The following is a 50,623-nucleotide window of genomic DNA, read 5'->3' on the forward strand; positions in this document are numbered from 1 at the left end:
GCGAACACCAGCGTCCACACCTCGTCCCAGTTGCGGGACTGCAGGCTGACGACGAGCTCCTGCCCGAGACCTCCCACGCCCACCACGCCGAGCAGGACCGCCGAGCGGATGGCGCACTCGAAGCGGTAGAAGGAGTACGACAGCAGCAACGGCGTGGCCCCGGGCAGCAGCGCATAGGCCATCGCGGGGAGCGGCCGCGCGCCCGAGTTGCGAAGCGCCTGCAGCGGCCCGGCGGGGACGTTGTCGAGGGTCTCGCCGAACACCTTGGCGGTCTGGGCACCGAAGGGGATGGCGATCGCCAGCACGCCGACCAGCGGGTCCAGCCCGAGCACGCTCACCAGCAGCAGCGCCCAGACCAGCTCGTGGATGGAGCGCGCCGCGACCAGGATGCCGCGCAGCACCAGGCGCAGGAGCCGCAGCCAGGCCGGAGGGCGGTGACCCCAGGCGACGTCGCTGAGCACCAGCCCTCCGACGGAGCCGACCACCAGGGCCCCGAGCGTGCCCACCGCGGCGAAGGCCACCGTGATCACGGCCCCGTCCCAGACCACGCGAAGGAAGCCGGGGTCCAGCGAGGGGGCCAGCGCCCTGGCCATGAGGTCGTCCAGCAAGCGGAGGCCGTTGACGTTGATGAGCCCGGTGCCGCCCCTGACAGCCCGCTGCGTGGCCCACACCAGCGGCACGATGACCAGAAGCAGGGCGACGACCCGGCGCCGGCGCACGGTGGCCACCGACACGCGGGCCGGCGGCGCGTGGGTCCGGCGTTGCTCGGCCGAGGCGGTGTCGCGCTCCAGCTGCTGGGTCATCGGGGCGCGGTCAGCTCAGTGCGTAGAGCGCCGTCAGCCGTGCCGGGTCCAGCTGGTCGACCGGAAGGTCGAAGACGATCTCGCCCCCGAGCAGACCGATGGCCCGCGTGCAGTGCTCCTGGGCCAGCTCGGGCTGATGCAGGCTCAACACGAGAGCGGACCCGGCCGAGGCCACCCGCAGCAGGCCGAGGATCTCCTCGGCCCGGCCGGGGTCCAGGCTGGAGACGGGCTCGTCGGCCAGCACGAGCTCGGGCTGTTGGACGAGCAGGCGGGCGATGGCCACCCGCTGGCGTTCCCCACCGGACAGTCGCTCGGTGCGTTCCGAGGCCGCCCAGCCCAGCCCCACCCGCTCCAGGGCATCGCGTACCTCGGCGTCCGGGCGCGCCAGGGTCAACGACATCAGCGCGCGCCAGGTGGGCCAGCGGCCCAGCCGCCCCGCGTTGACGTTGTGCAGCACTCGCACCTGGTCGATGAGGTCGAGGCGCTGGGAGACCAGGCCGATCCTGCGCTGTACCAGCCGGCGTCGGCCGTGGCTCAGCGCGCCGAGATCCTCGCCGAGCACCTCCACGACCCCCGAGGTGGCGGGCCACGCTCCGTTCAGCAACGCCAGCAGTGTGCTCTTGCCCGCGCCACTGGGGCCCAGCACCGCCACCCGTTCGCCTTGCCGCACGGTGAGGTCGACGTCGGCGAGGGCACGGTGCCCGCCGAACCGCCGGCCCGCTCCGACGAGCCGGACGACCGGTGGCGCTGGGCTCACGCCAACAGGCCTTGTTCTTCGGCGACTTCCTTGATCCGGTCGTAGTTCGAGTTCTCGGTCTCGATGAAGGACTCCGCCCCGAAGAGGTCGAGGATCTGCTTGTCCTCCTCGTTGGAGGGGTCCAGCCCGAGCAGCAGGTCGGTCACCTGCTGGGTGGTGCCCTCGCCGAACTGCTCGTCGAGGTCGGGACGAGCCAGCCAGTGGTAGTCGTAGTAGGCGGGGGTGCGGAAGAGCACCACCACGTCGCTCAGGTCGACCTCGCCGGCCTCCTCCGTGGCCTTCCAGACCTGCTCGTTGAGGGCGCCGACCTCGAAGCTGCCCGAGGCGACCGCCTCGATGGTGGCGTCGTGGGATCCCGAGAAGCCCGGCTCCCCCTTCAGGTCCGCCTGGTCGAAGCCGCCCTGCTGCATGAAGTACTGCGGCATCAGTCGTCCCGAGGTCGAGGTCTCACTGCCGAAGGTGAGCGTATGGCCCTCCAGAGCCTGCAGGCCTTCGACGTCCTCGAAGGGCTCGAGCCCCGAGGACGTGTTGGCGATGAAGAGGCTGTGGAACTCGGGGTCGATGTCGCGCTGCGCGATGGCCTGGGCACCGTCGACCCGGGAGGCGGCCTGAACCCCGGTCAGCCCGCCCATCCAGGCGAGGTAGACATCGCCGACCTCGAAGGCCCGGACCACGGCGGTGTAGTCGGTCACCGGCTGGTACTCGACCTCGACTCCGGTCGCCTCGCTGATCCGGGTGGCGACCTTGGGGTAGAGCCGGTTGAGCATCTCCGGGTCCTGGTCCGGGATGGCGGAGATGGGCATCGGCCCATCGGCCTGCCCGCTCCCGTCGGAGCCCGAGGAGTCCTCCTCACCCGAGCTGCCCGAGCTGCCCGAGCTGTCGTCACTCCCGCAGGCGGCGAGGAAGACCAGCCCGGACGAGCCGATCAGAAAGGATCGCCGGGGCAGGGAGGTCCGAGGGCGGGGCGCATTCATCGTGTCTCCTTGATGGGGTCGGGTATGCGGGTCAGGCTGAGACCTTCTCCGCCTCGCGCCCTCGGCTCGGGAGGACCGAGACGTATGCCGCGACGAGCGCGAGAGAGAAGTACATGGCCGCCGCGGTGGCGTTGCCGCCGAGCAGCGGGTCGGTGAACCCGAGCTGTGCGTGCAGCGACAGGCCGGCGAGAACGCCCAGCACCACGGCTACGGTTCCCAGCGCGCCCGAGGTCGTGCGCGCGGCGAGCAGGAGCAGGACCGCGAGCACGAGCAGGATGACTCCGCCGAGCACGTTGTACCGTCCGAGGCTCACCGACGGGTCGGACGACCCGAAGGCGTACCCCCTGGCCGCCAGCGGGTCGGCGAACGACCCGATGACGACCAGCACCCCGGTCAGCAGCGCCGCACCCGCCCACACGGTGGCGAGCACACGCCCGTCGCTGAGCCGCGCGCGGACCGCGTCCACCGCCAGGACCCGGCCGGACGAGCTCACCAGCAGAGCGATGTGCGCGGCGATCATGAGCCAGTAGGCCCAGGGCCACTCCTCCGGTGCGTAGGCGACGGACAGGCCGATGGCCAGGGACTGCGCGATGCCGAGAAGGGCGGCGAGCCGTACGTACGTGCCGGTGAGCAGCAGCACCGCCAGCGCCGTCTCGACGACCAGAACCCCCCACCCGAAGGGCTGGATGAACGGCAGGACGATGTGCTCGACCACCCAGCTGTACGGCGGGAACACGGGGTGCTCCACGGCGAGCTCGGTGAACCCGTACAACCCGCTGCCTGAGTCCTCGCCGAAGTCGGGAGGCCTCTTCCAGGCCACGTTGTACAGCCACATGAGGCCCACGGTGATTCGCAGGATCGTGGCCCCGACGGCGTGGTACCGGGGGGCGTCGTCGGTAGCGGGTGCGAGGAACCAGCCCACCGCGGAAGCAGGGCTAGGCACAGCGGAACACCTCGCGTCCGGTGCGGGAGGCCGCGTCCTGGACCTCCAAGGTGTCGCGGACCACCCCGAAGACCTCGGACAACGGCAACGGCGCGTCGTGGATCCGCATATGAGGGTTGGTGACCGCGACCGGGTGCCACCAGGCGCCGTCGGCGGTGATGGTCGGCTCCGGCTCCAGGTTGTCGATGGAGACGTGCACCCCGGCGTCGGCGAAACCCTCGGCCGCGACCGGCCGGATGACGCGGTCCTGCTTGTCGATCCCGATCTCGTCCAGAGCCGAGTGGAGCTCTCCCACGGCCGTGGGGTCCTCGTCGAACAGGGTGGCGGCGATCCGCACCCGGAACCCGAGCTCGTGGGCCTGGCCGATCCCGACCATCGCCTTGGCCCAGGAGCCGGCTCCGCGCTGGGCGTCGTGCAGATCGGCGGTCGCCGAGTCCAGGCTGACCTGGAGGATGACCGAGCGGTCCATCTCCTCGAGCATCTGCCGGCGGCGGCCCCGGCCGAAGATCATGGCGTTGGTCAGGATCGTGCGCTCCAGGCCTTCGCCGGCACGGACGAGCTCGTCGAGCTGAGGGTGCATGAACGGCTCGCCACCGGTCAGGAACAGCTCCTTGCCGCCGGAGTCGGCGAACTCGGCGAACGCCTCCCGCGCCACCTCCGGGTCCAGGTGCCGGGCCGCCGCCTTGGGGGAGGACTCAGCGCAGCAGTAGACGCAGGCGAGGTTGCAGTTGAAGTTGGTGTAGGCCCACAGCCGGTGCCCCACCGGCGTCCGCTCCCCGAGGCTGAACACGGTGGAGACCTTGGCGCTCTTGCGCACGGCGAACCACCACGGGCCGCTCTCGGACTCGGCGACCTCGGCGTCCAGCTGATGCCCCACCAGGTCGGCCCAGACCGGGAGGTCGATCGTCACGCTGTGCTCCGCGCTGCGGATTCCGAGCAGCTCACCTTCGGAGAGCCGGCGCATGGCGCGGGTGATCAGCAGAAGCAGGCCGCTGCCGCAGTCCATCTCACCACCGTCGACCAAGCGGGCTACGTCGCCGAGGCCTTCGGGAACTGAGGGTGCCGCCGAAGTCGTCATTGTGAAAGTGTAGGCGAGGCGAAATGAAGAACTCCGCGCCACGCGATGACAAAACTATGACGGTTCATTTTCAGGAGCGAGCGAGATGAGCAATACCGCCACCGACCGCCCCGAGGACGCGGCCGCGAGGCTGGAGTTCTGGGAGAACGTGCACGCGGGCAACGACGTGGACGGCGTCTCGTGGTGGCAGTCGGTGCCGGGCCTCTCGCTGGGTCTGGTCGACGAGACCGAGGTCCCGCGCGACCGGGCCATCATCGACGTCGGCGCCGGCTGGTCCACACTGGTGGATCATCTGCTCGAGCTCGGCTACACCGACCTGACCGCAGTTGACCTGTCTGCCAGCGCGTTACAGGTGGTCCGCGACCGGCTGGGCCCGGCCGGGTCCGAGGTGGTGCTGGACATCGAGGACGTGCTGGAGATGCGGCGCAACCGGCGCTACGCCCTCTGGCACGACCGTGCCGTCTACCACTTCCTGACCGAGCCGGACGAGCGCGAGGACTACCTGGCCAGCCTGCGCTACGCCCTGGCCCCGAAGGGCTGGGCGGTGGTGGCGACGTTCGGGCCGGACGGACCCCTGACCTGTAGTGGCCTGCCGATCGTGCGGTACACGCATGAGGAGCTGGCGGCCGAGTTTCCGGGCTTCGAGCTCGTCTCCACCGCCGGGGAGGATCACGAAACGCCGTGGGGAAAGATCCAGCAGTTCACCGCGGTGCTTCTGCGCAGAGTGGAATAGCCGGGCCGCTTCCTCGCGTATTGGCCGACCATGCTATTCACGGCTGACCCATGACGACCCGTAGGAAGTGAATGAACGCGCCAACAGGTCGCCCTCGGCGCTCGCCTGCGCCAATGCCGTCGCGGCGTCCACCCCGGCGGCAAGCCGAGCGTGGTAGTCGGACATGACCGGGTGGGCCACGGCGTCCGGGACCGGGCTACCGGCGGCGACCACGCTCGGCACACCCAACGCGAGCAGGCTCGCCGTCATCCCCAACGGTTCCTCCCCCCGCCGCACACTGACCCGGCCGGCGTCGCAGGCGGAGAGCACCACGTGGGTAGCACGCAGCCGGTGGCCCTCCATCTCGTGAGCGAAGACGGGCCCGTCGGACAGGCGGAGACTGGAGAACAGCGGGTTCTGGCTGTGGTGCTCACCGTGGGCGGCCAGGTGCACCACGTCGCGGTCGCGCAGAGCCGAGACCACGACCTGCGCGGTGGACTCCTGCGCCGGGACCGCCCGCCCCACGCCCCACGCCCGCACCACGGAAGCGACCTCCCGGTCGGCCAGGGGCACGTCGGGTCCGGCGACCGCAGTCACCTCGGGGGCTCGGGGCAGGTGGGTGTGCCGCCGCGCCCACAGCGTCGCTGATCGTGCGACCGTGGTGGCTCGGGCCAGCCGGCTGGGCAGCATCCCCCACGGAAGCGGCATCAACAGGGGCGTGGGCACCACCACGAGTGGCGTCGCTTCCAGGCCTGCCGCTCGCACCGGTGCCAAGAGCGTGTGGTCCAGCGTGTCGAGGTGCTGACGCAGCGAGCGGCGGACCATCGAGCCCAGGGGGTTGCCCCGGGGCAACCGAGCGTCCGCCGCGAGGTCGGCCTGGGTGGCCCGGACGTCGGCGGTGATCGCATGCAGCCTTCCCAGCCGATGAAGAGAGGCGTGTCCGTCCGGGCGGACCAGGACGGCATACACCTCGCTCTCGTTCGTCAGCGTGGACAGCAGGCTCACCCCACGGGAACGGACCGCGTCCCGGATCGCCGGGGCGGACATGGGCCCGTGCTCGGCGCCGTTGCCAGCCGCCGCGGCGGTGACCCAGTCCAGCTCGCGCACGGCGCGCTCGGCCGCGAGGACGTCACGCTGGGCACGTCGGTCCGGCTCACCGGGCGGTGCCTGACGCAGCTCTTCCCGGGCCCGGCGCAACCGCCCGATCACCTCCGACCGGCGTGCGTCCGGGTCCGTACGCACGGGAGGGATGGTCCGCACCACGTCCCGCCAGACCTCGGTTCGAGCCAGGACACGAGCTGGCGATCCGCTGCGCAGAGCCAGCGACATGTCCAGATCCACCAACGGCCCGGAATGAAGGCTCAGCGCCGTACGCAGGTCGAGCCCGGCGGCCTGCCGGGCGCTGGCCCCCAGGTCGTCCGCCGCTCGTCGCAACGTCCGTACCGCGGCCGAGGTCCGGCCCTCCAGGGCGTGCAGTTGGGCGGTGACGTATCGGGTGCGCAGCCGCAGGGCGAGGTGAGGCGTGCGGGTCAGCGCGCGAGCATCCTGCAGCACGGGTCGTGCCTCGCCGGCCCGACCCGACTCGACCAGGGCTTCGGCTCGCGCCAGAGCGGCACGCTGACGCACCGCGACGTCTCCCGCGCGCTCCGCGCTGCGCTGGAGCGCCGCCCCCAGCCGGTCACGGGCGGAAGCCGTTTCGGGATAGGCCCGGGCCGCCTCCAGCTCGACGACCTGGGCGATCCGGCGCCACCCCTGTTCACCCCGACGCAGGAACCGGCGGCGGGCCTGCCCGGCCCTGAGCGCGGCGCTGCGGCCCTGGCCGAGCACGATCTCGCACCGCGCCAGGTCGAGCTCGATCTCTCCTAGGTCGTGTGGACTGCCGTGCGCCTGCACCTCCTGCGCGGCTCCCAGCAGCAGCTCGTGTGCCTCATCGACCAACCCGGCTTCGACCATCACCCGGGCTCGGTCCAGGCGTGCGATCCCCCGGTCCACCTCGACGTCCATGGCGTCCGCCTGTTCCATCAGGCGCAGCGCCCCCGGCAAGTCACCCAGGGCGTGCTGGGCGCACCCGTGGTTGTGCACCGCCATGAAGGCCAGGCTCGGGAGCTCGGCGCCGACGGCCAGCGAGGCGGCCTCTGCCAGGTCGGTCACGGCCGCCTCCAGCTGCCCCAGGTGGGTCAGAAGACCACCCCGATTGATGAGCAGTCTCACCTGGGACACCGTCGCCAGGGACCCGCGGCTCTCCTCAGCCTGGCGCAGCGCCTCCAGCGCGCCGGTGAGGTCCCCGGAGCGGCCCCGGAGCGCGCCCAGCTGCATGTCGCACAGGGCCACCAGGTCTCCGTGCCCCTCCGCCGCGCTCTCCTCGCGCACCTGTCTCAGCAGGTCCGTGGCCGCGGTCAGCGAGACCTCGTCGAAGAGCACCCACGCTGAGGTCAGTCGCAGGCCGAGGTCGAGACGACGAGCCCGCCCCCAGCCCGGTCCGGCGTCGGCGTCGGCGTGGGCGTCGGCGTCGAGCAAAGCCCGCCGTCCTTGCGCCAACGAGGCCTTCGCGGCCTCGATGTTGAGATCGTTGACGGCCAGCCGCGCACGCTCCAGCAGCTTCTCGCCCAGGTCCAGGTCGGGCTGCGCCTTCTGGGCTACCGCACGCGGTGGCGCGGCAGGACCGCGTGGCGTGCCCTCCTGCCGAGAGGACCAGGGCGGCGCGGCCATGGCGTCAGCCTGGCATACCCTGGTCGCCCCGGGCGCTGAGCGGCTCGGCCCGACGATGGGGCTCCCCTTCGGTGAGGCGACCGGAGGCAGTGGAGCTCGGGTCAGCGCTTCCAGCCAGGAATCTCGGAGCTGAGCGCGGCCCACCCTCGCTCGAGAGCAGGCTCGAGGCCGGGCTCGCTCACCTGCGGGTCGTCCAGGATTCGCTGTGCCAGTGCGCCCGCCAACACCGGCGCGGCGAACGATGTCCCGCTCCAGGTGCCGAAACCCCCGGAGAAGTCGTCAGGGTCGATCGTGGCGCGCTCCTGGCCTTCGTAGTCCATCCGCAGCGACGGTTGCAGGTCGCCGTCGAGGTCTTCGGGCAGGGTGCTGACCAGGTTGGCGCCCAGACGGTAGGTGGACACCCAGGGGCCGGCGTTGCTGAAGTATGCGATGGCCGTCCGGTTGGGGTTGGTGGCACCGACGCTGGCCAGGGGGACGACGGAGGCGTCGAAGCCCGTGCTCTGCGCGGCGAAGGCCGCCGGAAAGAACGGGGCCACCGTGGAGTCGTTGCCGGCGGCAGCGACGACGGCCACTCCGAGCGCGCCGAAGTCCTGCAGCAGCGAGCGGAACGTGCTGGTCATGAGCTGGTCGTCCGGGTCCTCGGGGTAGTAGCCCGAGCACAGGCACAGCACGTCCGCGAGGTCAGCGGGGCGCCCGGCGTTCAGGGACGACTGCTGACGCGCGAGCAGCGCCGTCAGGGTGTTGCGCATCAGGACCTCGCCCACGACGCCGTCTCCGTCCATGACCGGCACCGCCTCGATGCGGGCGGCCGGGCACTGCTGGCGCACCAGGCCGGCAATGAAGGTCCCGTGTCCGCTGTAGGGGTCGAGCGAGCCTTCGAGCGGGTTGGATGGGGCCGACGGGGGGCCGTCGAACTCGCCGTCCAGTCCCAGCAGCTGCCCGTTGACGCGCACCTCGCTCGTCGCCGAGCCCCCGGCCGGAAACCAGTGGTGCCTACCCAGCCCGGTGTCGGGCACGATGACTAACGGAGCGCGCCGCGGTTTCGGCTCCCGCAGGGCTGGGTCCGGCAGAGAGAGGGCCGCCGGCCCACGACCACCGCCGCCGGGCCTGGCGTACTCGCTGCGACCGGTGCCCGCCCAGTACCCGGTGCCGGCCCAGTACCCGGTGCCGGCCCAGTACCCGGTGCCCGCCCAGTACCCGGTGCCGCCCCAGTCGGGGCACGCCACCAGGACGTGCTCCAGCGCCAACTGCTCCTCCGTGATCCCTGCGGCGCGCAGGCGTTGCAGCACGGGCCAGGCGTCCACCGGGTCGGCGGCCTGCGCGGTGCTGGTGCGCACCAGGCGACCCGAGGTGACCCAGTGCCGCTGCACCAGTTCGCGTGCCGCCTCGTCATCGCCGCCCAGGGCCAGGCCGACCTCGTCGTCGGAGCCGTCGACCACGAGCTCGATCCCTTCGCCGGCGAGCACGTCGTTGACACGCTCGACCAGCTCCCGCCTCGCCTGGCCGGGGAGCCCCTGCACCAGCATGCGATTGCCGACGTAGGCGGTGGGACGCGGCGCGGCGCCGGAGGCCAGTGGAACCGCGGTGACCGGGTCGAGCACCCGTACGGTGAAGCGCTCGACCACGGCAGGGGGAAGGATCGGGACGGGTGTCCACTCGGGTCGGTCACCCACGGGTTCATCGGGCATGAGCGTGCCTTTCTCGCGTGTACGCAGCTGCGGTGCCTACCGTGGAAGAGCCGAAGCACCGCGCGGTGATACGTGGTCAGCTCAGGTCGGGGACCTCTCGCCGTACGGCCGCCCACCCTCGCCTGACGGCCGTGGCGCGGTCGGCGGAGCCGAGGCTGCGGCTCCGGGCCAGGTGGGCGAGCAGCTGACCGGCCAGGAGCGGCGCGGCGAACGATGTCCCGCTCCAGGTGCCGAAGCCGCCGGAGAAGTCGTCCGGGTCGAGCGCGCTGCGCGCCTCGCCGCGGTGCTCGCCGCGCTCGATCGGCTCGTCGGTGCCCTCCAGGGTGACCGGCAGGGTGCTGACCACCTCCACCCCGAGACGCTCGCAGCTGACCCACGTGCCCGCGTTGCTGAAGTGCGCGACCGTGCCGTTCGGGTTCAGCGCGCCCACGCTGAGCAGCGGCACGGCGTCGGGGCGCAGACCGACCGCCTGCCCTGCGAACGAGGCGGGGTGGAAGGGTGCGGTGGTCCCGTCGTTCCCGGCCGAGGCCACGACGATGACCCCCCACTCGCCGAGCTCTCGCAGAATACCGGCCAGGACGGGGTCGGTCTGCTCGTCGCCGGGCTCCTCGTGGTAGTACCCCAACGACAAGGAGATGACGTCGATCATGTCCGCAGCGGCACCGGTGGTGACCGCCACCGCTTGGCGTACGAGCAGCGCGACCAGCGTGTTGAGCAGCATGCGTTCGTTGACGCCGCCGTCGTCGTCCATGACCGCAATGCCCTCGATCCGCGCTCGTGGGCACTGCTGGCGCACGATGCCCGCGATGAAGGTCCCGTGGCCGGCGTAGGCCGCCACCGTCCCGTCCAGGGGGTTGCGCGGCTCGGGGCGGCCCACGTCCATCGGCCCTCCCAGGCCGAGGCGCACGCCTGCCACCTCCACCGTGCTGGTGACCTCGGACTCCTCGCGAAACCAGGGGTGCGAGCCGATCCCGGTGTCGGGGACGACCACCACCGGTCGCCGGCCTCGCCGCCTGTTCCGCCGGCTGGTGCTCGCAGGATCGGGCAGGATCATCGACACCGGTCGCCGACCCGCGGCGCCGGCGGCCAGTGCCCCACCCGGGCCCGGACAGGCGAAGGTCGGGTGGTCCAGCCGCACGTCGGCGGCGCTCAGCCCTTCCGAGCGCAGGCTGCGCAGGACCGGCCACGCGTCCACCGGCCGAGCCGTCGACGCCACGCTCGGCTCGTCCGGGACCAGGCGCACGGTGCTCACCCAGAGCCGGTCCACGATGTCGCGTGCCACGGGGTGGAGCTGGGCGAGCCGCTCGGCGACCTCGTCGAGGCGTTCGTCGAGGGCGAGATGGAGCCCGCCGGCGGTCGCACTGGTGCGAAGCCGCCGGACCACCTCGGGACGCCTGCCTTGGGGCCGTCCGCTGACGAGCAGACAGTGCCCGACGTAGGCGGTGGCCTGCGTGGCCGGCTCGCGGTCCGTCGCCGGCAGCGTCGGGCGGTCCAGCACCCGGGCGCCGAAGCGCCGGGCGTCCTGCATCGGCAGCCGTGGCACGGGGACGGGCCGCGCTGTCCCGGGCAAGCGGGCCATCGTGCCTCCTTCCCCAGGCTGACCGTGATGGGTCTAGGGTTGCACCTGCGTCAGAGGATCGCGACCCCCCAGCACGGCGAGGGCGTTGTCGGCGGCGAGCTGAGCCATGGCGGTGCGGGTCTCGACCGTGGCCGAGCCCAGGTGCGGCACGAGCGCGACGTTGTCCAGCTCCAGCAGACCCTCGTGCACGGCGGGCTCCTTCTCGAACACATCGAGCCCGGCTCCGGCGATCTGGCCGTCGCGTAGTGCCTTCACCAGCGCGGCCTCGTCGACGATGGGGCCGCGGGCGGTGTTGACCAGGTACGCCGTGTCCTTCATCCGCGCGAGCTGCTCAGCCCCGATCAGGTGATGGGTCGCCTCGCTGTACGGGCAGTGCAGGGAGACGACATCGGCATGAGCCAGCAGCTCGTCGGTGTCCATCCGGGTGGCCTGCAGCTCCTCGGCCAGCTCTGCTGGGCACTCCGAGCGGGAAGCGTAGGCGATGCGCATCCCGAACGCCCGCGCCCGTCGCGCCGTCGCGACGCCGATGCCACCCAGGCCGATGACGCCCAGGGTCTTGCCCTGCAACCCCGACCCCAGCAGGTAGAACATCCCCCACGCCCACGGGGTCTGGCTGCGGATGACCCGCTCGCCTTCGCCGAGCCGCCGGGTGGTCATGAGGATGAGGCCGAAGGCGATGTCTGCCGTGGCCTCCGTGAGCACCCCCGGGGTGTTGGTCACCACGACGCCCCGCTCGGCACAGGCCGGAACGTCGACGTTGTTGTACCCCACCGCGACGTTGGCGAGGATCTGTAGCTGGCTGCCCGCGGCGTCGAGCACCTCGGCGTCGATCTTCTCGGTGAGCAGCGAAAGGATCGCGTCCGCTCCGGCCACCGCCTCCAGCAACGCCTCGCGGGAGATCGGGGTGATGTCCTCGTGCATCCACACCTCGTGCTCGGCCCGGAGCGACTCGACGGCGGGTTCGGGCACCCGGCCGGTGACGACCACCTTGCTCACGCCGACGCCACCCAGTGCTGCAGCTTGGTCAAGCCTTCGGTGATCTGGTCGCCGTCGATGCCGGAGTAGGCGAGTCGGATGTAGTCACGCTGCTCGCCCGGCTGCGGCCGGCCGAAGTGACGCCGGGTGCAGAAGCTCACGCCCGTCTCGTGCAAGGCCATCTCGGCGAACTCGCTGACGTCGGACGCCCCCACCCGTGGCAGAGCCTCGGTGACGTCGGGGAAGAGGTAGAAGGTCGACCGGGGCACGGCCACGGACATCCCGGGGGTGTCGTTGACCAGCGCGCAGGCGATGTCCCGCCGTTCGCGCAGCGTGTCAAGCATGTCGGCGACCGGCTGCTGGGTGCCTTCGAGCGCGGTGATGCCCGCCCACTGCACGTAGTGCGTGGTGCAGGACTCGTCGTTGGTGTTCATCGTGGACATCACCGTCGCGACCTCGGGCGGGGCCACGGCGCAGCCCAGGCGGGAGCCGGTCATCGCGAACTTCTTGCTGAAGGTGTAGAGGATGACGGTCCGCTCCGCCATCCCGGGCAGCGCAGCGATGGACTGCGAGGTGCCCTCGTAGCGCATCTCGAAGTAGGCCTCGTCGGAGAGCACCCACAGGTCGTGCTCGATGGCGATCCGGGCGATCGCTTCGCGTTCAGCCGCGGTCGACTCCGCCGAGATCGGGTTCTGCAGGTCGTTGTAGATGATCGCGACCGTGGCGTCGGTGATCTGGGAGCGCAGATGGTCCAGGTCGATGGCGAAGCCGTGCTCGGCCGGAACGTACCGGTAGGGCGCCGGCTCACCGCCGAGGTACTCGATCTGCGACTCGTAGATCGGGAAGCCTGGGTTGGGATAGAGCACGCTGCGGCCGGGGTCCATGACGGCTTGGAGGAACTTGGTGATCACGGGCTTGCCACCGGTCATCACCACGACCTGCGCGGGGTCGATGCTCATGTCGCGACGGGAGCCGATGTCGTCGGCCAGGGCCGCACGCAGCTCGGGGATCCCGGCGCCGGGGCAGTAGCCCGTCCTGCCGTCCGCGATGGCGCGGTTCATCGCCTCGATGATGTGCGGTGCGGTGGGGATGTTGATGTCTCCGAGGTGAAACGGGTAGACGCTGTTCCCCTTCGACTTCCAGTCGGCGGCGGCCAAGGCCACCGCGAAGGCCGTCTCCGTCCCCAGTCGGGACAGTCGCTGCGCGAGCGCCATTGCTCACTCCTTGCTGAACGCGGGAAGGCCGGCTTCCGGCGCCGGCCTGCGGCACACCCTAAACCCTGGAAGAGGCGTAAGACGAGGGCCGGAACGCTTGATCTTTGCCCGGTCAGCGGCATACTTGTCGGGCAGGTCGGGCACGCCTCTCGCGCGCGACCCCAGGGCAGCGTCGCCACCGAGGAGGAACCTATGTCGCAGCAAACCGCGGGATCCGAGCAGGACCAGGGTTACTACCTGGGCAAGGCCATCCATCTGTCGACGGTCGCCGCCCTCGGGGGCCTGCTGTTCGGCTTCGACACGGCGGTCATCAACGGTGCGGTGGGGGCCATCGAGACCGACTTCCAGATCGGCGCCGGCCTCCTGGGCTTCGTGGTCTCGTCCGCCTTGTTGGGATGCGTGGCCGGCGCCTACCTCGCGGGACGCTTGGCCGACCGGATAGGGCGCACCCGGACCATGGTCGTGGCCGCCATACTCTTCCTGGCCAGTGCCGTCGGCTCGGGGCTGGCCTTCTCCGAGTGGGACCTGATCCTCTGGCGTGTGGTCGGCGGGCTCGGTGTCGGCGCGGCGTCGGTGATCGCCCCGGCCTACATCGCCGAGATCTCCCCGGCGGCAATCCGCGGTCGGCTCGGCTCCCTGCAGCAGCTGGCCATCGTCAGCGGCATCTTCATCGCCCTGCTCTCGGACTTCATGCTCGCCGGCATCGCCGGCGGGTCGGGCGAGCCGCTGTGGGGCCTGACCGCGTGGCGCTGGATGTTCATCGCCGAGGTCGTCCCGGCCGTGGCCTACGGCGCCCTGGCGCTGACCATCCCCGAGTCCCCCCGGTACATGGTGGCGCGGGGCGACGAGGACGGTGCCCGGAAGGTGCTGCGCACCGTGATGAAGGGTGGGATCGACAGCCGCATCAAGGAGATCCACCGCACCGTCCAGCTGGACCGGCGCTCCTCGGTCAAGGACCTGGTCAAGCCGGGGGGCGGCAACCTGCTGCCGATCGTGTGGATCGGGATCGCGCTGTCGGTGTTCCAGCAGTTCGTGGGGATCAACGTCATCTTCTACTACTCCTCGACGCTGTGGCAGTCGGTCGGCTTCACCGAGGAGGACGCGCTCACGCAGACGGTGATCACCTCGATCACCAACATCGCGGTGACCATCGTGGCCATCATGCTGATCGACAAGATCGGCCGTCGGCGGTTGTTGATGATCGGCTCCACCGGCATGGCCATCACGCTGGGCACCCTGGCCTACATCTTCGCCACCGCGCGGACGGTCGAGAACGCCCAAGGCGTGCTCGAGCCGGTGCTCACCGACACCAACGGCGTCATCGCTCTGCTCGCGGCCAACCTGTTCGTGGTGTTCTTCGGGATGTCGTGGGGCCCGGGGGTGTGGGTGCTGCTCGGTGAGATGTTCAACAACAAGATCCGCGGCACGGCGCTCGGTGTCGCGGCCGCCGCCCAGTGGCTGGCGAACTTCGCCATCTCGACATCGTTCCCACGGTTCGCGGACATCGGGCTCGGCTTCGCCTACGGGTTCTACACCACGTTCGCGGTGCTGTCCCTGTTGTTCGTGCTCAAGTTCGTGCCGGAGACCAAGGGCCGCGAGCTGGAGGACATGTAGCCCCCCGGGGCCGCGGACTCTGCTCTTTCCAGCGGGATGTATCACGCCCGCCGGTCGGTGCTCTCAGGCACGAGCAGCCGTGACCCACAGGGTCAGGCATATCGAGTCGCGAGGGGAGCCGGTGATGGGACCACCACCGCACCAGTCCGAGGAGCCTGCCGGCGCCTCCTCCGGGGACGCTGAGTCCTCGGACGAAGGTCCGCGGACGCTGACCGATCGGGCGGCCGCCGCGTTCACCGCCTACCGGGACGGGCAGACCCAGCAGATCGGCGTCCTGGTGGACCTCCTCACTCCGTTGCTCTGGCACACCGCCCGAGGCCAGGGGCTGTCCGCCCCAGCGGCCGAGGATGTGGTGCAGACCGCGTGGCTCAAGCTGCTGGACCATCTCGAGAGCATCGGTGAGCCTCGGGCGGTGCTGTCCTGGATGGTCACCACCGTGCGGCGAGAGTCGTGGCGCCAGGCCAAGGTTGCTGCCCGCGACAGCGCCGACCTGGAGGGTCGGGCCGAGGTGGTGGATACCGAGCCGGGCCCGGAGACCTGGGCGCTGCTCGGGGAGCGGCAGCGCGTGCTCTGGCGTCACGTGCGCCAGCTGTCGGAGCGCTGCCAGCACCTGCTGCGCGTCATCGCCTTCGCCGACCGGCCGGACTACGCGACCATCGCCGACAGCCTCAAGATGCCCGTCGGCAGCATCGGCCCCACGCGCGGGCGATGCCTCAAGACCTTGCGGACCGGCTTGGCCGGGGACCCCGAGTGGGATGGAGTACTGACATGACCGAGCACCGTGGCGAGCCCGGGCCGTTGGACGACAGCGACGCCCAGATCCTGACCGAGCTGCGTGAGGTCTATCGGCGCCTCGACCCGGTGCCGGCGACGCTGGTGGACGACATCAAGTACTCGATGACCGTCCGTCTGCTGGAAGCCGAGGTGGCCGAGCTGATGCGGATGCCCGCGGCGCAGGTGCGCTCCGAGTCCGGAGACCGCTTCGACAGCATCAGCTTCAGTGGCAGTCGGCTCAGTCTCATGGTGAGCGTCTCCGCCGAGGCCGCGGCCGCGGACACCACGGACGACCCAGGAGTCCGGATCGACTGCTGGGTCAGCGTGGGGGGCGCGGTCGTGCAGGTGCGCACGTCGGGGGAGGCACCCGACGTGGAGCGCAGCCAGGTCTGCGACGAGAACGGGCGCTGCGTCTTCACCCAGGTGCCGCGGGGGCCGGCGCACTTCATCGTGTGGCCCACGGCTCAGAAGGACTCCGCCCCCACGATGACCCCGACGATCGACCTGTGACCCGTCCGGAGCGGGAGGGCCTCAGACGTCCTCGGCCTTGACCGTGGCCGGGTCCCAGCGCGTGATGCCGTCGGCGGCCCACCCGCGGTCCTTGACCGCCTCGCGCGAGGCTCGCTTCCACGGCCCGGTCAGACGGTCGACGTAGAGCGTCCCGTCCAGGTGCTCGGTCTCGTGCTGCAGGCAGCGCGCGAAGAGGTCCTCACCGACGAGGTCCACGGGATTGCCGTCGAGATCGGTCCCGACGACCCTCGCCCGGGGGAAGCGCGCCAGAGGGAAGTACTCGCCGGGAACGGACAGGCAGCCCTCGCCGTCGGTCTCCTCGTCGAGAGGGGCGGGGGCGCCCAGGCGCTCCAGCACGGGGTTGACGACCACGCCGCGGTAGCGCGCGTCGTCGGGCCCCGGACAGTCGTAGACGAACAGGCGCAGCCGCGCACCGACCTGGTTGGCGGCCAGGCCGACACCGTCGGCCGCCGCCATGGTGTCGAACATGTCGCGCACCAGGGTGCGCACCTCGTCGGTGATCTCGCGCACCTTCCTGGTGGGTTGGTGCAGGGCCCGGTGACCGATCACCGTGATCTCGCGTACCGCCACTGGCCTGCCTTTCTCGACGTGGAAGCGGGACGAGTCTACTGACCCGGCAACGGCTGCGACTGCCCGCGATGCAGCGCTACTGTCGGCGCCATGCAGATCAACTGGCTCGAAGTCCTCGGGTGGACCGGCTCGGTCGTCCTGGTCATCTCCCTGCTGCAGACGCGCATCCTGCGGCTACGCCTGATCAACCTGGCCGGGAGCCTGATCCTCGCCTTCTACAACGTGGTCATCGAGGTCTGGCCGATGGTGGGGCTCAACGTGGTGCTGAGTCTGATCAACGTGTTCTACCTGGTCACCATGCTGCGCACGCGGCACGACCCGACGGTCTACACCGTCCTCGAGGTCGATCCGGACGACCGCTATCTGCAGCATCTGCTGAGCGTCCACTCCGAGGACATCCACCGGAGCTTCCCCGGCTTCACCGAGGTCCAGGCCCACCAGTCGGCCTTTCTCATCGTGCACGGCGACGAGGCCGTCGGGGTGGTGGTCATCGAGGATGCCGAGCCGGGGGTCGCGCAGATCGTGCTCGACTGGGTCACCCTCCGTTACCGCGACTCCACCCCCGGGGAGTTCGTGTTCCGGCGTTCGGAGATCTTCTCGCGCCGCGGCTACTCACGGGTGGTGACGGCACCGGAGACCAAGGAGGCCTACTACCCCCGGATCGGCTTCACGCCCGACGGAGACCGGTACGCACTCGACGTGAGCTGAGCGTCCGCCGGCGGGCGAGGTGACCGCCCGCCCGCCGCTGGCGCAGCAGCCCCGGCCGAGGGTCAGGAGCGCGGGCGTGGCACCGGCCCCGTGATGTCGTCGTCGGTGTCGTCGGTGTCGTCGGTGTCGTCGGTGTCGTCGTCCGACGCGTCGGGATGGTCGTGCTCCGGCTCGGCCTCCGCATCGGAGACGCTGTGGAAGTGCGAGGCGCTCTCGGGCGAGGTCTGCCAGCTCGCGTCCCCGTCCTGAGCGGCGTCGGCGGAGTCGTCCGCCTCCGGCTCGGGCGACCGGCCGTGCGCCCCGTGTGAGGCGGGGCCCTGTTGTGCGGCCCGCTGGCTGTCGGTGATCCAGGCGTCGTCGTCCTCGCCGTCGCGACGCTCCTCCTGCCGTTCCGAGTCCGCCGCGATGCGCCGGGAAGGGAATCGGGCACGGGGTGGCTCCGGGGCAGGGGGGCGACGTCGCTGCCCGGAATGGGCCAGCGAGTCGTCGCTGTCGTGACCCTGGGGGCCGAAGATGATGTCGCAGATGCGCCGGTAGGTCTGGTCCGGGTCGGGGAGCCAGTTGATCTGGCGCAGGGCTTGGTCCTGGCCGGCCGACTCCAGGGTGAAGGTGCCGTAGCCGAGGAAGCGGCCGACGACGGACCGTCCGTAGTTGAGGTCGGTGACCTTGCCCAGCGGCATCATCGCCACCTTGTGGGTGAACAACCCGTAGGTCAGCAGTAGGCGCTTGTCGGTCGCGACGAACCATTCGTTGCGCCACTCCAGCATCTTCCACATCAGCCGGAAGATGAGACCGAACCACACCCACCACAGGTACAGCCCGAACTCGCCGAACGCCCGCTCCAGCCCGGAGGAGGTCCACGCGACGATGAAGAACCCGATCACGACCGTGGCGGCCGGCTCGCCCAACCGGGCCCAGTGCTGCCGAGTCGCGACCTCGACCTGCTCCCCCCGCAGCACGTAGCGCTCGAGAATGCGGCTGCTGACCTTGACGCCGGACTCGGCGGTGGCGGAGAAGCCGAGCATGACTACCTCATGAGCTCTTCGAAGAACCGCCCGATGTTGCGGAAGCCGTCAGCGATGATGTCCCAGAAGGCCGAGACGATGTCAGCCGCGCGGTCCGGACTGGTGATGATGGCGTAGATCAGGAACCCGAAGAGGAGCCACAAGATGATCTTCTTGATCGTCGGCGGCATCGTGGGCTCCTCGGTGCGGTGGGTACGTCATAGAACAGCGTCATCATCGCAGCCCTGCTGCGCCCTAGCCGGATAGCCACGCCGAAGCCGAGAGCCGCCGTACCGCCTCGGTCACCTCCTCAGTGCTGACGGAGAAGCTGAGCCGGACCGTCCTGTGGCCAGCGGCGACGTCGAAGTCCACACCCGGGGTCAGGGCCACCCCGGTCTCGGCCAGGACCCCCTGGCACCAGGCCACCGAGTCCTGCGTCAGATGGCCGATGTCGGCCCATACGTAGAACGCGCCGTCCGGCACCAGCGCCGGCCCGAGCCCCAGCGTGGGAAGCGCCGCGGTGAGCACGTCCCGGTTCTCGGCGTACCGGCGCACGTGGCCCTCCAGCTCGGGCCGCGCGTCCTGGCCGAAGGCCGCCATGGCCGCGTGCTGGGACACCGCCGGAGGGCAGATCGTGAGGTTCTGGGCGAGCACCTCCATCGAGCGTCGCAGGTGCGGCGGGACCAGCGCCCAACCCAGCCGCCATCCCGTCATCGAGAAGTACTTGCTCACCGATCCCACGACGACCGCCGCCCGGGAGGTCTGCCACGCGCTGGTCGCCGACGTCCCGTAGGTGATGCCGTGGTAGATCTCGTCGCTGATGAGCAGGCATCCGTGCTCTTCGCACCAGCGCGCGATCGCGGCCAGCTCCTCGGCGGCGATCACCGTCCCCGTCGGGTTGGCCGGGCTGGCCACGATGAGTCCGGCCGGAGGCTCGCTCAGCGCCTCCAGCATGGCCACGGTCGGCTGGTAGCCCGTGCCCGGCCCGCAGTCGAGCTCGAGCACCCGGCATCCCAGGGCCGAGAGGCTGTTGCGGTAGGCCGGGTAGCCGGGCCGGGCCATGGCCACCGTGTCGCCGGCCTCGAACGCGGCGAGGAAGAGCGTGGAGAAGACTCCGGAGGAGCCGGTCATGACCATGACGTCCTCACCCGTCACCTCCAGGCCGTACCACTGGCGGTGGTGGCCGGCGATGACCTCGCGCAGCTCGGGAAGGCCGGTGGCGTCGGTGTAGCCCAGCGTATGGCTCTCCAGAGCGGTGACCGCGGCCTCCCGCACGGCCCGCGGGGCCGGGGTGGAGGGCTGGCCCACGCACATCAGCAGCAGGTCACCGTGGGTGCGTTGACGCGTTCCTGCCTCCTTGAGCACCTCCATCACGTGGAAGGGCTCGATGGCGCTGCGGTGGCTCGGCCCGCGTCGGCGCGGCGGCATGCCGGTTCAGACCACGCCGTACAGGCGGTCTCCGGCGTCACCGAGACCGGGCACGATGTAGCCCTGCTCGTTGAGGCGCTCGTCGATCGCGCCGGTCACCAGCCGCACCGGTGGCTCGATGCCGGCCACCCGCTCACGCAGGGTCTCGATACCCTCGGGGGCCGAGAGCAGCGTGACCGCGGTGATGTCGTCGGCGCCGCGTTCCACGAGGTAGTGGATGGCCGCGGCCAGGGTGCCTCCGGTGGCCAGCATGGGGTCCAGCAGGTAGCACTGGCGCTGGTCCAGGTCCTCGGGGAGCCGGTTCGCGTAGGTATGGGCCTCCAGGGTCTCCTCGTTGCGAACCATGCCCAGGAAGCCGACCTCGGCGGTCGGCACCATCCGCATCATCCCGTCGAGCATGCCCAGGCCGGCGCGCAGGATCGGCACGACCATGGGCTTGGGGGTGGCCAGGCGTACGCCCGTGGTGGCGGTCACCGGCGTCTCGATGTCGAAGGAGGCGGTACGCACCTCCCGGGTGGCCTCGTAGGCCAGCAGCATCACCAGCTCGTCGGTGAGACGGCGGAACGTCGGGGTGTCGGTGCGCTGGTCGCGCAGGTACGTCAGCTTGTGGGCGATCAACGGATGGTCGGCGACGTGGACGCGCATACGGGAAACTTACCCCGTGAGCGTGGAGGGCGAGCCGGCAGCGGAGCGAGGTGAGCGCGGGCGCTGGTCCTCCGGCGTGTTCGCCGGGTGGATGCGCCAGGCGCTGGCCCAGGCGGCGGCCGGCAGCAGCAGTGCCAGCGCCGACGTGCCCGTGGGAGCCGTGGTGGTCGACGAGACCGGAGAGCGGCTCGGTCGAGGACACAACCGGCGCGAGCGGGACGCCGACCCGACCGGTCACGCCGAGGTGCTCGCCCTGCGAGAGGCGGGGGCCGCGCGGCGAGCCTGGCGGTTGGAGGGATGCACCCTGGTGGTGACCCTGGAGCCGTGTGTGATGTGTGCCGGGGCGGCGGTTGCGGCCCGGGTGGACCGCGTCGTCTTCGGCGCCTTCGACGACAAGGCCGGTGCCTGCGGGTCGGTGTGGGACCTGCCACGGGACCGGTCCAGCCTGCACCGCCCTGAGATCGTGGCCGGAGTGCTGGAGGCAGAGTGTGCAGCGGTGCTGACGGAGTTTTTCCACCCCCGGCGCCTCCGGTAGCCTCTCCAGCGGTGGCGTGTCCGAGCGGCCTAAGGAGCGCGCCTCGAAAGCGCGTGAGGGGGCGACTCCTCCGTGGGTTCAAATCCCACCGCCACCGCCGCAGTGGACCGCCCTTGCCGGAGGAACCCGGTGAGGGCGGTCCGCGATTCGCAGGCGCGATCGGGCGCCATGGCCTAGTTTGGCCCTATGTCGAAGCCGATCGAGGACTATGCCCTCGTGGGGGACCGGCACACTGCGGCCCTGATCTCCCGCGCCGGTTCGGTGGACTGGATGTGTCTGCCGAACTTCGACTCCCCGGCCTGCTTCGCCGCCCTGTTGGGCGACGACAGCCACGGCCGCTGGCTCCTGGCGCCGACCGAGGTCACCGAGACCACCCGCTCCTACGTCGAGGGCACCGTCGTACTGCAGACCATCCACACCACGGCGTCCGGCCGGGTGCGCGTCACCGACGTCATGCCGGCGGAGGACAACCGGGCCGACCTGATCCGACGGATCGAGGGTCTGGAGGGCACGGTCAACATGCGCCACGAGTGGATCGTGCGCCTGGGCTACGGCAAGACGGTCCCCTGGGTGCGCCACGTGGCCGACGACAGCGACTACGGAGGGAAGCACGCCCTCGTGGCTGTGGCTGGGCCTGACCGCTTCGTGCTGCGTGGGCCGCGCCTGCCGGCGCCGAACGACGAGCGGCACGTCGACGAGTTCGACGTCGGGGAAGGGGAGACGCACGTCTTCTGCATGGCGTGGAGCCCGTCGTACACGCCCATCCCGGAGCCGCTGCACATCGAGGACTTCATCGAGCAGGCCATCGACGAGTCACGAGACTGGCTCGAGGACTGCCGGCCCGGCGGCAATTACGCCGACGCCATCACCCGCTCGCTGCTGGTGCTTCGCACGCTGACCCACGCCGAGACCGGAGGCATCGTGGCGGCGCCGACGACCTCCCTGCCGGAGGACCTCGGCGGCGAGCGCAACTGGGACTACCGGTTCTGCTGGTTGCGTGACGCCGCCCTCACTGTCGAGGCGCTGCTCAGCTGGGGCTTCAGCAAGCGCTCCGCGCTGTGGCGGGACTGGCTGCTGCGGGCGGCGGCCGGCGACCCGTCCGAGCTGCAGATCATGTACACCGTCGACGGCTCGCGCGAGATGAGCGAGCGTGAGCTCGACCACCTGCCGGGGTACGAGGGGTCGACGCCCGTGCGCGTGGGCAACGCCGCCGTCGGACAGCGCCAGAGCGACGTCCTGGGCGAGCTGATGAACGCGCTGGAGATGCTGCGGAAGGAGGGGGTCGAGGAGTTCGACGACTCCTGGGAGCTCCAGCGCCTGCTCCTGGAGGGACTGGCCGAGGACTGGCGCGAGAAGGACCGGGGCCTGTGGGAGATGCGAGGCGACGCGCACTACTTCACCCACTCCCGGGTGATGATCTGGGTGGCGCTGGACCGGGGCCTCGCGGCGATCCGCGACCACGGGCTGGAGGGTCCGGAGGAGTACTGGGCCGAGCTGCGCGACCGGGTGCGCGAGGAGGTGATGACCTATGGCTTCAACGAGGAGATCAACTCCTTCGTCCAGCACTACGAGACCGAAGAGGTCGACGCCTCCCTGCTGTTGCTGCCGACCGTGGGCTTCATCGAGGCCGACGACCCCCGGTTCGTTGGCACGGTGGACCGGATTGAGCGCGACCTGCTCCGCGACGGGCTCGTCCTGCGCTACCGCGCCACCGCCGGCGACGACGGGTTGGCGGGTGATGAGCACCCGTTCCTCATCTGCTGCTTCTGGCTCGTGACGGCCTACGCGCTGATGGGCCGCACCAAGCAGGCGGTCGAGCTGTTCGATCGCCTGCTGGCGCTGCGCAACGACGTCGGGCTCCTCGCCGAGGAGTACGACGTGGAAGCCGGGCGACAGATGGGCAACTTTCCGCAGGCCTTCTCGCACCTGGGCCTGGTTCAGGCGGCAGCGGTCCTGCACGATGTCGTCGGCGAGACGTACGGGAGCGAGCAGCAGGACGCGGGCCGCGAGGCCGCCGAGGAGGGCAGCTCAGACTGAGCGCGGCTCAAGCGCCTTCGGGATGGCTCTCTTGGCGAGGGTAGTCCTGCGCGGCGGCCGCGATGTCGTCCAGGTCCCGGTGCAGAGCCCGGCGGGTGGCCCGCAGGCCGACCGGTCCGAGAACGGCGCTGGCCGCCCGGCCCAGCGCCGAGGTGCCGGCGGTCGCCGTGAACGTCACCGTCAGGCTGGTGGTGGGGCAGCGACCGTCATCGTCGAGGCTCTCGATCGGCTCCAGCTGCCAGACGGTGCGGAAGGTGGCCTCGCCCTCCCCCGACTCGATGACCGTGTAGCGCAGGGGGTGGTTCTGGCGCACCCACATCTCCTCGGTGGAGGAGCGGCCGAAGAACGACCGGGTCTGGCGCCAGCGGGTGCCCACCGCGTACGGCCCCGGGGTCATGATCTGCACCGACTCCACCCCAGAGAGCCGCTCCGCAGACCGCGTGAGGTCGGTGAGCACGTCCCAGACGGCCGCGGGAGCGGCGTCGATCGTCCGGCTCAGCCGAAGCGTCAGGTCCGTCATGCTGCTGATCCTAGAGCCGAGATGCCGTGCAGCGCTGGGCAATGGCGGGATCCGGCAGGCCGTGTCGGGCCGGCTGCACGATGGCGGCGAGGGCTTCGACTCCGTCCACGAGGCGGGGCCCGGGCCGGGCGAAGGACGCGTTGGCGTCGACCGCCCACACCTCGGGTGGGAACGGGGCCGAACGCAACACTGCGGCGAGAGGACCGCCGTCGAGCAACCCGGTGGTCACGGCCACGGAGCTGGCCAGGTCGTAGCCGCACGGTGCCACCACGACGATGTCCGGCTCGGCGCGCGTGACCTGCTCCCAGGTGGTCGGCACCGACCGCTCACCCGCGGCTCCCAGCACGCTGCGACCGCCGGCCACGCCTACCATCTCCGGCACCCAGTGCCCGGGGGCGAAGGGCGGGTCGGTCCACTCCAGGACCGCGACCGCCGGAGCGTCGACGGCGGGGGCCCCGGCAAGGCGCGACAGCCGCGCGGACAGCGAGGCCACCAGAGCCTGCGCCGCCGGCTCCCGTCCGCATCGGGCCCCGATCTGGATGATGCTGTCCAGCACCTCGTGCAGGCGATGGGGGTCGGTGGTCAGCACCTCGGCGTCGCAGCCCAGGTAGGCCAGGGCCTCGTGGACCTCCGAGACGTCGACGGCGCAGACAGCGCACAGGTCCTGGGTGACCACCAGATCGGCATCGAGCCCGGCCAGGGCGGCCCGGTCCAGATGGTAGAGGTCCTCGCCGGCGCTCAGCCGGGCCCGGACGGCGGCGTCGATCTCGGCGGGAGTCAGGGGGCGGGAGCCGACCGCCTGCGGCAGCGAGGAGGTGGACACCACCGTGGCCTGCTGCCGGGCGTGTGCGGGCTCGTCGCACTCGAAGGTCACGCCGACCACGTCCTCGCCCGCGCCCAGAGCGAAGAGGATCTCGGTGGCCGAGGGCAGCAACGAGACGATGCGCTGCGCCTCAGCCATCGGTGGCCTCGGGTTCGGATGTCTGCTCCGTCTCGGCCGGCGCCAGCTGCTCGAAGCCGTCCCCGAGCACGAGGTCGATCTCGGCGCTCTCCCGCTCGTCGGCCACCAGCTCGGACCCCGGCACCGACTGCTGCATCAGCTCGGCGGCCTCAAGGCCGTCGGGGCCGTGGCGGATGTCGGCACTGTGCTCGATGGAGGCGTCCTGAGGGTCGTTGTCGACCGCGTCGATGACGAAGCCCCGTGACCCGAGCTCCTCGGAGGTCCGGCCCGCCAGCCCCGGTTCCCCCTTGGCGTTGTAGACGTTCACCCGGACGTCGGAGGGCTGCAGTGGTGGGGCGGTCGCGGTCACCTGGTCCGTGTCCGCCGCAGTGTCCGAGCCACCGAGCCAGCCCTGGTAGTAGGCGACGGCGTACACGAAGACCAGCACCAGCATCAGCGTCAGGGCGGTCAACACCAGGGCGGTCCGCCGTCGCTTGCGCCGTGCGGCCGTGGACATGCCTCCGGTCCGCACATACGCCATGCCGTCACGCTAGTGGCAGCACCGATCAGTCCAGGTTCAGGACACGCCCGTGCACGGCCGGACGACCGTGCAGCGCAGCCCGCAACGCGCGGTGCAGACCGTCCTCGAGGTAGTACTCGCCGTGCCACTGCACCACATGACAGAAGATGTCGCCGTAGAAGGTCGAGTCCTCGGCCAGCAGGGCCCGCAGGTCGAGCTCAGCGCGCGTGGTGATGAGGTCCTCGAGCAAGATCATCCGGGGTGCGAGCTGCGCCCAGTCGGACGGACAGCCGAGGCCGTGATCGGGGTAGGGACGACCGTCCCCCACCCCCTTGAAGATCATGGGCCCGACTCTACGAGGCGAGGCAGGGCGGGGCGGGGAACCAGGCGGTCCGCCATCGGGCGGAGGATGCGGGATTTGAACCCGCGAGGGGTTTCATCCCCAACACGATTTCCAATCGTGCGCACTAGGCCACTATGCGAATCCTCCGGTGCGAGGGTATCGCGAGCACTCTCGGCCGTCGAAATCGACGGCGTACCACGCAGCCGTGACCGCGGCGAAGGGTCAGTGCGCAAAGGCGCCGGGCCGGGACCTCGACCCCGGCTCCGTCCTGAGGTGGGCCACGACCTCGGCGATGGCCACGCCCAGCCGATGGGTCAGGTCTGCGTTGAACCCCTCGCGGATCACCACGCGCAGGACCGCGACCTCCTCGGCCTCGGCGGGCATGGTGTAGGCGGGCACCTGGAAGCCGCGCGCCCGCAGCTCGTGCGAGATGTCGAACACCGTGAAGCCCGGGTCGCCCTCGCAGGCGAACGTCAACACCGGGATGGCGCTGCCGTTCGTGATGAGCCTCAGTCCGTCCACGGCCTCGATATGGCCCGCGAGCCGCTCGGCCGAGGCGCGTAGCGACTCCATGATCGTGCGGTACCCCTGGCGGCCGAGCCGGACGAAGTTGTAGTACTGGCCGATGACCTGGTTGCCCGGGCGGGAGAAGTTCAGCGTGAAGGTGGGCATGTCCCCGCCCAGGTAGTTCACGTGGAACACGAGGTCTTCAGGGAGGTACTCCGGCGAGCGCCAGACGACGAAGCCGATTCCCGGGTAGGTCAGGCCGTACTTGTGACCGCTCACGTTGATCGACACCACCCGCGGGTTCCGGAAGTCCCACTCCAGGTCGGGCTGGAGGAACGGCACGACGAAGCCCCCACTGGCCGCGTCCACGTGCAGGGGGACGTCCGGGCCGTCCTGAGCTACCTCGTCCAGCACGGCCGCGATCTCGGTGATCGGCTCGAGCTCGCCGGTGAAGGTGGTGCCCAGGATGGCGACGACCCCGATGGTGTCCTCGTCGACCGCCGCGCGCACCTGCTCGGGTGTGACCACATAGCGCCCCGGCTCCATCGGGAGGTAGACCGGCTCCACGTCGAAGTAGCGGCAGAACTTCTCCCAGACGACCTGCACGTTGGTCCCCAGCACCAGCTTCGGTGTCGTCGCGTTCTGGCCGGCCGACTTCCGAGCCGCCCGCCAGCGCCACTTCATCGCCAACCCGGCGAGCATCACCGCCTCCGACGACCCGAGCGTGGAGACGCCGGTCGCCGAGGTCGCGTCGGTCTCCGACAGCCCTTCGGCGTGGAAGAGGTCGGCCACGATGTTCACGCACCGGCGTTCGATCTCGGCCGCCGACGGATACTCGTCCTTGTCGATCATGTTCTTGTCGAACGACTCGGACAGGAGGCGCTCGGCCTGCGGCTCCATCCATGTGGTCACGAACGTCGCCAGGTTGAGGCGCGCGTTGCCGTCGAGCATCACCTCGCCGTGGATGAACCGGTAGGCCACCTCGGGCTCGGCGCCGTGCTCCGAGAGACGAAGGCTCGGCACCTCGACCATGCCCAGGCGCTCGGTGAACGCCGGGGGAGCGCCGTGGCCGTCGGTGGCGGTCGAGCGGTCGTTCATCGGGTGGGCCTCCCTGCCGGGGAGGCGTGACCACGCTGAGGTCATACCCACGGACGCCCTGCTGCCCCCGTGTGCCCGTGCCCCGGCCCACGCCCCCGTCTTCTCCGTCCCACCCTATTGCATGCCCGGCGCCGGTGAGGAGAGGTCGACGGCTTCTCGGTGGATCGCTCCTCCAGTGGGCCCCTACACTGGTCCTCGGCCCCCCGTGTGGTGGTACCCCACTGAACTCCCCCAGGGCAGGAATGCAGCAAGGGCAGGTGGGCTCTTCCAGGTGCGCGGGGGGTCCCTCGATGCCGGGCGTAGCCGCCCGTCGCGCCGGCCCCGGCCAGAGTGCTGTCGGATGACCTTCGGCGATGACAGGATGAGGCACCACTGTCGAGGGAAAGGCACGGCGATGACGCTGCACGTGGGCTCCGAGGTCGGTCGGCTGCGACAGGTCATCGTGCACCGGCCCGGCCTGGAGATGCACCGGCTCACCCCGGAGAACAAGGACCGCTACCTCTACGACGAGATCCTGTGGGTCGAGCGGGCCCAGGCCGAGCACGACGGCTTCGTCGAGGTGATGCAGGCCCGCGGTGTCACGGTGCACCACTTCGACGTCCTCCTGCGGGAGACGCTGGCCGTCCCGGCTGCGCGCGCAGCGGTGTTGGCGGAGTCCCTGGACGAGCGTCACGTCGGGCCGTTGGCCGCCGAGCAGCTGCGTCAGATGTTCGACGAGATGAGCGACGCCGACCTGGCCAGGTTCCTCGTCGGCGGCATCACCAAGGCCGAGGCGCTCGAGCGCATCGAGCGCCCCACCTCGGTGGTCCTCGACCAGCTGGCCGGACACGAGTCGGTGCTCGCGCCGCTGCCCAACCACCTGTTCACTCGCGACACCTCGGCGTGGGCCTACGACGGCGTCGCGGTCAACTCGATGCACAAGAAGGCGCGGCGTCGCGAGACCGTCCACTACGAGGCGATCTACACCTACCACCCGATGTTCACCGAACACCCGCCCCGGTGGTGGAGCCACGGTCTCGACGGCGGCCCCGCCACCGCCGAGGGGGGTGACATCCTGGTGCCCGGGCGCGGCACGGTGCTCGTCGGTCTGAGTGAGCGGACGACGCCCCAGGGAGTGGAGCGTCTGGCCGCGCGGATGCTCGGCTCGGGGGAGATCCACACGGTGGTGGCCCTCGACATGCCGAAGTCCCGGGCCGTGATGCACCTGGACACGGTCATGACGATGGTGGACCAGGAGACCTTCACTCGCTACCTGGGGCTGCCGGATCTGCCGTGCTGGACGCTCACCGCCGGCACCGAGCGGGACGGTGAGGTGCAGGTACGGGTCGAGTCGCACCAGGCCGGCGAGGCAGAGCGGGTCATCGCCCGCTCCTTGGGACTGCAGGGCCTGCGAGTGCTCGCCGCGGACCAGGACCCGGCGCAGGCCGCTCGCGAGCAGTGGGACGACGGGTGCAACGTGCTGGCGCTGGAACCGGGCGTCGTCGTGGGCTACGAGCGCAACACCGTCTCCAACGACTACCTGCGCTCCCAGGGTGTCGAGGTGCTCGAGATCGCCGGCGGCGAGCTCGGCCGCGGTCGCGGCGGCCCCCGGTGCATGTCGTGCCCGATCGAGCGGGACCCGGTGGACTGATCCGGTGCCGGCACGCAGGCGGGTGCCCCTCGCCCAGGGACAAGAGGCGCTCGCCGCCTGCGCCCGGGCCGGTGACCTGGCACGGCTGGGGCGGCAGGTACGGGCGACCGCAGTCCGTTACAGCCTGGAGGAGCTTGCGGCACGCGCGCCGGGCCGCACCGTCGAGGTGCGCGTGCCGCCCTTCGGCGCGGTCCAGTGCCTCGAGGGGCCGCGTCATACCCGGGGGACCCCGCCGAACGTGGTGGAGACCGACGCGCAGACGTGGCTGATGCTCGCGACCGGCCGGCAACGCTGGGAGCAGGCCGCGCAGGCAGGAGCGATCCGGGCCAGCGGGCAGCGGGCGGACCTCTCCGCCTTCCTGCCCCTCACATCTGCTGAGTGACCCCCGGCGTCATGCCTTCCGCGGCAGGTCCTCGTCGTCGTGGCGCTGCGCCAAGGGAGCGTCGCTTCGCTCCTGCGGCCCCTAGTCTGGTCCGGTGCGCTACGGCATCTGCATCCTTCCCGAGCACTCCTGGGTCCAGGCCGAGCCGCTGTGGCGGGACGCGGAGGAGCGTGGCTTCGACCACGCGTGGACCTACGACCACCTGACCTGGGCCGGGCTGCCGGACTCGCCGTGGCACTCGACGATGGTGACGCTGGGGTTGGCGGGATCGGTCACCCAGCGCATCGGCCTGGGGACGTTCGTGGCCTCGCCGAACTTCCGCCATCCGGTGACCTTCATGCGCGACGTGCTGACGGTGGACGACGTGAGCCGCGGACGGCTGCTGCTGGGTCTGGGCGCCGGCGGTGACCTCGACGCCGAGATCCTGGGCCACCGCCTCACCCGCGGACAGCGTTCCCGGCGCTTCCGTGAGTTCGTCCCCCTGCTCGACCGGGTGCTGCGTGAGGACCACGTCGACCACAGCGGCGAGTTCTTCGGCGCCCGGGACGCCCGCAACCGGCCCGGCTGCGTGCAGCAGCCCCGGGTGCCCTTCGTGGTGGCTGCGAACGGACCTCGAGCGATGGCACTCGCAGCCCGGTACGGCGACGGATGGATGACGACCGGCCCGGTCGGCCAGGTCGACCCGGACGAGCACGACACCGCACGGGTGGAGCAGTGGTGGCGCGGCATCGAGGAGATCAGCCGGCGGTACACCGAGATCGAGACGGAGACCCAGCGTGACGGGACACGTGCGGACCGGCCCGCCGACCGCTACCTGTCCCTGGACGCCAGCGGTGTCCCGGCTCTGCGCAGTGCCGGCTTCTTCGCCGAGCAGGTCGGCCGGGCACACGAGCTCGGCTTCACCGACGTGGTCGTCCACCGGCCGCGCGAGAGCGACCCCTACCGCGCTCCGCTGGCCGTCCTCGACCAGATCGACCTTCCGGCTGCGCCCGGTCCGAGCGGGCGTAACCTGGAGTCGTGAACCAAGAGCAAGACCCCCGAGTGGACCGCGAGCACGTCACGCCGGTGGGAGCGCGCCGGCGGGGGCCCAGGATGGTCCCGTTCCTGGTCACCGGTGCCCTCATCGGCCTCATCCTGGGGGTCGTGCTGTCGGTGAGCGGGCCGAGCTCGCAGGTGGCTTCCCCCGGGCAGGAGGTGGTCGTGATGGCCGGTGCGGGTGCCTTGGTCGGCGGGTTCGTCGCGGCGGTGCTCTACCTCATCGCCGAGTGGAGCAGTTTGCGCAGGATGTGAGGGATGCGAGACTGACAAGGTGGCTCGACCCGACGGACGCCTGACGCACGACCTCCTCCCTGATGAGTCCCTCCCGCAGGACGCCTGCGGAGTCTTCGGTGTCTGGGCGCCGGACGACGAGGTCGCCAAGCTCACCTACTTCGGTCTCTACGCCCTCCAGCACCGAGGGCAGGAGGCGGCCGGGATCGCCACCAGCGACGGGCGCTCGCTGCTGGTCTTCAAGGACGTCGGCCTCGTGGCCCAGGTGTTCGACGAGTCGAGCCTGGCTTCGCTGCGGGGGCACCTGGCCATCGGCCACTGCCGGTACTCGACCACGGGCCGCAGCTCCTGGGAGAACGCGCAGCCCACGCTCGACGGCACCAGCGGCGGCACCGTGGCGCTGGCCCACAACGGCAACCTGATCAACTCCGCCGAGCTGCGCCAGGTCCTGGCCGAACGCCACGGAGGCGCCCTGCGCTACTCGGCCGGCGAGGTCGGTCGCGGCAACACCACCGACACCGCGCTGATCACCGGCCTCCTCACCTCCGATGAGGACCAGACCCTGGAGAGCGCGGCGATGGAGGTGCTCCCCATGTTGCGGGGTGCCTTCTCCCTGGTGTTCTGCGACGAGCAGACGGTGTACGCCGCCCGTGACCCCCAAGGGGTCCGGCCGCTCGTACTGGGGCGCCTCGAGCGCGGTTGGGTCGTGGCCTCGGAGACGGCGGCGCTGGACATCGTCGGCGCCAGCTTCGTCCGCGAGGTCGAGCCGGGTGAGCTGCTGGCCATCGACGAGCAAGGGCTACGCAGCCGCCGCTTCGCGGAGACGGCGCGCAAGGGCTGTGTGTTCGAGTACGTCTACCTCGCCCGCCCCGACACCTCGCTGAACGGTCGCTCGGTGCACGAGAGCCGGGTCGAGATGGGCCGCCAGCTCGCCGCCGAGCATCCGGTCGAGGCGGACATGGTCATGCCGACGCCGGAGTCGGGTGTACCCGCCGCCATCGGGTACGCCGAAGCGTCCGGCATCCCCTACGGAGCCGGGCTGGTGAAGAACGCCTACGTCGGCCGCACCTTCATCGCCCCCAGCCAGACCATTCGCCAGCTGGGCATCCGGCTCAAGCTCAACCCGTTGCGCGACGTGATCCGCGGAAAGCGGCTGGTCGTCATCGACGACTCCATCGTGCGCGGCAACACGCAACGGGCCCTGGTGCGGATGTTGCGTGAGGCCGGAGCCGCCGAGGTGCACGTGCGGATCTCCTCCCCGCCGGTGCGATGGCCGTGCTTCTACGGGATCGACTTCGCCACTCGGGCCGAGCTCGTGGCCAACGGCCTGAACACGGACGACATTCGCGCTTCCATCGGGGCGGACTCGCTGGGATACATCAGCGAGTCCGGCATGGTCACGGCCACCGAGCAGCGTGCCGACGAGCTCTGTACGGCGTGCTTCTCCGGCCAGTACCCCATCGGCATCCCGGAGGACAACATCGGCAAGGATGTGCTGGAGTTGGAGTTCCCGGTCCACGCCGGCTCCGACCCGACGGACGTCGGCACTCTCGACGTAGAGCAGCTGGGCGAGCCGGGCAACGAGGCGGGAGCGCCACGGGGGGTGCACGACATCGACGGCGTGCGGGTCGGCTCGGCCGTCGGTGCCTCCGATGCTCTGAGCCGCCCGTGAGGGCTGAGGACGGACCCGAGGCACCAGACCCGGCTCCGCCGCTGACCTACGCCGACTCCGGCGTCGACACCGAGGCCGGGGATCGTGCCGTGGACCTGATGAAGGGGGCGCTCGCCGCAGCCACCCGGCCCGAGGTCGTGGGGGGCCTCGGCGGCTTCGCGGGCCTGTTCGATGCCGCCGCACTCGGGTCCATGACACACCCGGTGCTCGCCACCAGCACCGACGGCGTCGGCACGAAGGTCGCCGTCGCCCAGGCTCTGGACGCTCACGACACCATCGGGATCGACCTCGTCGGGATGGTGGTCGACGACATCGTCGTGTGCGGAGCCGAGCCGTTGTTCATGACCGACTACATCGCCTGCGGTCGGGTTGTGCCCGCACGAACGGCGGCCATCGTGAAGGGGATCGCGGACGGATGCGCCCAGGCCGGTGTGGCTCTCGTCGGAGGTGAGACGGCCGAGCATCCGGGCCTGCTGGACCCTACGGAGTACGACCTGGCCGGCGCCGCGACGGGCGTGGTCGAGCGCAGCCGCATCCTGGGGCCGGAGCGAGTCGCCTCAGATGACGTCGTGCTCGCACTGGCCTCCTCCGGGCTGCACTCCAACGGATACTCGCTGGTGCGCCGCGTGGTGGCTCGGGCGGGACTGCGCCTGGAGCAGCACGTCGATGAGATCGGCCGCTCGCTGGGTGAGGAGCTGCTCGAGCCGACCCGCATCTACACCCCCGTGCTGCGCGAGCTCATCGACGCCACCGATGTTGGCGTCCACGCGCTGTCGCACATCACCGGAGGTGGCCTGGCGGCGAACGTCGCCCGGGTCCTGCCGCCGGGCCTGCACGTGACGATGGAGCGCCGCACCTGGACCCCGGCTCCCGTCTTCGACGCCGTTCAGCGGTGGGGTCAGGTGCCGCTCGAGGACCTCGAGGGCACGCTCAACATGGGTGTGGGCTTCGTGGTGATCCTGCCTGGCGCGGACGTGGCCGCCGCGGTGCGCCGGTGCGCCGACCACGGCATCGGGGCGTGGGCCCTGGGGACGGTGTCCGCGACCGAGACTCCGCCCGCGGGTGCGGTGCAGGGCACCAAGGGCACCCACGGCGGCTCCGCGAAGTTGGTCGGCGACTACCGCTGAGGGCTCAGGCGCGCTTCTTCATCCACGAACCGGGGTTGGGCGCCGGGCGCGTCTGCCGCTCCGCCGCCGTGTCCTCGGGCACCGCGCCGTTGGCCTCGTCGTGGCGCGACCAGGGGTCGGAGTCCTCGACGGTACGACCGTTACGGCCGTGGTACTCGGCGGCGTCGTCCGGCTCTCCCTCCGACAGGGCGGGTGACGAGGGACCCTCGTCCTCGCTGCCCTTCAGCTCACGCTCCAGCGCCGTGAGGTCGGTGTCGGGAGAGTAGTACTTCAGTCTCCGCGCAACTTTGGTCTGCTTGGCTTTAGCCCGGCCGCGCCCCATGGCGTGACCCCCTCGTGCGTCTGCCGGGGTGCATCGCTCTCAGGGGGCACCACGGTGCCGTCCCTGACTGCGCAGCAGCCCGGGGATGGGTATGAATCGTGCGCCCTACGGTACATGAGTCGCCGACCAGCGAGCGCATGCCCCTGCGGCTGACAGGCCCCAGCAGCAGAGGCCGTGTAGCGCCGGTTCGGCGAGTGTGCGGCCTCCTCAGCGGCGCCGCACCGCGACGGCTCCGAGACCGCCGACGGTGAGCACCGCGAGCGCGAGGACAGCCCAGACCCACCACGGCGGGGACGAGTCGGCGGAGTCGTCGCCCTGGGCAGGGGCGGCGGCGGTGTCGGCGGCGTGGTCCGTGCCGGCCGACTCCACCGCGGCGTCGTCCCCGGTCGGAACCGCCGTTGCGGAGTCGGACTCGGAGTCCGCGGTCGGCGGCTCCTGGGTGGCGGGGTCCGACGAGGTCGTCGGGCTCGCCTCGCCCACCACGGTGTAGCTGAAGTCGCCGGAGATGGGGTGCCCGTCCTGGGAAGTCACCCGCCACCGGACGGTGTACGGCCCCGGGGGGAGGTCCTCCTCCACGGGCTGCACGACGGCGGTTCCGTCGATCTCGGGCTCACCCTGCGTGGCCGCGCCGTCCGGGCCGGTGACCTCGACCACCGTGCCCACCTCGGCGACGGCGCCGCTGAACTCCAACCGCACCTCGGCGGTGTCCGGGTCCACGCTGGCGCCGTCGGCGGGAGTGGTGCCGGTGAGCTCGTCGTGCGCTGAGGCGGTCAGGGCGGTGGCGGCGACGAGGACTACCGCGCCGATGACGGCCCCACCCCCGCGACGCCCCGCTCGCACCCTGCCCATGACAGGCAGTCTAGGGAGCCGACGGCGTCAGGAGTGAATGAGCCGCTCAGAACCCGGACTCGGTCTGCTTGGGGTAGTAGCGGGCGTACTTGCGCACGTAGTTCGCCTTCGCGGCCGCGACGTACAGCTTGCGTTTGAGCGAGTCCTTGGTGACGAGCGGGTGGAAGACGCCCTGTCGTGTGACCCGCTTCACCAGCTGTTTCAGCTCGGGGCTGAGGTAGCGCCGCAGCAGGAACATCGGCAGGACGCAGTAGAGGATCTCGTTGCGCACCACCACGGGCTCGTGGCGCTCGTGCTGGATCAGATCGGTGGTGATGAACTCGGCGACGTTGGCGCCCGCTGCAGTGACGTAGAAGTTGTTCCGCCCGATGCGGGGGTTCATCTCGAAGAACTTCATCACCCCGTCACGCGGGTCCAGCTTGACGTCGAAGTTGGCGAACCCGTGGTATCCGACGTGGGTCAGCATTCGCTCGGCCTGGTCCATCAGCTCGGGGTAGGGGGTGGTGATCATCGCGGCCGGGTTACCGATGGCCAGCGGCTGGTGCTCCTGCAGCAGCACCTGGGCTGTCGCCAGCAGTGTGACCCGGCCGAACTGGTCGGCGTAGGCGGTGATCGACCGCATCGCGGTGTCGTCGCCCGGGATGAGCTCCTGGACGACGAAACGATCGCGGAACCCCGCCTCGGCGACCCGCCGGAAGACCGTCACCAGCTCCGCGGGGGAGTCCACCTTGAAGATCTTGTTCTTGCCCTCGAACCGCAGACCCTCGTAGGCCGCCCCCACGGCAGGCTTCGCCACCACGGGGTAGGTCAGGTCCACCGCGTCAGGGGTCCAGGTCGGGTCGCCGGCCCCGCTGAAGTCCTGCACCAGCGTCCGCGGCGTCGGGATGTCGATCTCGCGGCAGGCCCGGTCGAACTCGATCTTGTCGGCGACCATGTCGAGCACCGCAGCGTCGACGGCCGGCACGACATACCACTGACGCAGCCACTCGGCCTGGTCGCTCAGCATCCGGGAGAAGGAGTCGGCGTTGGACAGCAACAGGGTCGTGCGTCCGGCGGCGGCCCGCGCGCGCCCCTGGCGCTCCAGCTCGTCCAACGTGTCCTGCCGCTGCGCGTGCTCGCCCAGCTCGACGGTCTCGATGAACTGGGAGTCCGCGATGGGGCCGGCCACCACGCGGGAGATCACCGTGCTGGCGATCCCGTAGCGCTCGCGAAAGGCACGGGCGAGGGCGTAGATGCCGATGTCCGTGCCGAGCAGGACGACGTCGAAGTCGGGGTCGTCGATCACCGGGTCATCGGTCACGGGACGGTCGGTCATGGGTCTCCCAGCGGGCACGGTGCGGTCACATCCGGCGCTGAGCCTACCGGCCGGAGACGGCGGGCACGGCCCCACCAAACCGCAACACTTGCCTCTGTAGCCGCAGATCACACACGGGCAGGAGCGCACGGGCTGACGGCAGGGCGCCCCTGAGCGCGTCCACACGCAGGACACGGTGCGGCCACCGAGACCACGCTGGGCTCCGCCGCCCCCGGCTGTGGCGCGCCGATCAGATGCTCGCCTGGATGCTCGTGCCGTAGGTTTCGACGATGAGTGAGCACGCACAGCATCTGGTCGTCATGGGTGTCTCGGGATCGGGGAAGAGCACCGTCGGCAAGGCGATTGCCGAGCGGCTGGGCTGGGAGTTCGCCGAGGGCGACGACTTCCACCCTCCGGAGAACAAGGCCAAGATGGAACGCGGCGATCCCTTGGTCGACGAGGACCGGTGGCCCTGGTTGGAGAAGCTGGCCGGGTGGACCGCCGGTCGCGACGAGGAAGGCACCTCCACCGTCGTCACCTGCTCCGCCTTACGCGCGGTCTACCGCGACATCCTGCGCCGAGGAGGCGAGACGTTCTTCGTGCATCTGGTGGGTGACAAGGACCTGTTGATGGAGCGGATGCAGGGTCGCGAGCACTTCATGCCTGCCTCGCTGCTGGACTCCCAGCTCGACACTCTGGAGCCCCTCGGCCCGGACGAGCCCGGCATGACCCAGGACGTCGCCAATCCTCCAGAACGCATTGCCACCGCGGTGGCCGGCCGGCTCGACCCGGCTTGAGACCCCTGGCGGCGGCGCACCCGGGGCGCCACGACGCGGCGCCGACGCAGCGCGAGCCAGGCGTCGACGAAGCAGCTAGGACGCCGAGCCGGGGCCCGTGCTGTGCTCGTCGCCAGTGGTCGCCGACGGCTCGGGAGCGCCCGACTCCTCGGTGGCGGGCGCCGCGTGCTGACGACCCTCGTCGCCCCGGTCCCCGCCACCGCCGGGCGACGGCGCGCTGGGCGCTGTCCGCCGGGAGCGGTGGGTGCTGCGCTCTGCCTCCTCGGTGGCTCCCTGGGCCTCTTCCCGGGCTCGGCGCAGGGCCTCGCGCGGGTCCTCCAGGGCCGGCTCCTCGACCTCGAACTCCGAGGTGGGCGGCTCGGCGTCGGCGCTGATCCCCGCCGACGGGCCGTCCAGTGACGACCCGCCGGGGGCGTCGGCCCCCAGCGCGTTGCCGATGCCGCTGAGTGCCTTGGTCAGCTCGGTCGGCACCACCCAGAGCTTGTTCGACTCGCCTTGGGCGATCTGCGGGAGCGTCTGCAGGTACTGGTACGCCAGCAGCTTGCTGTCCGGGTTGCCCTTGTGAATGGCGTCGAAGACCTGCAGGATCGCCCGCGCCTCACCCTGCGCCTCCAGGATGGCCGACTGGGCGGTGCCCTCGGCGCGCAGGATCTGAGCCTGCTTCTCGCCCTCCGCGGTGAGAATCTGCGACTGCTTGACGCCCTCGGCGTTGAGGATGGCCGCGCGGCGGTCGCGCTCGGCCCGCATCTGCTTCTCCATCGAGTCCTGAACGCTGGCCGGCGGGTCGATCGCCTTCAGCTCGACCCGGTTGACGCGGATTCCCCACCGTCCCGTGGCGTCGTCCAGAACCCCGCGCAGCTGCCCGTTGATCTGGTCGCGGCTGGTCAGCGTCTGCTCCAGGTCGAGTGAGCCGATGACGTTGCGCAAGGTGGTGACGGTGAGCTGCTCGATGCCCTGGATGTAGTTGGCGATCTCGTAGGTGGCGGCCTTGGGGTCGGTGGGCTGAAAGTAGATGACCGTGTCGATGGAGACGACCAGGTTGTCGCTGGTGATCACCGGCTGCGGTGGGAACGACACGACCTGCTCGCGCAGGTCGACGTTCGAGCGCGCCTTGTCGATGAAGGGGATGAGCACGTGCAGACCCGCGTCCAGCGTGCGGTTGTAGCGTCCGAGCCGCTCGACGATGATCGCCGTGGCCTGCGGCACGATCCTGATCGCCTTGGCCACCGCGGTCGCCACGAAGGCGATCAGCAGGATGAGGACGATGTACAAAGCGATGTCTTGGGGCTGGGGCATGCTCACTCCTGGTTGGGTGTGGAGCTGGTGTCGGGGTCTGAAGGTGGAGCGACCACGGCGGTCGCCCCGTCGATGCGAACCACCTGGACGAGGGTGCCCGGCGCGATCGTCAGGTCCACGGACTCGGTGCGGGCGGACCAGTCCTCACCGCGCAGCTTGACCATCCCGCCGCGGTCGGTGACCTCCTGGAGCACCTCGGCCCGCTGCCCGACGTTGGCGTCGGTGTTGGTGGGAACTGCGGGGCCGGTGAGGTTGAGGCGGCGCAGCAGGATCGGGCGGATCAGGGCCAGCAGGATGAGCGCGGCGACCACGAAGGTCAGCACCTGGACGGTGAAGCCGCCGCCGAGGTAGGCGGCGACCGCCGCGGCCACGGCGGCGGCGGCGAGCATGGTGAAGACGAGGTCCAGCGAGGCGATCTCGATCAGGCCGAGAACGAGAGCCGCGCCCAGCCACCACAGCCACTGGGTCTCCCGCAGCCACTCCATCGCGCCTCCCTTCGCCGTCCGCTCATGGTAAGCCCCGGGTCCGACACGACTGACGCGGCCGACGTGACCGGCGCTACCAGAGCCCGGAGGCCTCCAGTCGGCGAGGCGACGCGCCGCGTCCCGCCGGAACCTGCGCCTTCTGCAAGGGTGGGGGGTCGCTGCCCAGGGCCTCGGCGATCAGGGCGAAGACCTGCTCGGTCTCGATGAGGAAGGAGTCGTGGCCGTGCGGCGACTCGATGACCCGTAGGGCGCGGCAGGCGGGCGCCTGGGCGATGACGGCCCCCTCGGACGGGGTGAACAGGCGGTCCGAGCTCACCACCGCCACGGTGAGATCCGCCGTGATCCGGCGCAGCGCCGACTCGACCCCACCGCGGCCCCGGCCGATGTCGTGGCCGTTCATCGCCTCGGTCAGCACGAGGTAGGTATTGGCGTCGAAGCGGCGCACGAGCTTGCGACCATGATGGTGCAGGTAGGACTGGACGGCATACCGCCCCCCGGCGGCCGGCTCCTCGCCGAGCTGCGGCGCGGCACCGAAGCGGTCCTCCAGGTCGCCGGCCGAGCGGTAGGTGGTGTGGGCGATCTGTCGGGCGACCTCCAGGCCGTTGCGGGGCCCGGGGCCGGGGTAGTAGTCACCACCGACGAACCCGACGTCACCGCGGATCGCCTGGATCTGGGGCGTGGCCCAGGCGATCTGGTCCGCGCTGGCGATGGCGTTGGTGGCGATGGCCAGGCACCGGCGCACCCGGCCCGGATGGCCGACCGCCCACTCCAGGGCGCGCATGCCGCCCATCGAGCCCCCGAGCACGGCGGCGAAGCTCGTGATGCCCAGGGCGTCGGCCAGGGCGACCTCGGCGGCGACCTGGTCGCGGATGCTCAGCCGCGGGAAGCTCGAGCCGTACGGGCGGCCGTCCGGGGCCGGACTGCCGGGCCCGGTGGACCCCCTGCACCCACCGAGCACGTTCGGGGCGATGACGCAGTACTCGTCCGTGTCCAGGACGCATCCCGGGCCGATCAGGCCCGGCCACCACCCCGGCGTCGGCTGCCCCGGCCCGGGGTCGCCGATGACGTGCCCGTCGCCGGTCAACGCATGCAGGACCAGCACGGCATTGTCCCCGGCGTCGTTGAGCCGGCCCCAGGAGTGCACCGCCATCCGGGCGTCGAGGATCTCCTCCCCGGTCTCGGTGACGAGGGTGCCGATCCGCACCGAGCGCACCCGCGCTGCCGCCCCACGAGAGGGCGGCAGCGCGTCAGCAGAAACAGTCATCAGGACCCTTTGGCGGCGATGAACCCGGCCTCGAGGTCCGCGGTGATGTCGTCGATGTGCTCGAGGCCGACGGCCAGGCGCACCAGACCCGGGGTCACTCCCGCGGCCAGCTGAGCCTCCGCGCCCAGCTGGGAGTGCGTGGTGGAGGCCGGATGGATGACCAACGAGCGGACGTCGCCGATGTTGGCGACCAGCGAGTGCAGCTCGAGCGCGGAGACGAACGCGCGGCCCGCCTCGGCCCCCCCGGCGATCTCGAAGGCCAGCACCGCCCCCGCCCCGCCGGGCAGGTACCGCTGGGCCCGCTCGTGCGAGGGGTGGCCCGGCAGCCCGGCGTAGGACACCGACTCCACCTGCTCATGCTCCAGCAGCCACTGCCCCACCGCCTGGGCGTTCTCCACGTGGCGCTCGATCCGCAGCGACAGCGTCTCGAGACCCTGGGCGATCAGGAAGGCGTTGAACGGGCTGGCGGCCGGACCGAGGTCGCGCAGCAGCTGGACGCGCGCCTTGAGGATGTAGGCGAGGTTGGCCCCCAGCGCGCATCCGACTCCGAGATCGCGGGCGTACACCACGCCGTTGTAGCTCACGTCCGGTGTGTTGAAGCCGGGGAAGCGCTCGGGCTGCTGGGCGTAGTCGAAGTTGCCGCTGTCGACGATGACCCCGCAGATCGAGGTGCCGTGACCGCCGATGTACTTGGTCGCCGAGTGCACCACGACGTCCGCGCCGTGCTCGATCGGGCGGCAGAGGTAGGGGGTGGCCACCGTGTTGTCCAGGATGAGAGGAACCCCCACCTCGTGCGCGGCATCAGCGATCGGGGCGATGTCGAAAACGTCCGAGCTGGGGTTGGAGATGGTCTCGCCGAAGAACGCACGGGTGCGCTCGTTGCTGGCGGCCTTCCACTGCTCCGGGTCGGCGGGGTCGTCGACGAACGTCACGTCGATGCCGAGCTTGGGCAGCGTCACGGCGAAGAGGTTCTGCGTGCCGCCGTACAGGCTCGGTGAGGAGACGATGTGGTCTCCGGACTCGGCGACGTTCAGGATCGCCAGGGTGACCGCCGACTGGCCGGAAGAGACGAGCAGACCGCCGACGCCGCCCTCGAGGTCGGCGATGCGGTTCTCGATGACCTCGCTCGTCGGGTTGGTGATGCGGGTGTAGATCGGGCCGAGCTCGCTGAGGGCGAACCGGTTGGCGGCCTGGTCGGCGTCGTCGAAGACGTAGGACGTCGTCTGGTAGATGGGCAGGGCGCGGGCGCCGGTGGCCGCGTCGGGACTCTGACCGGCGTGGATCTGACGGGTGGCGAAGGACCAAGACATAGGTGGCTCCAAGAGAGGAAAGGGTGCCGAGGGCTCGGCTGGGGGCAGGAAGAACTACGAGGGGCGGATGCCGCTCGCCGGGGCGCTGAAGGGCGTTGGGAAGGCCTTCTCAGCTGGCACACATTCGGCGGGACACTGGCGTCTCCTCGGTCGGTCCGTTCATCAGGTGCCTTTGTCTAACACCCGGCTCTTGCCGAAGTCAATTCGCTCTACCGGGGCGCGGATCTCGATATTCCGAAGGTTATGCGTCCAAGAGCTTCAACACTGTGGAATCTCCGGCCCCGCGGTCTTCAGGCCCCGGGGTTGGATCGCGTCGGCGGCTCTGGTCGATGCCGGCTCGGCGGCGAAGTGTGCGGCGTGTCGCCTCACTGGTGAGCCCGGGCCGCGGTGGGAGATCAACCGCGGCCCGGGTCGGGCCACCGCGCTGCCGGACCCCTGACATCCGGCAGTGCGGCCGTCTATGGGGTCCCGGGCGCCTCGTCGTCGCGCCGGCGGAACAGGCCGACCACCCCGAGCACGATGAGCAGGGACCCGACGGTGACGATGGCGGCGGGAACCACGAAGGACCAGTCGATCGCCAGGTCCAGCGTCTGCAGCCCGAGCACCAGGGTGCCCACCGCGAGTGCGATGGCGCCGAACGCCACCGTGGGCCAGGACACCCCGGTGGGCCGTGCGGGTACGTCGGCCGTCTCGTGCCGGTCGGCGGCGGGGTGAGCGTCGTCTCCCTGGCCAGGGCTCTGCCGGCCCGGCTGTGGAGCCGGCGGGTAGTGCGGGCGGGTCCGCGTGGTGTCAACGGGTCCGGTCGCCTCGGATGCCGGCTCCGACGGTGCGCCAGTGGGGTCGTCCTGCGGGTGGCTGCTGGTGCTCATGACGTTGGCTCCTGTTCGATGACGATCTCGCCCACGCCGACGCTGGCGTCGACGACGAGCTCCGGGCGGCTGTCCTCGCCCAGATTGACGACCTCCTGGACGCCCAGGCCGCTGGTCGTGTCGTTGGTCCGGCCGTCAGAGAAGCGAGGGACCGAGGTGTCGGAGCCTTCGGAGGCGTCACGCAGGCGCAGCTCGCCGGCGCCGATGCTGGAGTCCACCTCCACGGCGAGGTCATCGGGCACGAGGATGGTCAGGCTGCCCGCTCCGAGGCTGACCTCGACGTTCCGCACGTCGTCGAGATCGCCGGCCGGAATCCGCGTGAGGTCGAGCTCGGCCTCCCCCGCCGCCAGGCGGTAGTCCCGCAGCTCGGCGGTCGATGTGGGGGCCCAGGTGGCTTCACCGCTGCGGCCCTCCCACTGCAGGTTGGCCGGCAGCGGGGCGGCGAGGAGGGCCGCGAACACGCTGACGCCGGTGAGGAAGCCGACGAACCCGGCCCGGCGTCCCGCGACACCGAGGCCGAGCACGAGCAGTCCGAGCACTCCGGCGGAGACCGCCAGCGCGACGCTCAGGTCGTTGCCCGGCAGGCCAGGGCCCTGGGCCGCCCACAGGGCCGCGGCCAGGATCACCAGCAGCAGGCCGAGGGCGAGCACGGCCGCCGGGGCTCCGCCGCTGCGGCGACGCGGCCGACGGGGGCGCGGGGGCGTCGGTGGGGGCAGTGGAGAGGAGCCGGCCCCGGTCCCCCCGGTCCCGGGAGGGGGCGGTGGCGGGCTGCTCGAGCCATAGCTCGTACCGGCGGGGGCGGCCGCAGCGGGCCCCGGAGCGGGAGGCCCGGTGGTGGCACCCGGCGGTGGGGGAGGCGGCACCGTGGCGGATGAGGTGGGGGCAGCGGCGTGGGAAGCGGCGGCCGTCCCTCCGGCCGCCGTGGCCTCGCCCGGCGCGGCGCGGCGCTGCCACAGCGTCCATGCTCCATAGGCCAGCAGTGCGGTGACGACCAGCCCGACCAGTCCGAAGCCCCCGTCGAAGCCGAAAGCGCTCCCTGCCCACCAGGGCAGGGAGCCCAGCAGGACCAGGCTGGTGATGACCAGCAGGAAGACGGAGGACCCCGCGCCGTGGCGCAGTCCCTGCTCGACATGGGTCTGCTCCTGGCTGTCGGGGATGAGCGCCCACGCCACCAGGTAGAGCAACAGGCCCAGCCCGAAGAAGATGACCAGCAGCACCGCGCCGGCGCGCACGACCAAGGGGTCGAGGCCTACCCGGTGCGCGAACCCGGCGCAGACGCCCCCCAGCCAGCCGTCAGGACTGCGGCGCAGGTCCATGCGGCGGAGCCGGTCGAAGAACCCGTCGTCGGGGTTCGCGCCTGCCCCCGGCTCGGGTGCGGCGCTGGCCGCCTGGGTGTCGGAGGACGTGTGCTCGGTCATGTCTCCACTGTGCTCAACGCGGCCCCGAGCCGCCATCAGGGTCGCCCCTGAAGCCACCCTGATCCATGCCGGGATGCCCCTGAGCACGCTGTCCGAGCGAGTCGGCATGGGTGAGGATGAGGGCATGGCGCGTCCTCGACCGGCACCACACGGCACACCGGCCGTGCGGCCTCCCCTGGTGCGCCCCAGCGGCTCGAGGGTGCTGGCGGGGGTTTCCGCCGGGCTGGCCCTACACCTGGGGGTGCCGGTGCTGGGGGTGCGCCTGGTCTTCCTGGTGCTGATCATGCTCGGTGGGGCCGGCGCTCTCGCCTACACCTTCCTGTGGGTCTTCGTTCCCCAGGGTGAGGCTTCACCCGCGACGGGCCCCGTCGGCCCGGTCGGCCGTTCGGCCCAGGCCACCGGGGTGCTGCTTCTGGGCCTGGCTCTGCTGGTGGCGGGGCTGGCTCTGAGCAGCGGGCTGCAGGTGAACACCTCGTTCTGGGTGCCGGTCGTGGTCATCGCCGCCGGTGCCGTGTTCGCCTGGGCGCAGCTGGACGAGACCACGCGACGGCGCTGGATGCCCGACGACCCGCGCCGCCGGGGCGTCGTCCTCGTGTGGGTGGGCATCGGCTTGGCCGTGGCGGTCGTCGGCCTGGTGCTGCTGACGACCCGCCAGCGCGCCCTCACCGAGCTCTGGGCCGTGATCGTGCCGGTCCTCGTGGTGCTGGTCGGTGTGGGTGTCATCGTCGCCCCGTTCGCCACCCGACTGTGGGCGGACCTACGCACCGAGCAGACCGAGCGCATCCGGGCCACCGAACGCGCCGACATCGCGGCTCACCTGCACGACTCCGTGCTGCAGACGCTGGCGCTGATCCAGCGCTCCTCCGGCGACCCCCAGGTCACCCGCCTCGCCCGCGCCCAGGAGCGCGAGCTGCGGCAGTGGCTGTATGCCGGCCCCCCCGGCCCCGAGGCCACGCTGGCCCGTGCGGTCGCAGAGGTGGCCGCCGAGGTCGAGGATCTCTACGGGGTGCCGATCGACGTGGTGCTGACGGGCGACCATGTCGCGACCGAGCGCACCGACGCCCTGGTGGCGGCCCTACGCGAGGCCCTGGTCAACGCGGTTCAGCACGGCGCCCCGCCTGTCTCGGCGTACGTCGAGGTGGGGCAGGGGCAGGTCGAGGCGTTCGTGCGCGACCACGGCCCCGGCTTCGAGCTGGACGAGGTCCCCCCCGACCGCCTGGGGGTGCGAGAGTCGGTCGTAGGGCGGATGAACCGCCACGGCGGCCTGGCGCGGGTGCGCGCTCTCGAGGACGGCACCGAGATCAGCCTGAGCCTGCCGCTGTACGAGCCGGCCGGAGTGGAGGAGAGCAGCGATGGACGCTGAGCAGGTGACCCGGGTGGTCCTCGTGGACGACCACCGCATCTTCCGGGTGGGTGTCCGCGCCGAGCTCGCCGATGTGGCCCCGGACGTCGAGGTGGTGGCCGAGGCGGCCGACGTCGACACCGCGGTGGCCCGCGTGCGCGAGCATCGTCCCGACGTCGTGCTCCTCGACGTGCATCTGCCGGGGGGCGCCGGGCATGGGGGTCGGGACGTCATCCGGGGGTGCGCCGGGCTGACGACCGAGGTGGGGCAGCCTGTCCGCTTCCTCGCGCTGTCGGTCTCCGACGCCGCCGAGGACGTCATCGCAGTGATCCGGGCCGGGGCTCGCGGCTACGTCACCAAGACCATCGGTGGAGTGGACCTGGCGGCGGCCGTGCACCGGGTGGCCGAAGGTGACGCGGTCTTCAGCCCCCGGCTGGCGGGCTTCGTGCTCGATGCGTTCGGGGCGGCGGCCGGCGAGGTCGCGGAGGTCGACGAGGAGCTCGACCGGCTGAGCACGCGTGAGCGCGAGGTGATGCGTCTCATCGCCCGCGGCTACCAGTACAAGGAGGTCGCCAAGGAGCTGTTCATCTCGGTCAAGACCGTCGAGACCCACGTCTCCTCGGTGCTGCGCAAGCTGCAGCTCTCCTCGCGGCACGAGCTCACCGCCTGGGCGATGGACCGCCGCCTGCTCTGAGTCGTGCCGCCACGCAGCGGTGCCCGGGTGGACACGCGGTAGCCCGTCGTGATCGGCTGACCCGCCGTGGGTCTGTCCGTGGTGCTCGCCCTGACGGCGGCCGTCTGCTACGGCAGCTCCGACTTCGTCGCCGGCCTGCTGTCCCGGCGCGCGCACTACGCCCGCGTCGGGGTGACGGTGCAGGGTGCGGCGGCAGCGTCGATGGTGTTGCTGCTCGTTCTGCGCCCCGGTCCCACCCCGGACGCGGCGTCGCTGCTCTGGGGGACCCTCGCCGGAGTCGGCGGGGCCGTGGGTGCGCTGGCGCTCTACCGCGGGCTGGCCGCAGGCACCATGAACGTCGCTGCCCCCCTCTCCGCAGTCGGCTCAGCCGGGCTGCCCGTGGTCGTCGACGTGGCCCTGGGGGAGTGGCTGTCCCCCTCGGCCATGTTCGGGGTGGCGCTGGCCCTGCCGGGCGTCTGGCTGGTCTCGCGGTCAGCGCAGACGCCGGTCCCCGGCCGCATCGGCGCCGGAGTGGTGGACGGCCTCCTCGCCGGAGTCGGCTTCGCCACCCTGTTCGTCGGCCTCGACCTGGCCGGCGACCAGCACGGCCTGTGGCCCGTGGCCGCGTCGCAGGTGGTGTCGTTCGTGCTGCTCGTCGGGTTCGCCGTCGCGCTGCGGCCGGGGCCTCCGCGAGCCAGCCGATGGGCCGTCGTGCCGGGCCTGCTGGCGGTGACAGCGGTGCTGCTCTTCACGGCCTCCACCCAGCTCGGCTCGCTGACGGTGGCTGCGGTGATCACCTCGCTTTACCCCGCGGTCACCGTCATCCTGGCTCGGATGGTGCTGCGGGAGCAGAGCCTGGCCAGCCACACCGTCGGGATGGCGCTCTGCGCGGCCTGCGTGGTGGCCTTCGCCGTGGGCTAGAGGCTGACCTGCTGAAGCTCGCTAGCGCGCGACCCAGAGGGGAAACCCGATGAACACGACCACGGCCATCAGGAGCAGGAACACCACCAACGCGCCGATCGGGCTGTGCAGGATGCGGGGGAACGAGGACCCGCCGTCGGCCCGGTCGACCTGGTCGGCGATGCGCATCAGGTGACTCTTGTGCTGGCTGGGGTCGCTGGCCTCGTGGGCCGGTCCTGGAGGGTCAGGATCGGGGGTGTAGCTCGGCGCCATGGCTCCTCCTAGAGGTTGATCATGTGTCCGGCGATGCCGTGCACGGCCTCCTTGACCGACTCGCCCAGGGTCGGGTGGGCGAACACGTTGCGCGCCACCTCGTCCGCGGTGAGGTCCCAGCGTTGGGCCAGGGTGAGCACCGGCAGCAGCTCGGTGACGTCGGGGCCGACGAGGTGGGCACCGACGATCTCGTGGAACTCCTTGTCGGCGATGACCTTGACGAAGCCCGTCGACTCGCCGAGACCGGCGGCCTTGCCGTTGGCGCTGAAGGGGAACTTGGCGACGGTGACGTCGTACCCCTTCTCCTTGGCCTGCTCCTCGGTGTAGCCCATCGAGGCGATCTGCGGCTGGCAGTACGTGGCGCGGGGGATGAAGTCGTACTCGACCTCCATCGTCTCGGCGCCGGCGATGGTCTCCGCCGCGACGATGCCCATGGCCTCGGCGGTGTGGGCGAGCATGAGCTTGGCCGTGACGTCCCCGACGGCGTAGACGCCGTCGACGCTGGTGCGGCCCCGGCCGTCGATGGCGATGGCACCCCGGTCGGTCAGCTCGACGCCGATGTCCGCCAGGCCGTACCCCTCGACACGAGGCACGAAGCCGATGGCCTGCATCACCTTGTCGGTCTCCAGGGTCTGCGAGTCACCCCCGTCGGCCGGGGAGACGGTGACCTTGACCTTGTCGCCCGAGTCGTCGATCTTCTCGACCTTGGTCGAGGTCATCAGCTTCACGCCGAGCTTCTTGTACTGCCTGGTCAGCTCCTTGGAGACCTCCGGGTCCTCCAGTGGGACGATGCGGTCGAGGAACTCCACGATGGTGACGTCGACGCCGAAGTTGGCCAGGACGTAGGCGAACTCCACCCCGATCGCCCCCGACCCTGCGATGACGATGCTGTCCGGCAGCTCGTCGGTGAGGATCTGCTCCTCGTAGGTCACCACCCGCTCGGAGAGCTCGGTGCCCGGCACGAGGCGGGTGTAGGCGCCGGTGGCGATGATGAGGTTGTCGTAGGTGAGCTGCTGCGTGTCGCCGTCGTTGAGCTCGACGTCCATCGACGTCGGGCTGGTGAGGGTCCCCCAGCCGTCGACCTCGGTGATCTTGTTCTTCTTCATGAGGTAGTGCACGCCCTTGACGATGCCGGCGGACACCTGGCGGCTGCGCTTGTGGGTGGGGCCGTACTTCATGGTGGCGTCACCCTCGATGCCGAACTTCTTCTTCTCGTGGGTGAGAGTGTGTGCGAGCTCGGCGTTGCGCAGCAGGGCCTTGCTCGGGATACACCCGACGTTGAGGCACACCCCTCCCCAGTACTGCTTCTCCACGACCGCCACCGACTTGCCGAGCTGGGCCGCGCGGATCGCCGCGACATACCCGCCAGGCCCGGCACCCAGGACAACGACGTCATAGTGATCAGCCATGGCGTCAGTATGCCGTGCGCCGACGGGCGGGGCGAGCGAGTCCGCTGGTCAGGATCGCGACGGCGGGGCCGCCGAAGCGTCGCAGTCGCACGCCGTGTTCGGACATGCGCCGATGGCGTTGCCGGGCCTAGTCTTTCGCTGAGGCGCAGCCTCGACTCAGGCTCGCTGCGATGGGTGGTGGGTGATGAGCGCCGAGTCTCTTCCGTTCGTCGGTCGCGCTGCCCTGCTCGAGCGCGTGCGCCGCCACGTCGAGGCCGGTCAGCACGTCCTCCTTCAGGGGGCTGCTGGGGTGGGCAAGACCCGGCTCGCCACCGAGGTGCTTCGGGACGAGGGGCTGGTCGTGCGGCCGATGGACCGGCTTCTGGCCGACGAGAGCCGATCCGAGGTCCTGCTCGGTGTGCTCGCCCCGGTGGGTCCACCCACGTCGGTCACCGTGGAGGACCAGGCTGCGGTGTTCGGCTGGTTCATGCGGCACTGGCGGGCGCGAGGCACGGCGGGGCAGCCCCCGCTGGTCTGGGTCGACGACATCCAGCACTGCGACCCGCTGTCGGCCGCGATTCTGCGCCACGCGGTGGCTGCGGGGACGGTGCAGCTCGTCGCGACGCACCGCACGTCCGAGCCGCTCGGCGAAGGGGCTCAGTCGATGGTCACCGAAGGTCTTCTCGTCCCCGTCACGGTGGACCCCCTCGCCCGCCCGGACGCCGACGCGCTCGCCCGGGCCGCCATGTGCGCCCGGCCCCGGCCGGCCATGCTCGACCCGCCGGTGCTCGACCGGCTGCACGAGCTCGCCGCCGGCAACCCTCTGTTCCTGCGCGAGCTGGTGGCCGGAGTCAACGGCGGTGTCGACCTGCGGGCTTCGACGACGCTGGTAGGGCTGATCGAGCGCCCGCTGCGATCCCTGTCCGCGTCGTGCCGGCGCACGCTGGAGATCGTCGCCGTGGCCGAACCGGCCCCGGAGCGACTCCTGGTCTCCCGCCGCGACGACATCCACGTGTTGGAGAGCCGGGGACTGCTGGCTCGTCGTCACGGCGAGGTGCGCGTCGACCACCCCCTGCGGCGAGCATGGATCCGCCGCGACATCGGCCCGGCGCTGCCCGAGGTGCTCGCCGACCTGGTGGGCCTGGTTGAGACGGCGGACTGCTCGGACGAGGTGGACCCGACACGGTTGATCGACTGGCAGTTGCAGGCCGGACTCGTGCCCCGGCCGGACGATCTGACGCGTGCCACCCGGCTGGCGATCGCGCGTCGCGACGGGCCGACAGCCGTGCGCTTTGCCGACGCTGTCCAGGGTCCTGCGGGCGACCTGTTGCGGGGACAAGCGCTGGTCACCTCCGGACGCCTGGAGGAAGGACTGGAAGTGCTGGCCCAGGCAGCAACCGACTGGCCGGCCCAGGTACGCGCCGAGGCGGCGTTCGCCCGAGCCACCTACCTCGGTCTGATGCTCCAGGACTTCCCCGGTGCCCACGCTGCCCTGGACGCCGTGGACGACCCCACCATGCCGGCCGAGCACCGCCGCCACGTCATCAGTGGTCGCCTGTGGCTGTGCATCTTCGGCCCGATCGGCGACACGGACGCGCTGAGGCTGGCGATCGACATGGCGTTGAGTGGTCCGGACGACGCGCTCGCGTTCGAGCTCTGCCACAGTACGGCCGCGGTGCTGCACCAGGTCTCCAACGACCCCCGGGACCTCCGGTCGCTTCTGGTCCGTTGCGCTCGGCTGGAGCAGGCGCCAGGGGTGAGCTCGACGGCGTTCGCCCGATGGCAGGCGGTGCGGGCGTCGTGGGAGCTCTGTCAGGGGCACGCCGACGCGTCCGTGGGCATCCTGCGTGCGGCTCTGGACAACGCGCAGGCGCACCACGATCTGGAGAGTGTCGCGCTCTTGGCCGGCAACGTGGGTTTTGTGCTCGCTCTGACAGGCGATCTGAAGGAAGCGGTGAAGGCGGGTGAGGTCGTGTCGTCGGCTCCACCGACCGATGACTGGTACTCGTTCCGCAACCTTGCAGAGCTCGTGCATCGCGGGAACGTGTGGTTGGTCGCGGCGGGTCCGGATCCGCCCCCGCTGCCCCCGGCGCGTGCACTGCACGGCGGAACCGACCTCGCTCAGCTCTTCGCCACCCGAAGCCACGTGCTGCGACGTGAGGCCCGCGCAGACGCGGGCGCTGACTCGGCCCTGCTGGCCACGCTGACCTTGCTGGTTCGGAACCGCAAGCACTTCTGGGCGGCCCTGTTCGGGCTGGAGGTGACCTCGCTCGCCACCAGCCGGGAGGTGCACGAGCTGCTCTGCTCCTCCAGCCGCGAGGTGCCCGGGTGGGGGCTGGTGGCCGTCGGTGGTGCCGCAGCGAGGGCGCGGCTGGATGGTGACGGTCCGGCGCTCGTGCGCTGCGCCCACGACCTCGAGTGGGCGGGCCTGCACGCCCTGGCGCTTCGGGTGGCGGCCGACGCCAGTGCGCTGCTGGCACCGGACACCACCGACGGTCGACGGGCGCGCGCCGCCGTGCTGCGGGCAGCGCGTGTCTACGACGGGCGGTACCCGCGGTGGTTGGACGGCATCGAGAGGCTGCCGACACCTCGCCAGATGGATGTGGCCTGGAGGGTGGTCGACGGTGCGAGTGCTACCGAGGTGGCTCGCGACCTCGTCCTGTCGTCGCGGACCGTACAGAACCATCTGCAGCGCGTCTACGCGATGCTCGGCGTCCACGGTCGCGACGAGCTCGCGGCGATCCTGCGCGCGCCGCAGCGTCCGCCCGGCTGGCGTCCCGGTGACTGGTAGGTCGTTCTTCCCCTCAACGTTCTACTCAACGTGCGACTCGGCATACTCAGCCGCCCCGCACCCCCT

General features: G+C 71.0%; 48 protein-coding genes, 2 tRNA genes, 1 other RNA gene and 1 pseudogene. 20 read left to right on the forward strand and 32 right to left on the reverse strand.

From position 1 onward, the window contains the following. The 5 genes from VJ976_RS01815 to VJ976_RS01835 all read right to left on the reverse strand — a co-directional run. On the reverse strand, positions 1–803 hold an 803-nt coding region (locus tag VJ976_RS01815; RefSeq protein ID WP_324098328.1), incomplete at its 3' end, for a PhnE/PtxC family ABC transporter permease. 10 nt (positions 804–813) lie between these two features. After that, positions 814–1,560: a phosphonate ABC transporter ATP-binding protein gene (locus VJ976_RS01820; RefSeq protein ID WP_324098330.1), complete on the reverse strand. Its 747-nt coding sequence runs from the start codon at positions 1,558–1,560 to the stop codon at positions 814–816. Next, positions 1,557–2,534 (reverse strand): putative selenate ABC transporter substrate-binding protein, encoded by a 978-nt coding sequence (locus VJ976_RS01825; protein ID WP_324098332.1) that lies wholly within the window; start codon positions 2,532–2,534, stop codon positions 1,557–1,559. Before VJ976_RS01825 ends, VJ976_RS01820 begins: the two co-directional genes overlap by 4 nt. A gap of 31 nt (positions 2,535–2,565) precedes the next feature. Next, on the reverse strand, positions 2,566–3,477 hold the full coding sequence (locus tag VJ976_RS01830) for an Rv1678 family membrane protein (RefSeq protein WP_324098334.1): 912 nt from the start codon (positions 3,475–3,477) through the stop codon (positions 2,566–2,568). Further along, positions 3,470–4,555 (reverse strand): radical SAM protein, encoded by a 1,086-nt coding sequence (locus VJ976_RS01835; protein WP_324098336.1) that lies wholly within the window; start codon positions 4,553–4,555, stop codon positions 3,470–3,472. Before VJ976_RS01835 ends, VJ976_RS01830 begins: the two co-directional genes overlap by 8 nt. An 85-nt stretch (positions 4,556–4,640) precedes the next feature. On the opposite strand from VJ976_RS01835, the gene VJ976_RS01840 reads away from it, so the two are divergent. After that, positions 4,641–5,288 carry a class I SAM-dependent methyltransferase gene (locus VJ976_RS01840; RefSeq protein WP_324098338.1) on the forward strand — a complete coding sequence of 216 codons (648 nt, stop codon included), beginning with the start codon at positions 4,641–4,643 and terminating at the stop codon, positions 5,286–5,288. 33 nt (positions 5,289–5,321) lie between these two features. Here the strand turns inward: VJ976_RS01840 and VJ976_RS01845 are convergent, their stop codons facing one another. The 5 genes from VJ976_RS01845 to VJ976_RS01865 all read right to left on the reverse strand — a co-directional run bounded on the left by VJ976_RS01845 (position 5,322) and on the right by VJ976_RS01865 (position 13,432). Then, positions 5,322–7,976, reverse strand: a complete 2,655-nt coding sequence (locus VJ976_RS01845) for a CHAT domain-containing protein (RefSeq protein WP_324098340.1) — start codon at positions 7,974–7,976, stop codon at positions 5,322–5,324. Between the two features lie 101 nt (positions 7,977–8,077). Continuing rightward, on the reverse strand, positions 8,078–9,664 hold the full coding sequence (locus tag VJ976_RS01850) for a S8/S53 family peptidase (protein ID WP_324098342.1): 1,587 nt from the start codon (positions 9,662–9,664) through the stop codon (positions 8,078–8,080). A gap of 76 nt (positions 9,665–9,740) precedes the next feature. After that, positions 9,741–11,243: a S8/S53 family peptidase gene (locus VJ976_RS01855; RefSeq protein WP_324098344.1), complete on the reverse strand. Its 1,503-nt coding sequence runs from the start codon at positions 11,241–11,243 to the stop codon at positions 9,741–9,743. A 33-nt stretch (positions 11,244–11,276) separates the two neighbouring features. Beyond that, positions 11,277–12,239, reverse strand: a complete 963-nt coding sequence (locus VJ976_RS01860; RefSeq protein WP_324098346.1) for a D-glycerate dehydrogenase — start codon at positions 12,237–12,239, stop codon at positions 11,277–11,279. After that, positions 12,236–13,432 (reverse strand): pyridoxal phosphate-dependent aminotransferase, encoded by a 1,197-nt coding sequence (locus tag VJ976_RS01865; protein WP_324098348.1) that lies wholly within the window; start codon positions 13,430–13,432, stop codon positions 12,236–12,238. The genes VJ976_RS01860 and VJ976_RS01865 overlap by 4 nt, the downstream gene beginning before the upstream one ends. Before the next feature lie 192 nt (positions 13,433–13,624). Between VJ976_RS01865 and VJ976_RS01870 the strand changes: the two genes are divergently transcribed. The 3 genes from VJ976_RS01870 (at position 13,625) to VJ976_RS01880 (ending at position 16,330) form a co-directional block, all read left to right on the forward strand. Then, positions 13,625–15,046, forward strand: a complete 1,422-nt coding sequence (locus tag VJ976_RS01870; RefSeq protein WP_324098350.1) for a sugar porter family MFS transporter — start codon at positions 13,625–13,627, stop codon at positions 15,044–15,046. A gap of 124 nt (positions 15,047–15,170) precedes the next feature. Then, complete coding sequence (locus tag VJ976_RS01875; RefSeq protein WP_324098352.1) at positions 15,171–15,818, forward strand: sigma-70 family RNA polymerase sigma factor; 648 nt, start codon at positions 15,171–15,173, stop codon at positions 15,816–15,818. Further along, a complete protein-coding gene (locus tag VJ976_RS01880) occupies positions 15,815–16,330 on the forward strand; it encodes a hypothetical protein (protein ID WP_324098354.1) in 516 nt (171 codons plus the stop codon). Before VJ976_RS01875 ends, VJ976_RS01880 begins: the two co-directional genes overlap by 4 nt. A gap of 21 nt (positions 16,331–16,351) precedes the next feature. Here the strand turns inward: VJ976_RS01880 and def are convergent, their stop codons facing one another. Further along, positions 16,352–16,921: a peptide deformylase gene (def, locus tag VJ976_RS01885; protein WP_324098356.1), complete on the reverse strand. Its 570-nt coding sequence runs from the start codon at positions 16,919–16,921 to the stop codon at positions 16,352–16,354. Positions 16,922–17,011: 90 nt separating this feature from the next. On the opposite strand from def, the gene VJ976_RS01890 reads away from it, so the two are divergent. Beyond that, a complete protein-coding gene (locus VJ976_RS01890) occupies positions 17,012–17,629 on the forward strand; it encodes a hypothetical protein (RefSeq protein WP_324098358.1) in 618 nt (205 codons plus the stop codon). Between the two features lie 62 nt (positions 17,630–17,691). Here the strand turns inward: VJ976_RS01890 and VJ976_RS01895 are convergent, their stop codons facing one another. The 4 genes from VJ976_RS01895 to upp form a co-directional block, all read right to left on the reverse strand. After that, the gene (locus VJ976_RS01895) at positions 17,692–18,654 is read right to left on the reverse strand and encodes a PH domain-containing protein (protein WP_324098360.1); all 963 of its coding nucleotides are present in this window, start codon (positions 18,652–18,654) and stop codon (positions 17,692–17,694) included. 2 nt (positions 18,655–18,656) lie between these two features. After that, complete coding sequence (locus VJ976_RS01900; RefSeq protein WP_324098362.1) at positions 18,657–18,824, reverse strand: hypothetical protein; 168 nt, start codon at positions 18,822–18,824, stop codon at positions 18,657–18,659. A 64-nt stretch (positions 18,825–18,888) separates the two neighbouring features. Next, on the reverse strand, positions 18,889–20,061 hold the full coding sequence (locus VJ976_RS01905; protein ID WP_324098364.1) for an aminotransferase class I/II-fold pyridoxal phosphate-dependent enzyme: 1,173 nt from the start codon (positions 20,059–20,061) through the stop codon (positions 18,889–18,891). Positions 20,062–20,067: 6 nt separating this feature from the next. Next, entirely contained in the window at positions 20,068–20,706 is a 639-nt protein-coding gene (gene upp / locus VJ976_RS01910) for a uracil phosphoribosyltransferase (RefSeq protein WP_324098366.1), read from the reverse strand. A gap of 91 nt (positions 20,707–20,797) precedes the next feature. On the opposite strand from upp, the gene VJ976_RS01915 reads away from it, so the two are divergent. The 3 genes from VJ976_RS01915 (at position 20,798) to VJ976_RS01925 (ending at position 23,278) form a co-directional block, all read left to right on the forward strand. Further along, the gene (locus VJ976_RS01915; RefSeq protein WP_324098412.1) at positions 20,798–21,241 is read left to right on the forward strand and encodes a nucleoside deaminase; all 444 of its coding nucleotides are present in this window, start codon (positions 20,798–20,800) and stop codon (positions 21,239–21,241) included. Positions 21,242–21,251: 10 nt separating this feature from the next. Next, positions 21,252–21,338, forward strand: a tRNA-Ser gene (locus tag VJ976_RS01920). An 89-nt stretch (positions 21,339–21,427) separates the two neighbouring features. Next, positions 21,428–23,278, forward strand: a complete 1,851-nt coding sequence (locus tag VJ976_RS01925; RefSeq protein WP_324098368.1) for a glycoside hydrolase family 15 protein — start codon at positions 21,428–21,430, stop codon at positions 23,276–23,278. Between the two features lie 7 nt (positions 23,279–23,285). On the opposite strand, the gene VJ976_RS01930 is transcribed toward VJ976_RS01925, so the two are convergent. The 6 genes from VJ976_RS01930 to VJ976_RS01955 form a co-directional block, all read right to left on the reverse strand. Further along, entirely contained in the window at positions 23,286–23,798 is a 513-nt protein-coding gene (locus VJ976_RS01930; RefSeq protein ID WP_324098370.1) for an SRPBCC family protein, read from the reverse strand. 10 nt (positions 23,799–23,808) lie between these two features. Beyond that, positions 23,809–24,759 (reverse strand): ABC transporter substrate-binding protein, encoded by a 951-nt coding sequence (locus VJ976_RS01935; protein WP_324098371.1) that lies wholly within the window; start codon positions 24,757–24,759, stop codon positions 23,809–23,811. Continuing rightward, positions 24,752–25,279, reverse strand: coding sequence for a LytR C-terminal domain-containing protein (locus VJ976_RS01940; RefSeq protein WP_324098373.1), 528 nt, complete (start codon positions 25,277–25,279; stop codon positions 24,752–24,754). Before VJ976_RS01940 ends, VJ976_RS01935 begins: the two co-directional genes overlap by 8 nt. Positions 25,280–25,304: 25 nt before the next feature. Next, complete coding sequence (locus tag VJ976_RS01945; protein WP_324098374.1) at positions 25,305–25,601, reverse strand: type II toxin-antitoxin system VapB family antitoxin; 297 nt, start codon at positions 25,599–25,601, stop codon at positions 25,305–25,307. A gap of 60 nt (positions 25,602–25,661) precedes the next feature. Next, positions 25,662–25,748, reverse strand: a tRNA-Ser gene (locus VJ976_RS01950). Positions 25,749–25,823: 75 nt separating this feature from the next. Then, positions 25,824–27,206 (reverse strand): glutamate decarboxylase, encoded by a 1,383-nt coding sequence (locus tag VJ976_RS01955; protein ID WP_324098376.1) that lies wholly within the window; start codon positions 27,204–27,206, stop codon positions 25,824–25,826. A gap of 194 nt (positions 27,207–27,400) precedes the next feature. Here VJ976_RS01955 and ffs point away from each other — a divergent pair. The 7 genes from ffs (at position 27,401) to purM (ending at position 33,286) form a co-directional block, all read left to right on the forward strand. Further along, positions 27,401–27,497, forward strand: an RNA gene (ffs, locus tag VJ976_RS01960) — signal recognition particle sRNA small type. A 103-nt stretch (positions 27,498–27,600) separates the two neighbouring features. Next, positions 27,601–28,836, forward strand: coding sequence for an arginine deiminase (locus VJ976_RS01965; RefSeq protein WP_324098377.1), 1,236 nt, complete (start codon positions 27,601–27,603; stop codon positions 28,834–28,836). A gap of 4 nt (positions 28,837–28,840) precedes the next feature. Beyond that, positions 28,841–29,218: a sterol carrier family protein gene (locus tag VJ976_RS01970; protein ID WP_324098378.1), complete on the forward strand. Its 378-nt coding sequence runs from the start codon at positions 28,841–28,843 to the stop codon at positions 29,216–29,218. A 94-nt stretch (positions 29,219–29,312) separates the two neighbouring features. Then, the gene (locus tag VJ976_RS01975; protein ID WP_324098380.1) at positions 29,313–30,239 is read left to right on the forward strand and encodes an LLM class flavin-dependent oxidoreductase; all 927 of its coding nucleotides are present in this window, start codon (positions 29,313–29,315) and stop codon (positions 30,237–30,239) included. Then, positions 30,236–30,508, forward strand: a complete 273-nt coding sequence (locus tag VJ976_RS01980; RefSeq protein ID WP_324098381.1) for a hypothetical protein — start codon at positions 30,236–30,238, stop codon at positions 30,506–30,508. The genes VJ976_RS01975 and VJ976_RS01980 overlap by 4 nt, the downstream gene beginning before the upstream one ends. Positions 30,509–30,527: 19 nt before the next feature. Further along, the gene (purF, locus tag VJ976_RS01985) at positions 30,528–32,159 is read left to right on the forward strand and encodes an amidophosphoribosyltransferase (RefSeq protein WP_324098382.1); all 1,632 of its coding nucleotides are present in this window, start codon (positions 30,528–30,530) and stop codon (positions 32,157–32,159) included. Continuing rightward, positions 32,156–33,286 (forward strand): phosphoribosylformylglycinamidine cyclo-ligase, encoded by a 1,131-nt coding sequence (gene purM / locus VJ976_RS01990; protein WP_324098384.1) that lies wholly within the window; start codon positions 32,156–32,158, stop codon positions 33,284–33,286. The genes purF and purM overlap by 4 nt, the downstream gene beginning before the upstream one ends. 160 nt (positions 33,287–33,446) lie before the next feature. On the opposite strand, the pseudogene VJ976_RS12660 reads toward purM, so the two are convergent. The 3 genes and pseudogenes from VJ976_RS12660 to VJ976_RS02005 form a co-directional block, all read right to left on the reverse strand. Then, positions 33,447–33,608: pseudogene (locus VJ976_RS12660) on the reverse strand (DUF3073 domain-containing protein); the annotation flags it as partial. A 207-nt stretch (positions 33,609–33,815) separates the two neighbouring features. Next, on the reverse strand, positions 33,816–34,457 hold the full coding sequence (locus tag VJ976_RS02000) for a copper resistance CopC family protein (protein WP_324098388.1): 642 nt from the start codon (positions 34,455–34,457) through the stop codon (positions 33,816–33,818). Between the two features lie 46 nt (positions 34,458–34,503). Continuing rightward, complete coding sequence (locus tag VJ976_RS02005) at positions 34,504–35,772, reverse strand: carboxylate--amine ligase (RefSeq protein WP_324098390.1); 1,269 nt, start codon at positions 35,770–35,772, stop codon at positions 34,504–34,506. A 269-nt stretch (positions 35,773–36,041) separates the two neighbouring features. Here VJ976_RS02005 and VJ976_RS02010 point away from each other — a divergent pair, with 269 nt between their 5' ends. Continuing rightward, on the forward strand, positions 36,042–36,548 hold the full coding sequence (locus VJ976_RS02010; protein WP_324098391.1) for a gluconokinase: 507 nt from the start codon (positions 36,042–36,044) through the stop codon (positions 36,546–36,548). Positions 36,549–36,623: 75 nt separating this feature from the next. Here VJ976_RS02010 and VJ976_RS02015 read toward each other — a convergent pair whose 3' ends face one another. The 6 genes from VJ976_RS02015 to VJ976_RS02040 form a co-directional block, all read right to left on the reverse strand. Next, on the reverse strand, positions 36,624–37,844 hold the full coding sequence (locus VJ976_RS02015; protein ID WP_324098393.1) for an SPFH domain-containing protein: 1,221 nt from the start codon (positions 37,842–37,844) through the stop codon (positions 36,624–36,626). A gap of 2 nt (positions 37,845–37,846) precedes the next feature. Further along, positions 37,847–38,329, reverse strand: coding sequence for an NfeD family protein (locus VJ976_RS02020; RefSeq protein ID WP_324098395.1), 483 nt, complete (start codon positions 38,327–38,329; stop codon positions 37,847–37,849). Positions 38,330–38,402: 73 nt separating this feature from the next. After that, on the reverse strand, positions 38,403–39,593 hold the full coding sequence (metX, locus tag VJ976_RS02025; protein ID WP_324098397.1) for a homoserine O-acetyltransferase MetX: 1,191 nt from the start codon (positions 39,591–39,593) through the stop codon (positions 38,403–38,405). Further along, a complete protein-coding gene (locus VJ976_RS02030; RefSeq protein WP_324098398.1) occupies positions 39,593–40,903 on the reverse strand; it encodes a bifunctional o-acetylhomoserine/o-acetylserine sulfhydrylase in 1,311 nt (436 codons plus the stop codon). Before VJ976_RS02030 ends, metX begins: the two co-directional genes overlap by 1 nt. A 458-nt stretch (positions 40,904–41,361) precedes the next feature. Next, a complete protein-coding gene (locus tag VJ976_RS02035) occupies positions 41,362–41,772 on the reverse strand; it encodes a hypothetical protein (RefSeq protein WP_324098400.1) in 411 nt (136 codons plus the stop codon). Beyond that, complete coding sequence (locus VJ976_RS02040) at positions 41,769–43,190, reverse strand: PspC domain-containing protein (protein WP_324098401.1); 1,422 nt, start codon at positions 43,188–43,190, stop codon at positions 41,769–41,771. Before VJ976_RS02040 ends, VJ976_RS02035 begins: the two co-directional genes overlap by 4 nt. A 106-nt stretch (positions 43,191–43,296) precedes the next feature. Between VJ976_RS02040 and VJ976_RS02045 the strand changes: the two genes are divergently transcribed. The 3 genes from VJ976_RS02045 (at position 43,297) to VJ976_RS02055 (ending at position 46,126) form a co-directional block, all read left to right on the forward strand. Then, complete coding sequence (locus tag VJ976_RS02045) at positions 43,297–44,553, forward strand: PspC domain-containing protein (RefSeq protein WP_324098402.1); 1,257 nt, start codon at positions 43,297–43,299, stop codon at positions 44,551–44,553. Next, positions 44,543–45,226, forward strand: coding sequence for a response regulator transcription factor (locus VJ976_RS02050; protein ID WP_324098403.1), 684 nt, complete (start codon positions 44,543–44,545; stop codon positions 45,224–45,226). The genes VJ976_RS02045 and VJ976_RS02050 overlap by 11 nt, the downstream gene beginning before the upstream one ends. A 66-nt stretch (positions 45,227–45,292) precedes the next feature. Beyond that, on the forward strand, positions 45,293–46,126 hold the full coding sequence (locus VJ976_RS02055) for an EamA family transporter (protein WP_324098405.1): 834 nt from the start codon (positions 45,293–45,295) through the stop codon (positions 46,124–46,126). 21 nt (positions 46,127–46,147) lie between these two features. On the opposite strand, the gene VJ976_RS02060 is transcribed toward VJ976_RS02055, so the two are convergent. Further along, on the reverse strand, positions 46,148–46,378 hold the full coding sequence (locus tag VJ976_RS02060; RefSeq protein WP_324098407.1) for a hypothetical protein: 231 nt from the start codon (positions 46,376–46,378) through the stop codon (positions 46,148–46,150). A gap of 8 nt (positions 46,379–46,386) precedes the next feature. Further along, on the reverse strand, positions 46,387–47,787 hold the full coding sequence (gene lpdA, locus VJ976_RS02065) for a dihydrolipoyl dehydrogenase (protein WP_324098408.1): 1,401 nt from the start codon (positions 47,785–47,787) through the stop codon (positions 46,387–46,389). A 184-nt stretch (positions 47,788–47,971) separates the two neighbouring features. Here lpdA and VJ976_RS02070 point away from each other — a divergent pair, with 184 nt between their 5' ends. After that, complete coding sequence (locus tag VJ976_RS02070; protein WP_324098410.1) at positions 47,972–50,557, forward strand: helix-turn-helix transcriptional regulator; 2,586 nt, start codon at positions 47,972–47,974, stop codon at positions 50,555–50,557. Positions 50,558–50,623 lie beyond the last annotated feature (66 nt).

The sequence above is a fragment of the Ornithinimicrobium sp. genome (genome assembly GCF_035267225.1).
GTDB lineage: Bacteria > Actinomycetota > Actinomycetes > Actinomycetales > Dermatophilaceae > Ornithinicoccus.

What these genes read in the sequence shown, in the direction of transcription:
- VJ976_RS02070 (WP_324098410.1), top strand. Translation starts at nt 47,972, where the DNA reads ATGAGCGCCGAGTCTCTTCCGTTCGTCGGTCGCGCTGCCCTGCTCGAG.
- VJ976_RS02035 (WP_324098400.1), bottom strand. Translation starts at nt 41,772, where the DNA reads ATGAGCACCAGCAGCCACCCGCAGGACGACCCCACTGGCGCACCGTCG.
- VJ976_RS01870 (WP_324098350.1), top strand. Translation starts at nt 13,625, where the DNA reads ATGTCGCAGCAAACCGCGGGATCCGAGCAGGACCAGGGTTACTACCTG.
- VJ976_RS02000 (WP_324098388.1), bottom strand. Translation starts at nt 34,457, where the DNA reads ATGGGCAGGGTGCGAGCGGGGCGTCGCGGGGGTGGGGCCGTCATCGGC.
- VJ976_RS01855 (WP_324098344.1), bottom strand. Translation starts at nt 11,243, where the DNA reads ATGGCCCGCTTGCCCGGGACAGCGCGGCCCGTCCCCGTGCCACGGCTG.
- VJ976_RS02005 (WP_324098390.1), bottom strand. Translation starts at nt 35,772, where the DNA reads ATGACCGACCGTCCCGTGACCGATGACCCGGTGATCGACGACCCCGAC.
- VJ976_RS01915 (WP_324098412.1), top strand. Translation starts at nt 20,798, where the DNA reads ATGCGCCAGGCGCTGGCCCAGGCGGCGGCCGGCAGCAGCAGTGCCAGC.
- VJ976_RS01890 (WP_324098358.1), top strand. Translation starts at nt 17,012, where the DNA reads ATGCAGATCAACTGGCTCGAAGTCCTCGGGTGGACCGGCTCGGTCGTC.
- VJ976_RS01925 (WP_324098368.1), top strand. Translation starts at nt 21,428, where the DNA reads ATGTCGAAGCCGATCGAGGACTATGCCCTCGTGGGGGACCGGCACACT.
- VJ976_RS01895 (WP_324098360.1), bottom strand. Translation starts at nt 18,654, where the DNA reads ATGCTCGGCTTCTCCGCCACCGCCGAGTCCGGCGTCAAGGTCAGCAGC.
- VJ976_RS02030 (WP_324098398.1), bottom strand. Translation starts at nt 40,903, where the DNA reads ATGTCTTGGTCCTTCGCCACCCGTCAGATCCACGCCGGTCAGAGTCCC.
- VJ976_RS02060 (WP_324098407.1), bottom strand. Translation starts at nt 46,378, where the DNA reads ATGGCGCCGAGCTACACCCCCGATCCTGACCCTCCAGGACCGGCCCAC.
- VJ976_RS01930 (WP_324098370.1), bottom strand. Translation starts at nt 23,798, where the DNA reads ATGACGGACCTGACGCTTCGGCTGAGCCGGACGATCGACGCCGCTCCC.
- VJ976_RS01905 (WP_324098364.1), bottom strand. Translation starts at nt 20,061, where the DNA reads ATGCCGCCGCGCCGACGCGGGCCGAGCCACCGCAGCGCCATCGAGCCC.
- upp (WP_324098366.1), bottom strand. Translation starts at nt 20,706, where the DNA reads ATGCGCGTCCACGTCGCCGACCATCCGTTGATCGCCCACAAGCTGACG.
- lpdA (WP_324098408.1), bottom strand. Translation starts at nt 47,787, where the DNA reads ATGGCTGATCACTATGACGTCGTTGTCCTGGGTGCCGGGCCTGGCGGG.
- VJ976_RS02020 (WP_324098395.1), bottom strand. Translation starts at nt 38,329, where the DNA reads ATGGAGTGGCTGCGGGAGACCCAGTGGCTGTGGTGGCTGGGCGCGGCT.
- VJ976_RS01880 (WP_324098354.1), top strand. Translation starts at nt 15,815, where the DNA reads ATGACCGAGCACCGTGGCGAGCCCGGGCCGTTGGACGACAGCGACGCC.
- VJ976_RS01835 (WP_324098336.1), bottom strand. Translation starts at nt 4,555, where the DNA reads ATGACGACTTCGGCGGCACCCTCAGTTCCCGAAGGCCTCGGCGACGTA.
- VJ976_RS01945 (WP_324098374.1), bottom strand. Translation starts at nt 25,601, where the DNA reads ATGATCTTCAAGGGGGTGGGGGACGGTCGTCCCTACCCCGATCACGGC.
- VJ976_RS01940 (WP_324098373.1), bottom strand. Translation starts at nt 25,279, where the DNA reads ATGGCGTATGTGCGGACCGGAGGCATGTCCACGGCCGCACGGCGCAAG.
- VJ976_RS01850 (WP_324098342.1), bottom strand. Translation starts at nt 9,664, where the DNA reads ATGCCCGATGAACCCGTGGGTGACCGACCCGAGTGGACACCCGTCCCG.
- VJ976_RS01825 (WP_324098332.1), bottom strand. Translation starts at nt 2,534, where the DNA reads ATGAATGCGCCCCGCCCTCGGACCTCCCTGCCCCGGCGATCCTTTCTG.
- VJ976_RS01955 (WP_324098376.1), bottom strand. Translation starts at nt 27,206, where the DNA reads ATGAACGACCGCTCGACCGCCACCGACGGCCACGGCGCTCCCCCGGCG.
- VJ976_RS02015 (WP_324098393.1), bottom strand. Translation starts at nt 37,844, where the DNA reads ATGCCCCAGCCCCAAGACATCGCTTTGTACATCGTCCTCATCCTGCTG.
- VJ976_RS02045 (WP_324098402.1), top strand. Translation starts at nt 43,297, where the DNA reads ATGGGTGAGGATGAGGGCATGGCGCGTCCTCGACCGGCACCACACGGC.
- VJ976_RS01865 (WP_324098348.1), bottom strand. Translation starts at nt 13,432, where the DNA reads ATGGCGCTCGCGCAGCGACTGTCCCGACTGGGGACGGAGACGGCCTTC.
- VJ976_RS02010 (WP_324098391.1), top strand. Translation starts at nt 36,042, where the DNA reads ATGAGTGAGCACGCACAGCATCTGGTCGTCATGGGTGTCTCGGGATCG.
- VJ976_RS01900 (WP_324098362.1), bottom strand. Translation starts at nt 18,824, where the DNA reads ATGCCGCCGACGATCAAGAAGATCATCTTGTGGCTCCTCTTCGGGTTC.
- VJ976_RS01965 (WP_324098377.1), top strand. Translation starts at nt 27,601, where the DNA reads ATGACGCTGCACGTGGGCTCCGAGGTCGGTCGGCTGCGACAGGTCATC.
- VJ976_RS01935 (WP_324098371.1), bottom strand. Translation starts at nt 24,759, where the DNA reads ATGGCTGAGGCGCAGCGCATCGTCTCGTTGCTGCCCTCGGCCACCGAG.
- VJ976_RS01845 (WP_324098340.1), bottom strand. Translation starts at nt 7,976, where the DNA reads ATGGCCGCGCCGCCCTGGTCCTCTCGGCAGGAGGGCACGCCACGCGGT.
- metX (WP_324098397.1), bottom strand. Translation starts at nt 39,593, where the DNA reads ATGACTGTTTCTGCTGACGCGCTGCCGCCCTCTCGTGGGGCGGCAGCG.
- VJ976_RS02040 (WP_324098401.1), bottom strand. Translation starts at nt 43,190, where the DNA reads ATGACCGAGCACACGTCCTCCGACACCCAGGCGGCCAGCGCCGCACCC.
- VJ976_RS01840 (WP_324098338.1), top strand. Translation starts at nt 4,641, where the DNA reads ATGAGCAATACCGCCACCGACCGCCCCGAGGACGCGGCCGCGAGGCTG.
- VJ976_RS01875 (WP_324098352.1), top strand. Translation starts at nt 15,171, where the DNA reads ATGGGACCACCACCGCACCAGTCCGAGGAGCCTGCCGGCGCCTCCTCC.
- VJ976_RS02050 (WP_324098403.1), top strand. Translation starts at nt 44,543, where the DNA reads ATGGACGCTGAGCAGGTGACCCGGGTGGTCCTCGTGGACGACCACCGC.